Annotated in this window: 54 protein-coding genes and 1 pseudogene (2 of these 55 only partly in view); 35 read left to right on the top strand and 20 right to left on the bottom strand. The window is 72.8% G+C overall.

What is annotated here, in order from left to right:
* The 3 genes from ACLJQZ_RS27225 to ACLJQZ_RS27215 form a co-directional block, all read left to right on the top strand.
* A protein-coding gene (locus ACLJQZ_RS27225) for a hypothetical protein (protein WP_410622704.1) crosses the window boundary here: on the top strand, window positions 1–41 show its 3' portion. It extends 286 nt beyond the left edge of the window; the window shows 41 of its 327 coding nt (coding positions 287–327); the start codon falls outside the window, past its left edge; the stop codon is at window positions 39–41.
* A gap of 75 nt (window positions 42–116) precedes the next feature.
* Entirely contained in the window at window positions 117–1,616 is a 1,500-nt protein-coding gene (locus ACLJQZ_RS27220) for a CehA/McbA family metallohydrolase (protein ID WP_410622703.1), read from the top strand.
* Window positions 1,617–1,723: 107 nt separating this feature from the next.
* Entirely contained in the window at window positions 1,724–2,512 is a 789-nt protein-coding gene (locus ACLJQZ_RS27215; RefSeq protein ID WP_410622771.1) for a hypothetical protein, read from the top strand.
* A 111-nt stretch (window positions 2,513–2,623) separates the two neighbouring features.
* Here the strand turns inward: ACLJQZ_RS27215 and ACLJQZ_RS27210 are convergent, their stop codons facing one another.
* Window positions 2,624–3,295: an iron-sulfur cluster assembly protein gene (locus ACLJQZ_RS27210; RefSeq protein WP_410622702.1), complete on the bottom strand. Its 672-nt coding sequence runs from the start codon at window positions 3,293–3,295 to the stop codon at window positions 2,624–2,626.
* 1 nt (window position 3,296) lies between these two features.
* On the bottom strand, window positions 3,297–4,310 hold the full coding sequence (locus ACLJQZ_RS27205; protein WP_410622701.1) for an amidohydrolase family protein: 1,014 nt from the start codon (window positions 4,308–4,310) through the stop codon (window positions 3,297–3,299).
* Window positions 4,311–4,464: 154 nt separating this feature from the next.
* Here ACLJQZ_RS27205 and ACLJQZ_RS27200 point away from each other — a divergent pair, with 154 nt between their 5' ends.
* The gene (locus ACLJQZ_RS27200; RefSeq protein WP_410622700.1) at window positions 4,465–5,937 is read left to right on the top strand and encodes a helix-turn-helix domain-containing protein; all 1,473 of its coding nucleotides are present in this window, start codon (window positions 4,465–4,467) and stop codon (window positions 5,935–5,937) included.
* On the opposite strand, the gene ACLJQZ_RS27195 is transcribed toward ACLJQZ_RS27200, so the two are convergent.
* Window positions 5,912–7,150, bottom strand: a complete 1,239-nt coding sequence (locus tag ACLJQZ_RS27195) for an MFS transporter (protein WP_410622699.1) — start codon at window positions 7,148–7,150, stop codon at window positions 5,912–5,914. The genes ACLJQZ_RS27200 and ACLJQZ_RS27195 overlap by 26 nt on opposite strands.
* Before the next feature lie 81 nt (window positions 7,151–7,231).
* Between ACLJQZ_RS27195 and ACLJQZ_RS27190 the strand changes: the two genes are divergently transcribed.
* Window positions 7,232–8,641: a PLP-dependent aminotransferase family protein gene (locus tag ACLJQZ_RS27190; RefSeq protein WP_410622698.1), complete on the top strand. Its 1,410-nt coding sequence runs from the start codon at window positions 7,232–7,234 to the stop codon at window positions 8,639–8,641.
* A gap of 24 nt (window positions 8,642–8,665) precedes the next feature.
* On the opposite strand, the gene ACLJQZ_RS27185 is transcribed toward ACLJQZ_RS27190, so the two are convergent.
* Window positions 8,666–10,072: an MFS transporter gene (locus ACLJQZ_RS27185; RefSeq protein ID WP_410622697.1), complete on the bottom strand. Its 1,407-nt coding sequence runs from the start codon at window positions 10,070–10,072 to the stop codon at window positions 8,666–8,668.
* An 80-nt stretch (window positions 10,073–10,152) separates the two neighbouring features.
* A complete protein-coding gene (locus ACLJQZ_RS27180) occupies window positions 10,153–10,626 on the bottom strand; it encodes an SRPBCC family protein (protein WP_410622696.1) in 474 nt (157 codons plus the stop codon).
* A 194-nt stretch (window positions 10,627–10,820) separates the two neighbouring features.
* Here ACLJQZ_RS27180 and ACLJQZ_RS27175 point away from each other — a divergent pair, with 194 nt between their 5' ends.
* Window positions 10,821–11,333, top strand: coding sequence for a bifunctional nuclease family protein (locus ACLJQZ_RS27175; RefSeq protein WP_410622695.1), 513 nt, complete (start codon window positions 10,821–10,823; stop codon window positions 11,331–11,333).
* A 3-nt stretch (window positions 11,334–11,336) separates the two neighbouring features.
* Here ACLJQZ_RS27175 and ACLJQZ_RS27170 read toward each other — a convergent pair.
* Window positions 11,337–12,212 (bottom strand): annotated as a pseudogene (locus ACLJQZ_RS27170) (LysR family transcriptional regulator).
* A 267-nt stretch (window positions 12,213–12,479) separates the two neighbouring features.
* On the opposite strand from ACLJQZ_RS27170, the gene ACLJQZ_RS27165 reads away from it, so the two are divergent.
* The 9 genes from ACLJQZ_RS27165 (at window position 12,480) to ACLJQZ_RS27125 (ending at window position 20,562) form a co-directional block, all read left to right on the top strand.
* Window positions 12,480–13,889, top strand: coding sequence for an aminopeptidase P family protein (locus tag ACLJQZ_RS27165; protein WP_410622694.1), 1,410 nt, complete (start codon window positions 12,480–12,482; stop codon window positions 13,887–13,889).
* A 71-nt stretch (window positions 13,890–13,960) separates the two neighbouring features.
* Window positions 13,961–14,566: a helix-turn-helix domain-containing protein gene (locus ACLJQZ_RS27160; protein WP_410622693.1), complete on the top strand. Its 606-nt coding sequence runs from the start codon at window positions 13,961–13,963 to the stop codon at window positions 14,564–14,566.
* A gap of 50 nt (window positions 14,567–14,616) precedes the next feature.
* Window positions 14,617–15,783: an NAD(P)/FAD-dependent oxidoreductase gene (locus ACLJQZ_RS27155; protein ID WP_410622692.1), complete on the top strand. Its 1,167-nt coding sequence runs from the start codon at window positions 14,617–14,619 to the stop codon at window positions 15,781–15,783.
* Window positions 15,780–16,043 (top strand): (2Fe-2S)-binding protein, encoded by a 264-nt coding sequence (locus ACLJQZ_RS27150; RefSeq protein WP_410622691.1) that lies wholly within the window; start codon window positions 15,780–15,782, stop codon window positions 16,041–16,043. The genes ACLJQZ_RS27155 and ACLJQZ_RS27150 overlap by 4 nt, the downstream gene beginning before the upstream one ends.
* Window positions 16,040–17,392 carry an NAD(P)/FAD-dependent oxidoreductase gene (locus ACLJQZ_RS27145; RefSeq protein WP_410622690.1) on the top strand — a complete coding sequence of 451 codons (1,353 nt, stop codon included), beginning with the start codon at window positions 16,040–16,042 and terminating at the stop codon, window positions 17,390–17,392. The genes ACLJQZ_RS27150 and ACLJQZ_RS27145 overlap by 4 nt, the downstream gene beginning before the upstream one ends.
* 7 nt (window positions 17,393–17,399) lie before the next feature.
* Window positions 17,400–18,311 carry a dihydrodipicolinate synthase family protein gene (locus ACLJQZ_RS27140; protein WP_410622689.1) on the top strand — a complete coding sequence of 304 codons (912 nt, stop codon included), beginning with the start codon at window positions 17,400–17,402 and terminating at the stop codon, window positions 18,309–18,311.
* Window positions 18,311–19,312: a proline racemase family protein gene (locus tag ACLJQZ_RS27135; RefSeq protein WP_410622688.1), complete on the top strand. Its 1,002-nt coding sequence runs from the start codon at window positions 18,311–18,313 to the stop codon at window positions 19,310–19,312. The genes ACLJQZ_RS27140 and ACLJQZ_RS27135 overlap by 1 nt, the downstream gene beginning before the upstream one ends.
* 70 nt (window positions 19,313–19,382) lie before the next feature.
* A complete protein-coding gene (locus ACLJQZ_RS27130; RefSeq protein ID WP_410622687.1) occupies window positions 19,383–20,225 on the top strand; it encodes an oxidoreductase in 843 nt (280 codons plus the stop codon).
* 13 nt (window positions 20,226–20,238) lie between these two features.
* The gene (locus tag ACLJQZ_RS27125) at window positions 20,239–20,562 is read left to right on the top strand and encodes a nuclear transport factor 2 family protein (protein WP_410622686.1); all 324 of its coding nucleotides are present in this window, start codon (window positions 20,239–20,241) and stop codon (window positions 20,560–20,562) included.
* A gap of 7 nt (window positions 20,563–20,569) precedes the next feature.
* On the opposite strand, the gene ACLJQZ_RS27120 is transcribed toward ACLJQZ_RS27125, so the two are convergent.
* A complete protein-coding gene (locus ACLJQZ_RS27120; protein ID WP_410622685.1) occupies window positions 20,570–23,803 on the bottom strand; it encodes a TIM-barrel domain-containing protein in 3,234 nt (1,077 codons plus the stop codon).
* Window positions 23,804–23,939: 136 nt separating this feature from the next.
* Window positions 23,940–24,761: a class I SAM-dependent methyltransferase gene (locus ACLJQZ_RS27115; RefSeq protein WP_410622684.1), complete on the bottom strand. Its 822-nt coding sequence runs from the start codon at window positions 24,759–24,761 to the stop codon at window positions 23,940–23,942.
* Window positions 24,762–24,893: 132 nt separating this feature from the next.
* On the opposite strand from ACLJQZ_RS27115, the gene ACLJQZ_RS27110 reads away from it, so the two are divergent.
* The 4 genes from ACLJQZ_RS27110 to ACLJQZ_RS27095 all read left to right on the top strand — a co-directional run bounded on the left by ACLJQZ_RS27110 (window position 24,894) and on the right by ACLJQZ_RS27095 (window position 28,143).
* Window positions 24,894–25,292, top strand: coding sequence for an STAS domain-containing protein (locus ACLJQZ_RS27110; RefSeq protein WP_410622683.1), 399 nt, complete (start codon window positions 24,894–24,896; stop codon window positions 25,290–25,292).
* A 223-nt stretch (window positions 25,293–25,515) separates the two neighbouring features.
* Window positions 25,516–26,109: a TetR/AcrR family transcriptional regulator gene (locus tag ACLJQZ_RS27105; RefSeq protein ID WP_410622682.1), complete on the top strand. Its 594-nt coding sequence runs from the start codon at window positions 25,516–25,518 to the stop codon at window positions 26,107–26,109.
* Between the two features lie 28 nt (window positions 26,110–26,137).
* Window positions 26,138–26,695 carry an NAD(P)H-binding protein gene (locus ACLJQZ_RS27100; RefSeq protein ID WP_410622681.1) on the top strand — a complete coding sequence of 186 codons (558 nt, stop codon included), beginning with the start codon at window positions 26,138–26,140 and terminating at the stop codon, window positions 26,693–26,695.
* Window positions 26,692–28,143: an amidase gene (locus tag ACLJQZ_RS27095; RefSeq protein ID WP_410622680.1), complete on the top strand. Its 1,452-nt coding sequence runs from the start codon at window positions 26,692–26,694 to the stop codon at window positions 28,141–28,143. Before ACLJQZ_RS27100 ends, ACLJQZ_RS27095 begins: the two co-directional genes overlap by 4 nt.
* Before the next feature lie 4 nt (window positions 28,144–28,147).
* Here ACLJQZ_RS27095 and ACLJQZ_RS27090 read toward each other — a convergent pair whose 3' ends face one another.
* Together ACLJQZ_RS27090 and ACLJQZ_RS27085 are read right to left on the bottom strand one after the other, a co-directional pair.
* Complete coding sequence (locus ACLJQZ_RS27090) at window positions 28,148–28,786, bottom strand: TMEM175 family protein (protein WP_410622679.1); 639 nt, start codon at window positions 28,784–28,786, stop codon at window positions 28,148–28,150.
* 20 nt (window positions 28,787–28,806) lie between these two features.
* Window positions 28,807–29,331 carry a DUF6790 family protein gene (locus ACLJQZ_RS27085; protein WP_410622678.1) on the bottom strand — a complete coding sequence of 175 codons (525 nt, stop codon included), beginning with the start codon at window positions 29,329–29,331 and terminating at the stop codon, window positions 28,807–28,809.
* Window positions 29,332–29,387: 56 nt separating this feature from the next.
* Between ACLJQZ_RS27085 and ACLJQZ_RS27080 the strand changes: the two genes are divergently transcribed.
* Window positions 29,388–29,807: a MarR family winged helix-turn-helix transcriptional regulator gene (locus tag ACLJQZ_RS27080; protein ID WP_410622677.1), complete on the top strand. Its 420-nt coding sequence runs from the start codon at window positions 29,388–29,390 to the stop codon at window positions 29,805–29,807.
* A 150-nt stretch (window positions 29,808–29,957) separates the two neighbouring features.
* Here ACLJQZ_RS27080 and ACLJQZ_RS27075 read toward each other — a convergent pair whose 3' ends face one another.
* Complete coding sequence (locus tag ACLJQZ_RS27075; RefSeq protein WP_410622676.1) at window positions 29,958–30,968, bottom strand: hypothetical protein; 1,011 nt, start codon at window positions 30,966–30,968, stop codon at window positions 29,958–29,960.
* Window positions 30,969–31,478: 510 nt separating this feature from the next.
* On the opposite strand from ACLJQZ_RS27075, the gene ACLJQZ_RS27070 reads away from it, so the two are divergent.
* Together ACLJQZ_RS27070 and ACLJQZ_RS27065 are read left to right on the top strand one after the other, a co-directional pair.
* Window positions 31,479–32,501 carry a S1 family peptidase gene (locus ACLJQZ_RS27070; RefSeq protein ID WP_410622675.1) on the top strand — a complete coding sequence of 341 codons (1,023 nt, stop codon included), beginning with the start codon at window positions 31,479–31,481 and terminating at the stop codon, window positions 32,499–32,501.
* Window positions 32,502–33,136: 635 nt separating this feature from the next.
* Window positions 33,137–34,324, top strand: coding sequence for an FAD-dependent monooxygenase (locus ACLJQZ_RS27065; RefSeq protein WP_410622770.1), 1,188 nt, complete (start codon window positions 33,137–33,139; stop codon window positions 34,322–34,324).
* 3 nt (window positions 34,325–34,327) lie between these two features.
* Here the strand turns inward: ACLJQZ_RS27065 and ACLJQZ_RS27060 are convergent, their stop codons facing one another.
* Window positions 34,328–35,254, bottom strand: a complete 927-nt coding sequence (locus ACLJQZ_RS27060; RefSeq protein WP_410622674.1) for a TIGR03564 family F420-dependent LLM class oxidoreductase — start codon at window positions 35,252–35,254, stop codon at window positions 34,328–34,330.
* Between the two features lie 88 nt (window positions 35,255–35,342).
* Here ACLJQZ_RS27060 and ACLJQZ_RS27055 point away from each other — a divergent pair, with 88 nt between their 5' ends.
* Both ACLJQZ_RS27055 and ACLJQZ_RS27050 read left to right on the top strand, forming a co-directional pair.
* Window positions 35,343–35,879 carry a TetR/AcrR family transcriptional regulator gene (locus ACLJQZ_RS27055; RefSeq protein WP_410622673.1) on the top strand — a complete coding sequence of 179 codons (537 nt, stop codon included), beginning with the start codon at window positions 35,343–35,345 and terminating at the stop codon, window positions 35,877–35,879.
* A 394-nt stretch (window positions 35,880–36,273) separates the two neighbouring features.
* Window positions 36,274–37,095: a hypothetical protein gene (locus ACLJQZ_RS27050; RefSeq protein WP_410622672.1), complete on the top strand. Its 822-nt coding sequence runs from the start codon at window positions 36,274–36,276 to the stop codon at window positions 37,093–37,095.
* A gap of 53 nt (window positions 37,096–37,148) precedes the next feature.
* Here ACLJQZ_RS27050 and ACLJQZ_RS27045 read toward each other — a convergent pair whose 3' ends face one another.
* Window positions 37,149–38,312, bottom strand: a complete 1,164-nt coding sequence (locus ACLJQZ_RS27045) for a S8 family peptidase (protein WP_410622671.1) — start codon at window positions 38,310–38,312, stop codon at window positions 37,149–37,151.
* 235 nt (window positions 38,313–38,547) lie between these two features.
* Between ACLJQZ_RS27045 and ACLJQZ_RS27040 the strand changes: the two genes are divergently transcribed.
* From ACLJQZ_RS27040 to ACLJQZ_RS27030, 3 genes are read left to right on the top strand one after another with little or no spacing between them, the layout of a single operon-like run.
* Window positions 38,548–39,579: an isopenicillin N synthase family dioxygenase gene (locus ACLJQZ_RS27040; RefSeq protein WP_410622670.1), complete on the top strand. Its 1,032-nt coding sequence runs from the start codon at window positions 38,548–38,550 to the stop codon at window positions 39,577–39,579.
* Window positions 39,576–40,862 carry an O-acetylhomoserine aminocarboxypropyltransferase/cysteine synthase family protein gene (locus tag ACLJQZ_RS27035; protein WP_410622669.1) on the top strand — a complete coding sequence of 429 codons (1,287 nt, stop codon included), beginning with the start codon at window positions 39,576–39,578 and terminating at the stop codon, window positions 40,860–40,862. Before ACLJQZ_RS27040 ends, ACLJQZ_RS27035 begins: the two co-directional genes overlap by 4 nt.
* The gene (locus ACLJQZ_RS27030; RefSeq protein WP_410622668.1) at window positions 40,855–41,658 is read left to right on the top strand and encodes an alpha/beta fold hydrolase; all 804 of its coding nucleotides are present in this window, start codon (window positions 40,855–40,857) and stop codon (window positions 41,656–41,658) included. Before ACLJQZ_RS27035 ends, ACLJQZ_RS27030 begins: the two co-directional genes overlap by 8 nt.
* Before the next feature lie 59 nt (window positions 41,659–41,717).
* On the opposite strand, the gene ACLJQZ_RS27025 is transcribed toward ACLJQZ_RS27030, so the two are convergent.
* Window positions 41,718–42,683, bottom strand: coding sequence for an Lrp/AsnC family transcriptional regulator (locus ACLJQZ_RS27025; protein WP_410622667.1), 966 nt, complete (start codon window positions 42,681–42,683; stop codon window positions 41,718–41,720).
* Window positions 42,684–42,797: 114 nt separating this feature from the next.
* On the opposite strand from ACLJQZ_RS27025, the gene ACLJQZ_RS27020 reads away from it, so the two are divergent.
* Complete coding sequence (locus tag ACLJQZ_RS27020) at window positions 42,798–44,237, top strand: FAD-dependent monooxygenase (RefSeq protein WP_410622666.1); 1,440 nt, start codon at window positions 42,798–42,800, stop codon at window positions 44,235–44,237.
* Between the two features lie 97 nt (window positions 44,238–44,334).
* A complete protein-coding gene (locus ACLJQZ_RS27015; protein WP_410622665.1) occupies window positions 44,335–45,750 on the top strand; it encodes a hypothetical protein in 1,416 nt (471 codons plus the stop codon).
* 262 nt (window positions 45,751–46,012) lie between these two features.
* On the opposite strand, the gene ACLJQZ_RS27010 is transcribed toward ACLJQZ_RS27015, so the two are convergent.
* A complete protein-coding gene (locus ACLJQZ_RS27010; RefSeq protein WP_410622664.1) occupies window positions 46,013–47,599 on the bottom strand; it encodes an amidase in 1,587 nt (528 codons plus the stop codon).
* Between the two features lie 78 nt (window positions 47,600–47,677).
* On the opposite strand from ACLJQZ_RS27010, the gene ACLJQZ_RS27005 reads away from it, so the two are divergent.
* On the top strand, window positions 47,678–48,178 hold the full coding sequence (locus ACLJQZ_RS27005; RefSeq protein WP_410622663.1) for a DUF6630 family protein: 501 nt from the start codon (window positions 47,678–47,680) through the stop codon (window positions 48,176–48,178).
* Between the two features lie 73 nt (window positions 48,179–48,251).
* Here ACLJQZ_RS27005 and ACLJQZ_RS27000 read toward each other — a convergent pair whose 3' ends face one another.
* The gene (locus ACLJQZ_RS27000) at window positions 48,252–49,103 is read right to left on the bottom strand and encodes a hypothetical protein (RefSeq protein ID WP_410622662.1); all 852 of its coding nucleotides are present in this window, start codon (window positions 49,101–49,103) and stop codon (window positions 48,252–48,254) included.
* Window positions 49,104–49,424: 321 nt separating this feature from the next.
* Here ACLJQZ_RS27000 and ACLJQZ_RS26995 point away from each other — a divergent pair, with 321 nt between their 5' ends.
* A complete protein-coding gene (locus ACLJQZ_RS26995) occupies window positions 49,425–50,111 on the top strand; it encodes a papain-like cysteine protease family protein (RefSeq protein WP_410622661.1) in 687 nt (228 codons plus the stop codon).
* Between the two features lie 8 nt (window positions 50,112–50,119).
* Entirely contained in the window at window positions 50,120–50,923 is an 804-nt protein-coding gene (locus tag ACLJQZ_RS26990) for a hypothetical protein (protein WP_410622660.1), read from the top strand.
* A 12-nt stretch (window positions 50,924–50,935) separates the two neighbouring features.
* Here the strand turns inward: ACLJQZ_RS26990 and ACLJQZ_RS26985 are convergent, their stop codons facing one another.
* Window positions 50,936–51,469 (bottom strand): hypothetical protein, encoded by a 534-nt coding sequence (locus tag ACLJQZ_RS26985; protein ID WP_410622659.1) that lies wholly within the window; start codon window positions 51,467–51,469, stop codon window positions 50,936–50,938.
* Between the two features lie 68 nt (window positions 51,470–51,537).
* Here ACLJQZ_RS26985 and ACLJQZ_RS26980 point away from each other — a divergent pair, with 68 nt between their 5' ends.
* Together ACLJQZ_RS26980 and ACLJQZ_RS26975 are read left to right on the top strand one after the other, a co-directional pair.
* The gene (locus ACLJQZ_RS26980) at window positions 51,538–52,008 is read left to right on the top strand and encodes a MarR family winged helix-turn-helix transcriptional regulator (RefSeq protein ID WP_410622658.1); all 471 of its coding nucleotides are present in this window, start codon (window positions 51,538–51,540) and stop codon (window positions 52,006–52,008) included.
* Window positions 52,009–52,212: 204 nt separating this feature from the next.
* Window positions 52,213–53,031: an SAM-dependent methyltransferase gene (locus ACLJQZ_RS26975; RefSeq protein WP_410622657.1), complete on the top strand. Its 819-nt coding sequence runs from the start codon at window positions 52,213–52,215 to the stop codon at window positions 53,029–53,031.
* On the opposite strand, the gene ACLJQZ_RS26970 is transcribed toward ACLJQZ_RS26975, so the two are convergent.
* The 3 genes from ACLJQZ_RS26970 to ACLJQZ_RS26960 are packed head-to-tail and all read right to left on the bottom strand — an operon-like array spanning window position 53,004 to window position 55,038.
* The gene (locus ACLJQZ_RS26970) at window positions 53,004–53,345 is read right to left on the bottom strand and encodes an antibiotic biosynthesis monooxygenase family protein (RefSeq protein WP_410622656.1); all 342 of its coding nucleotides are present in this window, start codon (window positions 53,343–53,345) and stop codon (window positions 53,004–53,006) included. The two genes, ACLJQZ_RS26975 and ACLJQZ_RS26970, sit on opposite strands and share 28 nt — an antisense overlap.
* A gap of 3 nt (window positions 53,346–53,348) precedes the next feature.
* Window positions 53,349–54,539 carry an FAD-dependent oxidoreductase gene (locus tag ACLJQZ_RS26965; RefSeq protein ID WP_410622655.1) on the bottom strand — a complete coding sequence of 397 codons (1,191 nt, stop codon included), beginning with the start codon at window positions 54,537–54,539 and terminating at the stop codon, window positions 53,349–53,351.
* Window positions 54,540–54,576: 37 nt separating this feature from the next.
* A complete protein-coding gene (locus ACLJQZ_RS26960) occupies window positions 54,577–55,038 on the bottom strand; it encodes a MarR family winged helix-turn-helix transcriptional regulator (RefSeq protein ID WP_410622654.1) in 462 nt (153 codons plus the stop codon).
* A gap of 64 nt (window positions 55,039–55,102) precedes the next feature.
* Between ACLJQZ_RS26960 and ACLJQZ_RS26955 the strand changes: the two genes are divergently transcribed.
* Window positions 55,103–55,244, top strand: the beginning of a protein-coding gene (locus ACLJQZ_RS26955; protein ID WP_410622653.1) for a DUF3159 domain-containing protein. It continues 482 nt past the right edge of the window; only the first 142 of its 624 coding nucleotides appear in the window; the start codon lies at window positions 55,103–55,105; the stop codon falls past the right edge of the window.

The raw sequence follows: 55,244 nt of genomic DNA, 5'->3' as shown, positions 1-55,244 counted from the left end.
TCGCAGTGGCGAAAGTCTTCGCCAATCGCGCGAGCAGGTGAAGAGTTCACCGCCGGTTCTTGTCCGCGTTCGCGTTGGCGGCCTAGCGTCGGGCCGTCACCGATGCGGAGGTCGGCATGGATTTCAGCAGGCGTACGCTCCTGCGCGCGAGCGGACTGGCCGCGGCCGCGGGGCTGCTCCCCGGCGTCGCGTTCGCGGAGCAGCCGGGCGGCACCGGCACCCAGACCCGGACCGTCACCGGCACCTTCACGCCCGACATCCCGGACTGGTACTACCTGCCCGTCGACGTCCCGCGCGGCGTCAAGCAGATCGACGTCGTGTACTCCTACGACAAGCCCCAGGTGCCCGCCGGTACCCGCGGGAACGCCTGTGACATCGGCATGTTCGGCCCCGAGGGCCACGAACTGGGCAACGCCCGCGGCTTCCGCGGCTGGTCCGGCGGCTTCCGCGACCGGTTCTCGATCAGCGCGTCCGAGGCGACACCCGGCTACCTCGCCCGGCCGGTCAAGCCCGGCCGGTGGCACGTCATCCTCGGCCCGTACACCGTCGCGCCGCAGGGCCTGAACTATCGCGTGGACATCACGCTCACCTTCGGGCCGGACGGCGCGCCGTTCAAGCCGAACCCGGCGCCCGAGACCGCGCCCGCCCGTGAGAGGGGCCGCGCCTGGTACCGCGGTGACGGCCACCTCCACACCGTCCACTCCGACGGCCGCCGCACGCCCGAGCAGCTGGTCGCCGACGCGCGCGCCGCCGGGCTCGACTTCATCGTCTCCACCGACCACAACACGTCCAGCGCGCAGCTGCAGTGGGGCGAGCACGCCGTCGACGACCTGCTGATCCTCAACGGCGAGGAGGTGACGACGCGGTCCGGGCACTGGCCGGCGATCGGCCTGCCCGCCGGCACCTGGATCGACTGGCGCTACCGCGCGGCCGATCCGCAGGACTTCCGCCGGTTCACCGACCAGGTGCACCGCGCGGGCGGCCTGGTCACCGCCGCGCACCCGTTCGCCAACTGCTTCGGCTGCACGTACGAGTTCGCCTACGAGATCGCCGACCTGGTCGAGGTGTGGAACGGCCCGTGGACCCAGGACGACGAGGCGAGCGTCATCCACTGGGACGGCCTGCTGCGCGGCGGCCGGTTCATCCCGGCGATCGGCGACTCGGACGCGCACAACCCGGACAACACGGTCGCGCTGCCACACACCGTCGTGCTCGCCGATCGCCTGCGCCGCAGGGAACTCCTGGCCGGGCTGAAGGCCGGCCGGTCGTGGCTGGCCGAGTCGTCGGCGGTCCAGCTGGACTTCACGGTCGCCGGCGGCGGTCAGGCGGCGGGTATCGGCGAGCGGCTCCCGGCCGGGATCGGCACGCCGGTGACCGTGCGCGCGGCCGTCGGCGGTGTGCCGGGCACCACGGTGACGTTCCTCGACCAGCTGGGCCCGGAGCACGTCGAGACCGTCGGCGACGCCGGGGTGGCGACCGTCACCTGGACCACCTACCCCCGCTACAGCCGCTGGGTGCGCGTCGAAGTGCGGCGCCCGTCGGGTGGGCCGAAGACGACGTCACCCAACGCCATGGTCGCGATGTCGAACCCGATCTTCCTCGGCGGCGAACACTGAAATCCGCCCACTGAACCCCGGCCCGCGCCCCGCGTCCTCCGAGAGGGCAGACTGGTGCGAACGGGTGATGGGGAGGCAGTGTGCGTGGATGTGGCCTGAAGGTGGCCATCTTCCTGGGGGCGGTCGTCGTGCTGACGGCGGGGATCGTCGTGGTGGCGGTGCTCGTGCGCAGCCCGGTCCGGTCGCCCGGGTGCACGGTGACGCCACCGGGGGACGGCGGCGGGGCTTTCACGTTCACCCCGGAGCAGATGAACAGCGCCGCGACGATCTCGGCCGTCGGCACGAAGCTGGGCCTGCCCGCCCACGCGGCGACGGTCGCGCTGGCCACGGCGTTGCAGGAGTCGAAGCTGCAGAACCTCGAGGGTGGTGACCGCGACTCGGTCGGGCTGTTCCAGCAGCGGCCCAGCCAGGGCTGGGGCACGGTCGCGCAGCTGCGCGACCCGGTCTACGCGTCGACGGCGTTCTACGAGAAGCTCGAGAAGCTGCCGGGCTGGGAGACGATGCCGATCACCGAGGCGGCCCAGGCCATCCAGCGTTCCGGCGCCCCGGACGCGTACGCGCAGTGGGAGACGCAGGCGCGAGGCATGGCGGCGGCGTTCAACGGCCAGTGGCCGGCCGCCCTGACCTGCCGCAACCTGACCCTGGCGCCGCCCGCGGACGTGGCGGCTCCGGCGACGGCGGAGCTGGGCACCGCGAAGCTGAGCGGAGCGCACCCGGCGGCCCAGGGCTGGACGTACGCGACCTGGCTGGTCGGCCGCGCCGAGGCGCTGGGCGTCGACAAGGTGAGCTTCGCCGGCCAGACGTGGACGGCGGAGTCCGGAGCCTGGGCCCAGGACACCGCCGCAGGTCCGGATCTCGCACTGCACCAGGCCCCGGCGGCGCCGCCGAGCCAGTGAGGCCCCCAGCGCCCCAATGTGGCGTTGGGTGCGTTGGATGCACCGAACGCCACATTGGGTGCGTTGGACGCACCCAACGCCACATTGGGGCGTCAGGGGGCCGGACCGCTCTCAGGAAGCCTCCACAGTGGACTCCGGGTACCGGGTGCGGAGCAAGCCGCGGCAGAAGTGGGCGTTGCCCTCGATGGAGATCCGGACCGACCGCGCGAACCGCAGCCGCAGCGGGATCTCCGCACGGGGGAACGGCGTCCCGTGCTCGTCGACCAGCACCGGTGCCGACGGCTCGAGTGACAGCCCGAGGGCCTCGCGACGCCGCAGCAGGGCGTGGGAAGCGGGCACCGCCGGCAGGTCCGCCAGCGTCACCGCGTGCAGGTCGACGTCGTCATCGGCACGCAGCAACACCGTCAAAGCGCGTTCCATCGCGGATTGGTGGGCTTTGCGCCGGAACGTCTGCCGCAGCTCTTCGAGATCCTCCTCGGCCTCGTGGCCGAACGTGCCGCGGTAGCCCGCGTCGGCGGCGAGGCCGCGGTTGATCAGGTCCGAGTCGTGGTGGTCGTCGAGCATGACCACGACTTCGGTCGTCCACGGCAGCGCGGTAAGCACGTCCTTCGCGTCCGACGCCATGAGGTAGGCGAAGTTCGGCGCGCAGAACGACGTCGGGAGTCGCAAGTGGACGGTCACCCGGCCGCCGTCGACGTCGACCGAGTGCACGAAGCCGAGGTCGGTGATGGGCTCGTCGAGCTCCGGGTCGAGAACCGCGTCCAGCGCGGTGTAGGCGTCCACGTCAGGCCACCGACACGGCCTGCGGCTCGACGGGCGCGAGCCGCAGCTCCGACGGCACCGGGATGTCGTACATCTTCGCCGCGTTGAGCCCGAGGATCTTCTTCTTCTGGTCGACGGTCAGCGGCGCGTACTCGGCCAGGTCCTCCGGAATCTGGAAGTCGACGAACCGCTCGATCAACCAGCGAGGCGTCCAGATCGCGTAGTCGCTGGAGAACTGGATGCGGTCCTCGTCCAGCCAGTACAGCAGTTCGCCGATGATCTGCGCGAAGTACTTGGGCCGGGTGTGGATGAACGGCATCGCGACGGCGAGGCCCGCGTGCACGTTCGGCTCCTGCGTGGCGATCCAGCAGAAGTCCTCCAGCCGCGGCAGCCCGCAGTGCTCCACGACGAAGTTCAGGTCGGTGAAGTCGGTGGCCGCGTGGTCGACGTCGGCGACGTCGAAGGCGTCACGATCCAGCGGCCGGATCGTCGGTCCTTTGTGGACGTGGATGTTCTTGACGCCCAGTTCCTGGCAAGCTTCCAGGTACTTGTACGTCCACGGGTCGTTCAGCTTGTAACCGCGCGAGTCACCCTGCCACTCGGCGGTGTAGAGCTTGACGCCCTTGAGGCCGAAGCGCTCGGCGTCACGCCGGAACTGGTCCAGGCCGGCTTGTTCGAGCCGCGGGTCGAAGTTGTGGTTGTAGGTCAGCTTGCCCGGGTGCTTCCGCGTCAGCGCGAACGCTTCCTCGGTCTGGCCGAAACCGTTGTGGTAGAACGCGCCCAGGTGGGCCGGCTGGAAGATCGCGTGGTCGACGTAGCCGTCTTCGAACAGGTCCTTCACCAGCCGGTCGCCGCCCTGGTAGAGGTAGTCCTCGTACGGCCACACCTCGGACTCCGGGCTGAGGTTGCGGTGGTAGTCGTAGAAGCAGTCGATGAACTGCTTGCCGTGGATGGTGCGCTGGTTCTCCGGGCGCGCGTCCCAGAGCGCCACGTGGGCGTCCACGATGAAGTAGTTTTCGCCGTCCTTGCTGTACATGTGCGTCCTCCGCGTTCGTGACCGCCGTTGGCCCGTGCCGGCGACGGTAGGCACGTCGACCCTGGTCAGGGACCCGCCCGGTGTCTCGATATGAGACAGGCGGGCGCGACCGGCGGCCCTAGCCTGGGGGGAGTCCGACGCAGCGGAGGTCGAGGTGGAGAACCCGCAGGGGCACGTCACGCGGTCGTCCGACGTGCGCGGGGCCGCCGCCATCGCGCCCCGGCTGCGGGCGTCCTGGCAGCGCAGCGTGCGCTACGGCGTGCCCGAGGACGAGGTCCTGCCGGTGTTCTCGGGAGCGGTCGACACCGGTTCGCTGCTCTACGAATGCGGCACCGAGGTGCTGCGCGGCCTGCAGGCGACCCTGGCCAACGAGCCGATCAGCCTGATGGTCACCGACAGCGAAGGCCTGGTGCTGAGCCGGCTGTGCACGGACGTCTCGATCAGCCGCTCGCTCGACAAGGTGCATCTGGCGCCCGGTTTCTCCTACGCCGAGCGCAACGCGGGCACCAACGGGCTCGGCCTGGCGCTCGCCGACCGCGCACCGTCGCTGGTGCGCGCGGGCGAGCACTACTGCACCGACCTGCGCGGCTACACCTGCGCGGCGGTCCCGGTGCTGGACCCGATCACCGGCACGCTCGCCGGCAGCGTCAACCTGACGACGTGGTCGGAGCAGTCGTCCGAGCTGCTGCTGGCGCTGGCCCAGGCCGCGGCCGGGAACACCGCGGCGCTGATGCTGGCCCGCGCGTCCGGCCGGATCGCCCGCCCGACGCCGCGCGGCGAAGTGTTCCGCGTGTACGCCGACCGCGTCGACCCCGGCGACCTGCCGCGGCTCTCACCCGCCTGGACCACCGCGGTCGCCGAGACGCGGGCGGCGCTGGCCGGCGGCCGGGTCGTCGCCGTCGTCGGCGAGCCGGGCGCGGGCAAGACGGCGCTGGCGTCGCTCGCGCACCGGGAGGTGCGGCCCCGCGACCGCGTGCTCAACGCGCGCCCGCCCGCACCCGACGACGTCGACACGTGGCTCACGCTCTGGACGCCCGAACTGACGAAGGACGACACGTGCGTCATCGTGTCGGGCGTGGACGCGCTGCCCGCGTGGGCGGCGGGGGAGCTGGCACGGCTGTTCACCGAGGCGCGGCACGCGGGCGGCCCGGTCCCGTTCGTGCTGACCGCGGAGGACGCCGACGCGCTGCCCGCGGCGCTGAGCCCGCTGGTCGACCGGGTCGTCGAGGTGCCGGCGCTGCGGTTCCGGCCCGACGACGTCCTCCCGCTGGCGCACCACTTCGCCCGGCGCGACCGCGGCCGCGACGTCACCTTCACGTCGGCGGCGTCGCGCGCGCTGATGGCCTGCGACTGGCCGGAGAACGCGAAGCAGCTTCGGCGTGTGATGCGCGAAGCCGCCGCGCGCTCGGACGTCGTCGATACCCCGCACCTGCCTGCGGAGGTCTTCACCGGGAGGGGGCACCGGCTGAGCCGGTTGCAGGCCCTGGAACGCGACGAGATCGTGCGGTGCCTGTCGGAGCCGGGGGCGACGGTGGTGCACGCGGCCGCGAAGCTCGGCATGGGCCGCGCGACGGTCTACCGCAAGATGGCGCAGTACGGGCTCAACGCGCGGCAGCTGAAGTCGTAGCGTTTTCGTGGGCCCACCGCACCGCCGGGCCCATCGCGAAGCCCGCGGCCAGGAAGATCGCGCCCATCAGCAGCCAGCCGGGCAGGCCCCAGCCGATGACGACCGTGCTCAGCAGCACCGGCCCGATCGCGCGCGCCACCGACACCCCGGTGCCGAAGAACCCCTGGTACTGGCCCTGCTTGTCAGCCGGCGCGAGCGCGAAGCCGATCTCCCAGGAGCCCGCCGACTGCAGCATCTCGCCGAGCACCTGCACCAGCGCGCCGACGACCAGCACCGCGAACGCGACCCACGGCGAGGTGCCCAGCGCCGAGAACGCGAAGGCGACGCAGGAGGCGAACAGCAGCACCCCGGACCGGCGGACCATCCGCGCCGCCGAGCCGATGCTCGCCAGCCGGCCGGCCACGCGGACCTGCAGCACCACCACGACGACCGTGTTGAGCACGAACAGCGCGGACACCGTCCAGCCCGGCGCGGTGGTGCGTTCCACGATCCACAGCGGGATCGCGACGCTCAGCAACGGCATGCGCAGCAACAGGATCGCGTTCAGCAGCGTCACCACGGCGTAGGGCCGGTCGCGCAGCACGGCCAGTTTCGGCTCCCCGGCCCGGGCGGCAAGCGTCTTCGGGATCGCCGGGAGTGACCACAGCAGCGCCGCGGTGACCACGAAACTCACGGCGTCGAGCGCGAAGACCGTCAGATACGCCGGCGCCGTGTCGGCCGACAGCGCGAGCCCGCCCAGCCCGGCGCCGACGGCGAGACCGGCGTTGCCCGCGGACTGCAGGTGCGCGCGGACGCGCGTGCGGTGCTCCGGATCGGCGAGCGCGGCCAGCAGCGCCTGGCGGGCGGCGGCGAGGCCGGTCTGGCAGCTGCCGTAGAGGCAGGCGGCCAGGACGAACAGCAGCGGCGAGCGGACGACCATGAAGGCGAGGATCGACACGCTCGTCGCCAGGGCCAGCAGCACCGCGGAGCCGCGGGCGCCGTGGCGGTCGGCGAGGTGGCCGAGCGGGACGCCCGCGACCGAGCCGACGGCCCAGCCGAGCGTGAGGCCGAGCCCGACCTGGGCCGGGGACAGGCCGACGATCCGCGTGAAGAACAGGACCGAGCAGGTCAGGAACGCGCCGTCGCCGAGCGAGCCGGCCAGCTGGGCGGCCGCGAGCAGCCGTCCGGGCGCCGTCTTCGGGGCCTTCGCGGGGCGTTCCAGAGTCACCGTCATGAGAGCTACGTTAGGGCCCGGGTTGGCCCGATCCCAGATCCAATTATGGCCCAGTGGACTGGGCCAATGTAGGGTCGCCGGATGGACTTCCACGTCAGCCTGGCCGGGCGTGGCGACCTCAGCGTCCGGATCTACCGGCAGCTGCGCGACGCCATCCTCGACGGCCGGCTGCGCGAGGGCGAGCGGCTGCCGCCGACGCGCGAGCTGGCGCGGCGGCTGGCCGTCTCGCGCAACACCGTCGCGGTGGCCTACGACCGGCTGACCGCCGACGGGTTCCTCGCCGGGCGCGTCGGCGCCGGCACCTACGTCTGTGCGGAACTTCCCACGCGGACCAAGTCACGCAAGGCGCCTTCGGGGGCCGGGCCGCAGCCCAAGGCGGTGTGGCGGTCGCTGCCGCCGCCGGTCGCCCCGGTGGCGCGGGCGCCGGAGTACGACTTCCGCGTCGGCATCCCCGACGCCGCGTTGTTCCCGCTCGAGACGTGGCGGCGGCTGCTCGCGAGCGAGCTGCGGGACGCCGTCGGCTTCGCGCACTACGTCGAGCCCGGCGGCTACGAGGGCCTGCGCGCGGCGATCGCCCGGCACGCCGGCGTCGCGCGTTCGGTGCGGGCCGACGCGGACGACGTCCTCGTCACCCAGGGCGCCCAGCAGGCGCTCGACCTGCTGTGCCGGGTGCTGCTCGAGCCGGGGGACCGGGTCGCGATCGAGGAACCCGGCTACCGGCTGGCGAAGCACCTCTTCGCGTCCCACGGCGCCGAAGTCGTCGGAGTGCCGGTGGACGGCGAAGGTCTCGACGTCGCCGCGCTGCCCCCGCGGACGCGGCTCGTGTACGTCACGCCGTCGCACCAGTTCCCGCTCGGCACGCCGATGTCGCTGTCGCGGCGGACGGCGCTGCTCGCGTGGGCCGAGCGCGCGGACGCGGTGATCGTCGAGGACGACTACGACAGCGAGTTCCGGTTCTCCGACCGGCCCCTGGAACCGTTGCAGAGCCTCGATCGCGACGGCCGGGTCGCTTACGTCGGGTCGTTCTCGAAGACGCTGCTTCCCATGCTGCGCCTGGGTTTCCTGGTCGCACCCGCGTCACTGCGGGACGCGCTGCGCCACGCGCGTCAGCTGTCGGACTGGCACGGCGACCTGCCCGCGCAGGCCGCGCTCGCCCGGTTCATCGACGAGGGCCTGTTCGCCCGGCACATCCGCCGCGCGACGAAGGTGTACGCCGAGCGGCACGAGCGGATCACGTCGACGCTGGAAAGGGTGTTCGCGGGCCGCCTGCGGCTGATCCCGTCGGCGGCGGGCCTGCACCTGTGCGCCCTGTCCGACGACGACCTCGAGCCGGTCGCGGCCCGCGCTTCCCTTGCCGGGGCGGAAGTCCAGACCCTGTCCGACCTGTGCGGCGGCTATCCCGGCCAGGGCCTGGTGCTGGGCTACGGCGCGATCCCCGTGGAGCGGATCGACGACGGGCTCGCGGCGTTGGATCGTGCCTGGGTCTCGTGAGTGTTTAGGGCGGTTCTAACCGCCCTAAACACTCACGACAGGTGCGGCAGGGCTGGGTGGTTCGACGTGGTGGTCGGTCCGGCGGCGCGTGGCGATCAGCAGGCCGCCGGCTGACGTCGCCACGGCCGTGGCGAGGATCAGGAGCCAGCCGTGGCGGAAGTCCGTCAGGTCCGGGGTGCCCGCGAAGATCGCGACCAGTACCGCCGTGCCCAGGACCGTGCCGATCTGGCGGGTCGTGTTGACCATCGACGACCCCGCGCCCCAGCGGGCCGCGGGCAGGACCGTGCCCACCACGCCGGACAGCGACGGCAGGATCAGGCCGACGCCGATGCCGGTCAGCAGCTGCCCGGGCAGCATCGCGCTCGCGTAGTCGCGCGTGGAGTCCATGCGCAGCAACCAGATCAGCACGCCCAGCCCGAACGAGACGCCGCCGAGCGCGACGATCGGGCCCGGCCCGAAGCGGTGCACGAACCGGCCGCCGAGGATCGACACCGGCACCACCATCAGCGGGCCCGGCGCCAGCGACAGCCCGGCGAGCAGCACCGAGTCGTGCCAGATCGACGTCAGGAACAGCACGTTGCCGAACAGCATCGCGGCGAACCCGGCGGCGAACACCCCGGTCGTCACGCACGCCAGCCACAACGTCGGGACGCGCAGCGCGGGCAGGTCCAGCACCGGCACGGCGTGCCGCGCCGACCGCAGTGGCACCCACGCCAGCGCCACGACGGCCACGACGAACGCCGCCACGACGGCCGGTGAGCCCCAGCCGTGGTCGGGCGCCTCGACCAGCGCGTAGGCGAGCGCGCCGACGCCGACCAGGAGCCCGGCCGCGCCGAGCAGGTCGGGGACGCCGGTGCTCGTGTCGCGGGACTCGCGCAGCACGCGCGGGCCGGCCAGCAGCGTCAGCGCGCAGATCGGCAGGTTCACCAGGAACACCCAGCGCCAGGAGGCCTCGACGAGCAGGCCGCCGACCGGCGGGCCGAGCGCCGCGGCGGCCGCGCCCACCGACGCCCAGACGCCGACCGCCATCGGCCGCCGGTGCGGCGGGAACGCCGTCAGCAGCAGCGCCAGCGACGTCGGCATGACCAGGGCCGCGCCGATCGCCTGCACCGCGCGGAAGCCGATCAGCACGGGGATCGACGGCGCGATCGCGCACGCGGCCGAGGCGAGCGTGAACACCGCGACGCCGATGAGGAACAGCCGCTTGCGGCCGTAGCGGTCGGCGAGCCGCCCGGCGGGCGCGAGGCACGCGGCGAACAGGACCGTGTAGCCGTTGAGCACCCACGACAGCGTCGCGAGGTCGTCACCCGGGAACGCGGCCCGGATGCCGGGGAAGGCGATGGTGACGATGAACGTGTCGAGGCTGGCGAGGAACGCCGCCGTCGAGACGACCAGCAGCACGAGTCCCGGCTTGGGCGCGATGTCCGTCATGACCCTCCTAGGTTTGAAAAAGCAACCTAGCCGGGACAGTGAGTTTCAACAAGAGACTGACCAGTTCGGAGCGACCTAGCTCACGCTGCCGCCCGCAGCTCCGCCCGCGCCCTGAGCGCCGCGAGGGTGTGTTCGATCGACTCGACGTTGTACCCGGGCCGGTCGACGCGGCCGGTGACCTTCGGCCCCATGAACTTCCGCACGAGCCAGCTGCCGATCCGGTACCAGTTCTCGGTGACCACGCAGCCGGTCGCGGTAGGCGTCAGCACGTACTCCCACCGGGAGACGCGCGAGCCGAGCGGCGTCCGGACGTCGAAGGCGAACCGGCGGTCCGGCTCGCAGGCGACCACCAGCACCCGCGTCCACCACTGCAGCTCGCCGTTGCGGTTGCGGCCGCGGAACCGCGCGCCCAGCGCCGGGCCGGTGCCGTCGAGCCAGCGGCCGCCGATGTTCTCCGGGCTCAGCTCGCCCATCCGCGGCAGGTCGGTGACCCACGACCACACCGTGTGCGCATCCACCGGAACGTCGATGCTGCGCGAAATCGTCGGTTCCACACCCGTGACGGTGACAGTGGCCGGCACCACCCGGCAAGGGGATCCGGCGTTGTCCGCAGTGCAGAAGAGCCGGTCGTTTCGGGTGGTCAGGCGCGGTAGGCCGAGCTGGTGAAAAAGTTGCGGCCGAAAGCAGGGTGTAAACGCGGACTTTCTGGGTACCTCGCGCGCGGAGGAGTCCTTATACGGAGGGTGCGGTGGTCAGCGTGATCCCGATCGAGGTCGTGGGGATGGCCGTCCCGGTTCCGGGAGAGGCCCCCTTGATGTTGCTCCGGGAATCGGACGGGGCTCGCCGCTGGCTCGCGATCATGATCGGGTACGGCGAGGCCGAGGCCCTGGTCCGGGCGCGCGAGCAGATCGAGCAGCCGCGGCCCGGCACGATCGAGCTGCTCGGCGACGTCCTCGCGGCGTTCGGGCAGGGAGTGGCGGCGGTCGAGCTGACCGAGGTGCGCGACGGCATCTTCTACGCCGACCTCGTGCTCGTGGACGGCACCCGCGTGTCGGCCCGGCCCAGCGACGCGGTCGCACTCGGCCTGCGCCAGGGCGCGCCGATCCAGGTCGCCGAGGAGGTGCTCGACGTCGCGTCGGTCCAGCTCGAGGTGGAGCAGGAGGCCGAGGGCCCGGCGACCGACGTGCTCGACACCGAAGCCGAGGTCGCCCGCTTCCGCGCCGAGCTCGACGGGATCCGGCCCGAGGACTTCGACCTCTGACGCTCAGCTGCCGTCGCCGAAGTAGCCGACCAGGCTGTCCCAGGACCGCTCGTCCCGCCTGCGCGTCCACCACGACCGGAACGGGCCCGGCGCCATCGCGTGCCGGGTGTAGGACGTCATCGCCGCGCGGTAGACCTGCTCGGCCTGGTCCCACGTGACGCGTTCCTTGCGCCAGGCCAGCACCAGCCGCATCCGCATCGGATCGCCGGCCAGCGGCCGGACGACCATGCCGGGCTGCTCGGGCGCGGTCGGCTCGACCAGCTGCACCGCCTGGCCGGCCGCGACCAGCTGACGGCCGCCGCCGTTCGGGCACTCGAAACGGATCCGCGGGGTGAACCCGGCGTGGTGGGCCGCCGCGCGCAACGACGTCAGCGAACCGTCCTCGGGGCCCGGCGGGCCGATTCAGGCGTCGTCCGCCAGGTCGGCCAGGTCGACCTCGGTCCGCCCGGCCAGCCGGTGGCGCGCGGGCAGGCCGATGAAGACCGGGATCCACGGCAGCAGCACCCGGTGCCCGAGGTGCTTGGCCAGCGGCACCTCCTGGTCGTCCGACATGGCGATGACGGCGACGTCGAGGGTCGCGCGCGCCAGCGAGTGGGCCAGCACCGCGCTCGACGATCCCAAGTGGACGGTCACCTCGACGCCGGGCAGCGCGTCGTCCAGCCGCTCGACGAACGTCGGCAGACAGTCCATTTGGGACGATCCCAGCCGCAGCGGCCCGGTGCCGGTCGAGCCGAGCAGGTCGGCCTCGAACCGGTCGAAGTCCAGCAGTAAAACCCAAGCCCGGCGCAGCGTCTGCTCGCCGGCCGGGGTGGGCGTGACGCCGGTGTGGCTGCGGACGAACAGCGGCGTCCCGATCTGCCGCTCGAAGCGCTGCAACACAGCGGCTTCGCGGGGGTTCCGGGTGGCGGAGCCCCCGGCCCGGGGCGAAGGCCCGAATGTCACAGGACGTCAGCGACGGCTGGGACACGCCCAGCGCGGCGGCCGCCTGCGACAGGCTGCCGCCTCGGCGATGGCGCAGATCGCCCGCAGCTGCCGGCTCTCCAGGGCCATAGCCGGAGTCTATCGCCGTGAGCCATTACGGCCCGGGCGTCCACGGTGTGAGGCTCGTGGCGAAAGTCTGTCCTCTAGAACGTGGAAGGGGAGCCGATGACCGGCGACCGAACCCGGCCCGACCTGCGTGCGCTGCTGGACGCGAAGGGGTTCCGGAACTGGATCCGCGACGGCTGGGAGCCCGCCGCGGACGTCGTCGAGGTGCCGGCGGGCACCGCCGAGGCCGCCGCCGCGCACCGCGGCCGGCTGTCCGCGGCGCTGCCCGGGCACCGGATCGCCCTCGCGGCCGGCCGCGCCGTGGTGCGGTCCAACGACACCTTCCACGGCTTCCGCGCCGACAGCGACTTCGTCTGGCTGACCGGCTGCCAGCGTGAAGGCGCGATCCTGGTGCTGACCCCGGCCGGCGACGGCCACCACGCGACCCTCTACGTCCCGCGCCCGGCCGAGCCGGACGAGACCGACTTCATCGGCGACGCCGACACCAGCCCGCTGTGGGTCGGCTCCGCGGCCACCCCGGCCGCGTACGCCGAGGCGCTCGGCCTCGAGTGCCGCCCCCTGGAAGACCTGCCCCGCGGCCTGCGCGGCCGGCACCCGCAGGTGCTGGTCGCCGCCGGGGTCGACCCGGTGCTCGACGCGTACGGCCAGGGCCACAGCGAGCGGCTGCGCACGGTCCTCGCGGAACTGCGGCGGCTCAAGGACGACTGGGAGGTGGGCCAGCTGCGGGCCGCCGTCGACGCCACCGCCCGCGGGTTCGCCGACGTGCTCGCCGCCCTCCCGGAGGCGGTGCGCGGCGGCGGGGAACGCTGGCTGCAGGGCACGTTCGACCGGCGCGCCCGCACCGAGGGCACCGGCCCCGGGTACACGTCGATCGTCGCGGCCGGGCGGAACGCGCCGGTGCTGCACTGGACGCGCTGCGACGGGCCGGTGGCCGAGGACAGCGTCGTGCTGCTCGACGCGGGCGTCGAGCTGGATTCGCTGTACACCGCCGACATCACCCGCACCTTCCCCGTCTCCGGGGAGTTCACCGCGGCCCAGCGCGACGTCTACGACCTGGTGCACACGGCCCACCGCGCCGCGCTCGCCGAGGTCCGCGCCGGCAACGACTTCGGTGCGTTCCAGACGACCGCGCTGGGGGTGCTCGCGAAGGGGCTGCACGACTGGGGCGTGCTCCCGGTGTCGGTGGACGAGGCCCTGTCGCCCGACGGGCAGCAGCACCGCCGGTACATCGTCTGCGGCACCGGCCACTTCCTCGGGCTGGACGTCCACGACTGCGCCGCCGCGAGCCCGGCCGCCTACCGGGCGGGGCCGCTGGCCGAAGGGATGGCGCTGGCCGTCGAGCCCGGCCTGTACTTCCACGCCGGCGACCGCACGGTGCCGCCCGAGCTGCGCGGGCTCGGCGTGCGCATCGAGGACGACGTCGTGGTCACGGCGACCGGGTACGAGCTGCTGTCCTCGGCGTTCCCCTCCACGGCCGAGGAGGTCGAGGCCTGGGTCCGCGTGGCATGATGACGTCCGATCGGTAAAGCGAACGATTCGCCGCACCGATCGTACGGTTTGCCGAACGAAAGGGAGCTGCGGTGGAGGACTCGGCGCCGTCGATCCGGGACATGCTGGCGGTCAACCTGCGGGCCGCGCGGACGGCCCGGGGGCTGTCGCTGTCCGAATTGTCCCGCCGGTCGGGGATCGGGAAGGCCACGCTCTCGCAGCTGGAGTCCGGCGGCGGGAACCCGACGATCGAGACCGTGTTCAGCTTGTCGCGGGTGCTCGAGGTGGCCATCTCCGACCTGCTCGACCAGCGCGCGGGCGGCGCGCTCACGGTGGTGCGGGCGGCTGATGTCGAAGTGCTCCGCGGCGAGGGCGTCGACCTGCGCCCGCTGCGCCGGATCGAGACCGGCGACGGCGTCTTCGAGGTCTACGACCAGGTCGTGCGCGGGGACGCGCCGCAGCGGTCGCGGGGGCACGTCGGGATCGAGCACACCATCGTGCAGACCGGCAGCCTGCGGGTGGAGGTGGCCGGCCGGACGGTGGACGCCGGCCCCGGCGACTACGTCGCGTTCGACGCCCGCGAGCCGCACTGCTACACGGCGCTGGCGGCGCCGGTGCACTCGGTGCTGCTGCTGCAGTACCGCGCGGACGAGCGGCTCGACGGCCGCCCGCACCCGGTGCTGCCGACCGGGCGTTGACACGGTCCGTCCGAGAACCTAGCGTTCGGTTTGACGAACGCGGAGGGTCGATGAACGGAACGCGGGTGGTCGTGCTTGGGGCCGGTGTCGTCGGTGCCGCGTGCGCCCGGGAGCTGAGCCTGGCCGGCTTCGACGTCGTGGTCGTGGACCGGGGGCGCCCGGCCGGCGGGACCACTTCGCACGGCGAAGGCAACGTGCTCGTCTCCGACAAGGGGCCGGGTGCCGAGCTGGCGCTCGCGCAGCTGTCGGCCCGGCTGTGGCCGCGCGTCGTCGCCGAGATCGCGGCCGAGGACCCGCGCGCCGCGGCCGCGACGGAGTTCGACGCCAAGGGCGGCATCGTCGTCGCCACCACCTCGGCCGGCGCCGCCGCGCTGACGGCGTTCGCCCAGGCGCAGTCCGCCGCTGGGGTCGTCACGAAGTCGTTGTCCCCGGCCGAAGTCGCGGACCTCGAGCCCGCGCTGACCCGGTCGGTCGTCGCGGCCGTCCACTACCCGGAGGACGCGCAGGTGCAGCCGGCCGGCGCGGCGCTGGCGCTGCTGGGCTCGGCCCTCGCCCACGGCGCGCGGCTGCGGCCGGACACCGAAGTCGTCGGCGCGGTTGTGACCGGTGGGCGGATCACCGGCGTCCGCGTCCCCGGCGAGGTGATCGACGCCGACGTCGTGGTGAACGCGACGGGACCGTGGGCCGGGATCGTGTCCGCGCGCCTCGGCGCCCCGATCGCCGTCCGGCCGCGGCGGGGTGAGGTGCTGGTGACCACGCCGATGCCGGGAGTGGTGCGGCACAAGGTGTACGACGCGGACTACGTCGGCGCGGTCGGGGCCGACAGCGGTGAGCTGCAGACGTCCGCCGTCGTGGAGTCGACCTGGGGCGGCACGGTGCTGATCGGCTCGTCGCGGCGTCAGGTCGGGTTCGACGACACGCTCCGGCCGGACGTGCTGGGCGCGATCGCGGCCAAGGCGCTGCGCTTGTTCCCAGCCCTGGCGGACGCGGCGGTGATGCGCGCGTACGGCGGGTTCCGGCCGTACGTGGACGACCACCTGCCGGTGCTGGGCCCCGACCCGCGGCTGCCGAACCTGTGGCACGCGACCGGCCACGAAGGGGCGGGTATCGGCCTGAGCGTCGGGACGGCGCTGCTGCTGCGCGAGATGCTGACCGGTGTTGCGCCGTCGTGCGCGGTGGAAGAGTTCACTGTGGACCGTCCGGCGGTGCCGGCATGAGCCGGCCGATCCGCATCACGGTGGACGGCGAACCCGTGGCGGGCCTCGCGGGCCAGACGGTGGCGGGAATCCTGCTGGCGTCGGGCCGGTTGTCGTGGCGCACCACGCGGTCCGGCGCGCCACGCGGGGTGTTCTGCGGCATCGGCTCGTGCTTCGACTGCGTGCTGACGGTGAACGGAGTTCCGGACGTCCGCGCGTGCCGCCGCCGCGCGGCCGACGGCGACGAGATCCGCACCCAGACCCGTCAGGAGAAGTCATGACCCGCCAGGTGGTCGTCATCGGCGCGGGCCCCGCAGGCTTGGCCGCGGCCGAACACGCGCTGCGAGCCGGCGCGGAGGTCACGGTCCTGGACCAGTCCGATGTGCCGGGCGGTCAGTACCACCGAACGCTGGCGGAGGCTTACGAGAGCCCACACCCGGAGCAGCACGGTTTCGCCCGGAAGCGGCGGGTGCTGGAGCACCCACGGTGCCGGTGGTGGCCGAACAGTGCGGTCTGGGCGCTCGATCGCTGTGAGACCGATCGTGCGCCTCGGGTTCACGTGCTTCGTGGTCCCGCCGACGGTTTCGCTCGGGAGCGGCACGTCCTCACCCCCGACGCGCTCGTCCTGGCCACCGGCGCGCACGACCGGACCCTGCCCTTCCCCGGCTGGCAACTCCCGGGCGTCTTCACCGCCGGTGCGGCGCAAACCCTCGCCAAAGGTGAGCGCGTCGCGATCGGGCGGCGGGTGCTCGTCGCCGGGAGCGGGCCGTTCCTGCTGCCCGTCGCCGAGTCGCTGCTGAGCGTCGGGGCAGAGGTCGTCGCGATCCTGGAGGCCAATCCGAACGCGACTGTCCGAAAAGGATGGTCCAGGCAGCCGTGGCGGCTGGCGCGGCACACGACCAAAGCGGCCGAACTCCTCCGCTACGCCGCCACGCTCGCCCGGCATCGCGTGCCTTACCGCATGGGCCGCACCGTCATCGAAGCACGCGGGGACGACCGGGTCCGTGAGGTCGTGACCGCTCGGGTCAACCCCGACTGGTCGGTCGTCCCCGGCACCGAACGGATCTACGAGGTCGACGCCGTCTGCGTTGGGCACGGCTTCGTCCCACAGCCCGAACTCGCCGTCGCCGCGGGTTGCGTGCTCGACGACGGCTTCGTGCGGGTCGACGCCGAGCAGCGCACCACCGCCCCCGGCGTCTTCGCCGCCGGGGAGATCACCGGGATCGGCGGGGCGGTCGCCGCCGCGGCCGAGGGGGCGGTCGCGGGTCACGCGGCTGCGGGAGGCGAGCCGGATCGGGGCCTGCGTCGCGCCAGGGACCACACCCGGGAGTTCGCCAAGAGGCTGGCCGAAGCCCATCCCATCGGCGACGGCTGGTCCGGGTGGCTGCGGCCCGACACGATCGTCTGCCGCTGTGAGGAAACCACGGTCGCCGACCTGCGACGGGCGGCGAGTGGTCCCGTCCAGGCCGGATCGCACGCCCTGAAACTCGGCACCCGTGCCGGGCTCGGACCGTGTCAGGGCCGGATGTGCGGCCCGGCCGTCGCCGAACTCTGCGGGGGTGCCGAACGGCACCACCGTCCGATCGCCCAGCCGATCCGGCTCGGCGAACTCGCCGAGCCCGAGCCCTAGGAGTTCCATGAGCACCCGTGACCTCGGTGGCGTCGTCGTCGCCACCGCGCTGCCCTACCGTCCGGACGACGCGGCCCCCGCCGGCCTCGCCGTCGACTACGACGCCTACGCCGAGCACTGCCGCTGGCTGGTGGCCAACGGCTGCCGCGGCGTCGGGCCCAACGGCTCCCTCGGCGAGTACTCCTCGCTCACCGACGTCGAACGCCGCCGTGTTGCCCGCACCGCCATCGAGGCCGTCGGTGACGACGGGATCGTGGTCGTCGGCGTCCACGGACCCGGCGCGCACCAAGCAAAACAGTGGGCCGAAGCCGCCGCCGAGGACGGCGCCGACGGTGTGCTCTGCCTGCCGCCCACCCTCTACCGGGCCAACCGTGGCGAAGTGCTGGCCCACTTCGAGGCCGTCGCCTCGGTCGGGCTGCCCGTCATGGTCTACAACAACCCCTTCGACACCAAGGTCGACCTCACGCCCGACCTGCTCGCCGAGATCGCGCGGATCGACAACGTCGTGGCGGTCAAGGAGTTCTCCGGTGACGTCCGGCGCGTGCTGGAGATCCGCGAACGCGCGCCGGAGCTGGCCGTGGTCAGCGGCGCCGACGACGTCGTGCTGGAGAGCCTGCTGATGGGCGCCACCGGCTGGTTCGCCGGCTTCCCGAACGTCTTCCCGGCTGAGTCGGCGCGCCTGTTCGACCTGGCGACGTCCGGCAAGCTCACCGAGGCGAAAGCGCTTTACGAGCCGCTGGTGGCCGCGTTCCGCTGGGATTCGCGCACCGAGTTCGTCCAGGCCATCAAGCTGGGCATGGACCTGGTCGGCCGGTACGGCGGCCCGTGCCGCCCGCCGCGTGGGCCGCTCACCGACGAGAACCGCGCGCAGGTCAGGGAAGACATGAACCGCGCGCTGAGTGCGCTGGGCGTGGCGTGATGCGGTCCTCGCGCGCGATCTCCGCCGTCGACTCGCACACCGAGGGCATGCCGACGCGGGTCGTGACCGGTGGCGTCGCCGTCATCCCGGGCGACACGATGGCCGAGCGCCGCCGGTACTTCCTGGAGCACCTCGACGACCTGCGGCTGTTCCTGATGAACGAGCCTCGCGGCCATTCCGCGATGAGCGGCGCGATCCTGCAGCCGCCGTGCCACCCGGACGCCGACTGGGGCGTCGTGTACATCGAGGTGTCCGGCTGTCTGCCGATGTGCGGCCACGGCACGATCGGCGTCGCCACCGTGCTGGTCGAGACGGGCATGGTCGAGGTCACCGAGCCGACGACCGTCGTGCGCCTCGACACCCCCGCCGGGCTGGTGCATGCCGAGGTCACCGTGCACGACGGCCGTGCCGAGCGCGTCAAGCTCCGCAACGTGCCGTCGTTCCTGGCCGAGCGCGACGCCGTCGTGGACGTGCCCGGGCTGGGGGAGGTGCGCTACGACCTGGCCTACGGCGGGAACTTCTACGCCATCCTCGACCTGTCCCAAGTGGACATTCCGTTCGAACGCCGGGAGAAGGACCGGATCCTGAGCGCGGGCCTGGCGATCATGGGCGCGATCAACGAGCAGCGGCCGCCGAAGCACCCGGCCGACCCGCTGATCGGCGGCTGCAAGCACGTCCAGTTCCTCGCCCCGGGCTCCGACGCCCGCGCCTCCCGCAACGCCATGGCCATCCACCCCGGCTGGTTCGACCGGTCGCCGTGCGGCACCGGCACGTCGGCCCGGATGGCGCAGCTGCACGCGCGCGGCGAGCTGCCGCTGCACACGCCGTTCGAGAACAGCTCGTTCATCGGCACGACGTTCACCGGCGAACTGGTCGCCGAGACCACGGTCGGCGGCGTGCCCGCGGTGGTGCCGGAGTTCTCGGGCCGCGCGTGGATCACCGGCACCGCGACCTACCTGCTCGATCCGGCCGACCCGTTCCCGACCGGGTTCGTCCTGTGAGCTGACGTCCCGACCGCGAAGCTACAGATGCTATAGTCAATCCTATAGCGTCTGTAGTGGAGGTGGGTACGTGCGGAACTGGTTCATCACCGGCGGCACGCCGGGCGGGTTCGGCATGGCGTACGCCGAAGCCGCGCTCGAAGCGGGCGACCGGGTCGTGCTGACGGCCCGGCGTCCCGAGGAGCTGAAGGAATGGGTCGCCGAGCACGGCGATCGCGCCCACGCGGTACGGCTGGACGTCACCGCGCCCGACGAGGTCCGGCGGGCCGTCGCCGAGGCGCGGGAGCACTTCGGCGAGATCGACGTGCTGGTCAACAACGCCGGCCGCGGCTGGTACGGCTCGGTCGAGGGCACCGCCGACGACGTCGTGCGCGCCTCGTTCGAGCTGAACTTCTTCTCCGTGGTGACCGTGCTGCGCGAGGTGCTGCCGGGCATGCGCGCCCGCGGCTCCGGCTGGGTCGTCACGATGTCGTCGGCCGCGGGGATGGACGCTGTCCCGGGCTTCGGCTACTACAGCGCGGCGAAGTTCGCGGTCGAAGGTCTGTCCGACGCGCTGCGCCAGGAGGTCGAGCCGTTCGGGATCAAGGTCCTGCTGGTCGAGCCCGGCGCGTTCCGGACGCACGCCTACGCCGGCTTCTCGGCCGAACCGGTCCGCGAAACCGTCGACGCCTACGAGCCGTTGCTCGACGCCGTGCGCACCGCCTTCGTCGAGCAGGACGGCCGTCAGCCGGGCGATCCCGCACGCGGCGTGCGCGCGGTGCTGGCGGCCATGGAACGGCCGGACCCGCCGCACCGGCTCGTCCTCGGCGGCCCGGCCTTCGACAAGGTCACGGCCAAGCTGCGGCGGACCCTCGATGCCGTCCGCGCGGACGAGGCCGCGTCCCGCGGTGCCGACTTCCCTGACGTCGCCTAGGAATGGAGAGACCGTGCTCGATGACAGCCCGGACGCCGTCCGCGCCTACCTGGCCCTGACGATCGCCGGTGACCGCACCGCCGCGATCGTCGCGTTCGCCGACGACGCTCACGTCACCGACGACGGCGCGAACCACGACGGCGGCGCCGCCGTCCGCGCCTGGCTCGACCGCCCCGCCGGCGACTACACCTTCACCACGACACCGCTGTCTGCCCAGTCCACATCGGACGGTTCAACCATCGTCACCTGCCGCGTCGAGGGGAACTTCCCCGGCGGCTCGTCGATCTGGACCACCGGTTCACCCTCGACGAGACCCGCCGTATCTCACGGCTGGTGATCGAACCTCACTTGTAGGCGACCGTCACCGGCGCGTGGACACTCCGCGGCGGGAGCGTGACGGTCAGGGTGTGCGTCGCGGCGTCCCAGTGGTACGCGCCGGGCGGCAGCCGGTCACCGCCGGCCGTGACCGCCTTCGGCGCGGTGGCCCCGAGGAACGTCACCGTCCACCGGCGATCCCGTACCTGACCGGGGAAAGAGCCGTCCGACGGGTCGATCCGCACGGTGTGGCTGCCCGCGGTGTAGCGGACCTTGGTGGTCGCGCTCCGGCCGCTGCTGCCGTTGTCGTCGTAGAGCGTGAAGGTGCTCGACGCGCCTTCGGCGACGGTGAGCGTCAGCGCGTCGAGCGGATTGCGGACGTCGTCGGTGACGTTCCTGGTCCGGCTCGGCACCATCCCGCCGGCCTTGACGAACACCGGCATCGTGCTCAGGTCGGTGGTGACCGCCTGGGTCGTCCCGCCGGCGTAGGTCCGGCCGGTGAAGTAGTCCGTCCACTGACCCTGCGGGAACCAGACGTTCGTCGTCGCCGACGTGCCCGGGGTGGTGACCGGCGCGACCAGCATGTCCGGCCCGTAGAGGTATTCGCTGCCGGCCAGCTGGTACGCGTTCGGCTCTTCGGGGTAGTCGAGGTAGAGCGGCCGGGTCACCGGGACGCCGGTCGTGGCCGCCTGCTGGGCGAGTGTGTAGGTGTAGGGCACGAGGTTCTCGCGCAGGTTGAGGAACTTCGTCGCCGACGCCTTGGCCTCGGGCCCGTACTGCCACGGCAGCCGGTCGCTGTGGTTGCTGTGCAGGCGATCGATGGGCTGGAACGTGCCGAGCTGCACCCAGCGCGCGTACAGGTCGTCCGGCAGCTTCCTGGTGCGCCCGCCGTCGTAGGTCTCGGAGCCGGGCAGGCCGGTGGTGTCGTTGTGCCCGCCGATGTCGTGGCTGACCGCGGACATGCCGGTCGCCGCCGCCTCACCCGGGGTGTAGCCGACCTCCATGCGCAGCGTGCCCCAGGTGGACGACGTGTCGCCGGTGAAGTGGATCGCCGAGCGCTTGTCGGCCCACGGGCCGGTCGGCACGGCGGCCGGGTTGCCGTAGCCGCCCGACTGCAGCGAACCGTAGGCGCGGGAGATGACGAAGCCGCGGCCGATCGCGCGGTCCGCGTCGTCGGCGTACTGCTGGTTGATCCACGCGTCCGGGGTCACACCGTCCAAAGAGGACTGCGAGCCGTCGCAGCACCAGTCCAGCCACCAGAAGTCCACGCCCTGGCGGTCCATCGTCTTGTGCAGGTCCAGGTAGGCCTTGAGCTGGTTCGGGTCGCCCCAGTCGAAGGAGTAGCAGTCGCCGCCGCCCCCGCCGCCCCCGCCGGACCCGCAGTTGGCCGTCTTCGTGAGCTTGCCCTTGGCCGTCGCCTGCGCCTGCGCGAACTGCGGGTCGGTGCTGCGGATGCTCGGGTGCGTGTTGAATGTGTTGTGCAGGCCCTGCGCCGCGGACCAGTCGAAGAACGCCTTCGGGTCGGGGAACTTCGCGGGATCGATCTCCCACCCGTTCCAGGTGTCGGGCGCCTTGAAGTCGGTGTCGGTGACCAGGACGTCCAGCGGGACGCCCTCCGCGCGGAACCGCGGCAGGATCGTGTTCTCGTAGTCCGCCGCGGTGCGGTCGATGTACTCCGAGTACCAGACGCCGTAGGCCCAGCGGGGGAGCATCTCGGGCGGCCCGGTGAGGGTGGCCAGGTCGCCCAGCGCCCGCTGGTAGTCGTGGCCGTACCCGAAGATATAGCCGTCGCGGTACGGCTTGCCGCCGTGGTCGCCGCGCGGGGTGGGCTTGCCGGCCCGCTGGTCGTAGACCGCCGAGACGGTGTCGTCGAGGAGGTACCAGCCGTCGCGGTAGAGCAGCCCGGGGACCGTCTTCGGGTCGCCGTTGTCGCCGTTCACGCCGTCGAGACCGCGGCGGTAGCCGCCGAGCGCGAGGTGCGGCGCCGGCGCGGGCGCCCCGGCGGGCGTCACCGCGAGGGTGTCGAGGTTGACGTGGCAGCTGGCGGGGTCGGGACAGCCGAGGGTGACGTCGTTCGTGCCGGCTTTGAGCGCGACCGGGACGGACGCGGTGCCCCAGGTGTCCCAGTTGTCCGTGGCGGGCAGGGAAAGCACCTGCGTGGCGCCGCCGGCCGAGGCCGTCGCCGTGCGCATCTGGTGCAGGCCGTCGCCGCCGACGCCGTTGGCGTAGCGGACCTGGAGGGAGTACGTGCCGTCGGCGGGCACGGCGACCACCCGCTGGGTCAGGCTCGAGCCCTGGTTCAGCTCCGCGAGGAAGCCCTGGCCGGCGTACCCGGCGTGGTCGGACGCGAGCTTCGCCGAACCCGCGGTGCGCGCGGACTCCGCCTCGCAGTCGACGCCGAAGCGGCAGTCCAGCATCGCTTTCGCCGACGACGGCGGGTAGCTCGCGTCGAGGCTCAGGAGCGCGACGCTGTCGACGTTGACGTTGCCCGAATCCGCGGCCGCGCGCGTCAGGGCGACCGTGTGCCGGCCCGCGGCCAGCTGCAGCGGGACGGACGCCACGCTCCACGTGTCCCAGTTCGCGGTGACCGGCAGGGAGACCGTCTGGCTCGCGCCGCCGTCGACCGAGAGGGACAGAGTGCGCGTGACGTGCTGGCCGTCCCCGGCGACGGCGTTGGCGTAGCGGGCGTCGAAGCGGTACGCGCCGGCCGTGGGGACGTCGACGTCGGCGGAGAGCGAGTTGCCGGTGCCTTCGAACCCGGCCACGAACCCGCCGCCGGTGTAACCGGTGTGGTCCGCGGCGACGGCCAGCCCGCTGTACTGCAGGTCTTCCGCCTCGCACAGCGCGCCGGCCGCGCACGTCAGGCGCTGCCACGGCGTCGAGATGACCGGCGTCGGGCCGGCGTTCTCCTGCACGACGAGGTTCTGCGCGGTGAACGGTCCCGAACCGAGCTGGTACCGCAAGGTGACCGCGCTCGTCCGGATCGTCAGCCAGCCGCCGGAAGTGGTCGAGCTGAACGACGTCGGCCCGAACGCGTCCCGGCCGATCGCGGTGAAGGTGGGGCGGTCGAGGAACTTGCCGTCGGCGGCGTACTCGGTCCGGATCAGGGTGGGGGAGAGCACTTGGAAGCGCGCGTCGCCCGCGGACACCGTCCGCGGCCGGGACGTGCCCGCCGCCGGTCCGGATCCGGCGACCGTCAAGGCCGCCACCGTGCTCAGGACCGCGACGACCGCGCAGGACCTCCGCCAACCGTTCGATGCCAACGGGCTGCTCCGTTCCCGGGACCGCTTACAACGTTGTAAATCTGGTGGTGGTGATCAGAGCACAGGCGTTCGACGGCTGTCCAGAGCCGGCCCGGATGTGTCCCGCGATCTGGCCGGGTGCGGTGCTCCGAACGGCTCAGGGCCACCAGAGGTCGACGGAGATCTCCCGCAGCCGCTCGGTGAAGACGCCCGCCGGGTTGGCCTCGTGCAGGAGCTGCCGCAAGTCGGCCTCGAACGCTTCGCGACGGTCGCCGAACAAGTGCGGTGCCGCGCTGGACAGCGAGAAGACCGCGGCGACCACGGCGTCGGCGTCCTTCGTGACGACCCGGCCCGGCACCTCGAACCGCCGCGGCCCGCGGAACCCGGCCGCGCGGTAGATCTCCGGCTCGCCCGCCGCCGTGCCGTCGGGGAGCACGCCCTGGCCCGCGCGGCGCACCGAGCCGAGGTACCGCCGCACGAGGTCGGTGATCGCGTCGTGCGGCGGTGCTTGGTCGTCCGGATCGACGCCTTGGTGCGTCATGGCGTGGACGTGGGCGCAGGCGCCGCCGGCGGCCAGCATCCCGTGCACGGCCGCCGCGACCGCCGGGCGGTCCAGCCAGTGGAACGACTGGGCGAAGGTGACCAAGCGGAATTCGCCCAGATCCGCGGGCAGCTCCTCGGCCCGCCGGTGCACCCACCGGCAGGTGCGGACCTCCGCGTCCGCCGCGCGCCGGGCCGCCTCGGCGAGCATGTCCGGATCGGCGTCCAGACCGACGGTTTCGTCGAACCGGCCGGCCAGAAGCAAGGTCAGCGACCCGGGTCCGCAGCCGACGTCGAGCAGCCGGCCGGTCCCGTCGAGCCCCAGCTCGGCCGTGAACGCCTCCGCGAGGGTGTCTGGGTAGGCAGCGCGGCCGCGCGCGTAGTACGCCGCGCTGCCGGAATACAGCGACGGATCCCAGTCCCAGCCACCGGAGATCACGGTGTGCAGCCTAGAGCGGCCGGTCCCCACCCGGATAGCGCGTTTCCCGGCCGGAGGTTTGGGTATCACGATCCCGTCCTTGATCACTTTCCCGCGACGCCGGCCCGCCGGCGCGGAAGGCCAGCCGAACCCGTGTCCCCTCAGCTACCGATCCCCGTCTCCGGCCCGCGCCCCCTCGCGGCGCGCCGGACGGAGTACCGTCCCGGCCTGCTGATCCTGACCTTCGCCGGGGAGATCGACGCCCTGACCGTCCCGATCCTGGAGCGCGAGCTGCGCGACACCCCACCGGGTACGACGCTGGTGGACCTCACCCAGATCGCGTTCGTCGGCCTCGCCGGCGCCCGCGCCCTGGCGGCGGCCGCCGAACGGGCCGGGGCCGAGGGGCGGCACTTCGGGCTGGTGGCGAGTAGCCGCACGCTCGCACGGCTGTTCCGCATCACCGGCCTGGCCGCGGGCGTCCCGATGTTCGCGTCGCTGTCCGACGCGCTGCGGGAACTGCTCGCCGCCGGGCTCCGGGACACCGCCGGCTGACCGGTCGCGGCCCGAGACGGCTCAGGGTGAAGCAGGCGAGCCGGCTCGCTCGAGCCGCGGCTGGGGTTCCCGGCGCTCGGGTTCGTCGGCGGGACCGGCGGCCTGGGAGACGCCACAGGTGCTGTTACTCCGCCGGAGGATGACCACGTCGAGGTTGCTCTCCGGTGCGGGCGGGGCTACATTTGATTACGTACCGGTTTCGTTTCACAAATAGGAGGTGGGCGTGCCCAGTGCCCGCGACGCGCGGCCCGCTCGGGGCAGACCGCGCGACACCGGCCGGGACCTGGCGATCCTCGACGCGACACTGAAACTGCTGGTCGAAGTCGGCTACGACCAGCTGTCCATCGAGTCGGTCGCGGCCGAAGCCGGCGTGGGCAAACCCACGATCTACCGGCGCTACGCCGGCAAGGCCGTGCTGGTGGCCGCGGCGGTCGAGCACCGCGCGGCGAGCGTTCCGCCCGCGACCGGGACCGATGATCTGCGGCAGGCCCTGGTGCGGACCGTGGCATGGCTGGCCGAGCAGATCGCCGAGCAGGAAGTCGGGCTGCTCGGCGCTCTGTTCGCCGGCATGCGCAGCGATCCGGACCTGGCGGCGCAGATGCGGCGAATCCTGCGGCGCGACGAAGCGGCGATGACCGAGCAGCCCTTCGGCGGCGCGCGGGGCGAACACCTCGTCCCCGGGGCGGACAAGCTGTTCGCCGAGATCGTTCCGGCGCTCATCGTGCACCGGCTCGTGGTCGTGGGGGAGCCCAGCGACCGGAGCTTCGTCGAGCACATCGTCGACGACATCCTGCTGCCGCTGTTCCAGCGCCGGTGAGTGCCGGTCCTCGATTACCCAGGAGGCAATGATCATGATCGTCATCACCGGCGCTACCGGCGCCCTGGGCGGCGCCGCCGTCGAGCACCTGCTCGCGCACGTCTCCGCGGACCGGATCGGCGTCAGCGTCCGCGATGTCGCCAAGGCGCGGCACTTCGCCGACCGAGGCGTGCGCGTGCGGCGCGCCTCCTACGACGACCCGGCCGCTCTGCGTGACTCGTTCGAGGGCGCCGAGCGGGTGCTGCTGGTCTCCCAGAACGACCCCGGCGGCGACGGAACCGGGCTGCACCGCACCGCGATCGAGGCCGCGGTCGCCGCGGGCGCACAGCGCATTCTGTACACCAGTCACCAGAACGTGCGCGGCGACAGCCCGGTCGGCGGCCAGGAATTGAGACATCCATCCTGTTGCGCGATGCGGCACTTCATGGCCCGAGCGGGTTACATTTCCCGCTTTAGCCCTGTGACCTGCGGTGGGCCACCTTCGGCGGTGGAACGAGTGCGCGTGAAGCTGACTCATTGGGCCTCCCCGTTGCGTGAACCGGAATTTCGTGTCTTCTGTGGCGGGTCGATAGCTTCGAATTCATGAAATGGAGCTTTCAGCCGGCCGGAGAACTCGTTGCCGCGTTGCGTGCCGGTGCGGTGACGTCGGTGGAACTGACCGACGAGGCGATCGCCCGCATCGAGCGTGACGACGAGGTGATCAACGCGATCTGCGTGCGGGACTTCGACCGTGCGCGGGCCGCCGCACGCCGGGCCGACCAGGCCCGCGCGCGGGGGGAGGACCGGCCGCTGCTCGGCGTTCCGGTGACGGTCAAGGAGTCGTACAACATCGCCGGGCTGCCCACGACCTGGGGCATGCCGCCACACCGGGACTACGTGCCGGCCGAGGACGCGGTCCAGGTGTCGCGGCTGAAGGACGCGGGCGCGGTGGTGCTCGGCAAGACCAATGTGCCGTTGGGGCTGCAGGACATCCAGAGCTTCAACGAGATCTACGGCACCACCACCAACCCGTGGGATCACGGTCGCACGGCGGGTGGATCCTCCGGCGGGTCGGCGGCGGCCCTGGCGTCCGGGTTCGGCGCGCTGTCCATCGGTTCCGACATCGCCGGCTCGCTGCGCACCCCCGCGCACTTCTGCGGCGTCTACGCGCACAAGCCGTCGCTCGGACTGGCGGCCAGTCGTGGGATGGTCCCGCCGGCCGAGCCGGCGTTGCCGGCCGACCTCGACCTCGCCGTCGTCGGTCCGATGGCGCGCACCGCCCGCGACCTCACGCTCCTGCTCGACGTCATGGCCGGACCGGACCCGCTGGCGTCCGGCGTGGCGCACCGGGTGGCGCTGCCGCCCGCCCGCCACGAGCGGCTCGGCGATTTCCGGGTCCTGGTCCTCGACGAGCATCCGCTCATTCCGACCGGGTCCGCCGTGCGGGCGGGCGTGGACCGGGTGGCCGCCGCGCTCGTCGACGGCGGTGCCCGCGTCGCCCGGCACAGTCCGCTGCTGCCCGATCCGACCGAGGCGGCGACGCTCTACATGCAGCTGCTGATTTCGGGTTCCCCCGCGCGGTTTCCCGTCGAATCGCTCGAGCAGCTGCGGACCCGCGTCGCCGGGCTGAGCGCGGACGACCGGAGCCTGGACACCGTGCGGCTGCGCGCCATGGTGCTCAGTCACGGCGACTGGCTGGCGGCGAGCAACCGCCGCGAGGTGCACCGCCACGGCTGGCGGCGGCTGTTCGCCGAGTTCGACGCCGTGGTGTGCCCGATCACGCCGACGCCCGCGTTCCCGCACGACCACGACCCGAATCCGCTGGAACGGCGCGTCGACGTCGACGGCGTCGAGTACCCGTACTTCGACCAGCTCGTCTGGGCCGGCCTGGCGACCATGCCCGGGCTGCCCGCCACCGCCGTCCCCGCCGGCCGGTCTCCCGAGGGCCTGCCGGTCGGGGTGCAGCTCATCGGCCCGATGTTCCAGGACCGCACCCCGTTGCGGCTGGCCGAGCTGCTGGAGCAGGAGATCGGCGGCTTCCAGGCACCGAAGTAGGGCGTCACCGGACGGCGCGGCTCTGGATGCGGCGGGCGACGGCGAGCACGATCGGCGCCGCGAGCCAGCACAGGTACGCGCCGGTGCCGGTGATCAGGAACGAAAGGGGAACGGACAGCCCGAAGACAGCGGCCAGGCAGATGCTGCGCACCAGGCTCTGGGCGAATTCCGGCGGCGCGACGTCCGTGCGGTACAGGCGTTCGCGCCGGATCTCCCGGATGATCAGCGCGAACGTCGCGGACGCGAAGACCTGCACGAGCGCGTAGAGGCTGAACCGGGGCGGGAAGGCGCCGTCGGCGGTGAGCACCCGGGTGGCGAACGGCATCACGACCTGCATGAACAGCCACACCAGGGTGAGGCTGGTCAGGCGGGGGCTCAGCGAGCCGACGTAGCGGAAGATCTCGTGGTGGGCGCGCCAGTGGGCGGCGATCACCGTGAAGCTGAGCGCGAAGGCCAGGTACTCCTTGCCGTGGGCCAACGCCGAGCTCAGCATGGCGTCGGTGGTGTCGCCGGTGGGGACGGGCAGTTCCAGGGCGAGCAGGGTGAGCGCGATCGCGATCACCGCGTCGACGAACATGGTGAGCCGGTCGGCGGCGGCCGTGCGCGCTTCGCCGGTCTCGTTGTCGCTGTGCTGGGTTCCCATGGTGGTCGGCTCCCGCGGGTTCAGACGGCGACGGGGCCGGCCGGCGAGGGCGTGGCGGCCAGGCGCCGGGACCGCACGGCGAGGACGATCATGACCCCCGGGATCAGCAGGTCGTTGACGAGGACGCCGCCGGTGTTGCCCGGCGCGTGGTCGCCGTTCGCGAACCACTGGTAGACGTGGCCGACGAGCGCGCCCCACAGGAACATGCCGCCGCCGAGACCGATGGTGATGCGCTCGCGCGCCGATGCCGAAGCGGCGCGGAAGCCCATGATGGCCAGCCCGAGGTTGGCGAAGGCGATCTCGAACAGGAACGGCGTCCGGGGAAAGCCGATCGCGGTGGCCATCACGTCCGGGACGGCGAGGAACGCCACCGTCATCCACAGGCTGCCGATGCCGAAGGCGCCGATGGCCCACCAGCGCTGCCAGATCTCCAGCCGCTCCCGGGTGGAGGTGGCGTGGCGGCCGCGCAGGTAGGCGCCGATGGCCGGGACCAGGATCCAGACCAGGGGAAAGGCTGACTGGGCGAAGAAACCGAAGTTGTCCATGCCGTGAATCTTGCATGGTTAACATTAACTAGTCAACACTCTGTTAGGCTGACCACGTGGACGAAGGACTCGCAGACTTGCTGCACCGCGTGGTCATGCTGCTGGGCGACGCGGCCCGGCGGCGCACCGATGGCCAGGACGGCCTGACCTACAGCCAGATCCGGCTGCTCGGCACCCTGGAGGACATCGAACCGGCAACGCAGCACCGGCTGGCGCAGGCGATGTCGGTATCGGACCCGGCGATCAGCCGGGCGCTGCGATCCTTGGAGGCCGACGGCCTGGTGCGGGTGGTCGTCGACCCCGCCCATGCGCGGCGGCGTCTGGTCACGCTCACCGAGACCGGTCGCAAAGCCTTTCACGTCAACGGAAAACCTCTTTACGACGAGTTCCGCGCGGGGCTCATCGCCGCGGGGTTCCCCTACGAGCGCTACCTCGAAGACACCCTCAGGCTGGCTGAGCTCCTCGAATCCGACTGACAACGCATCGGCGCGAAACCCGCCCCGGCGGTGTCGCGCGACTCCGGCGTGAGTCGGCAAGGCGCGGCGCGTTCGAACACCTCGCACTCCCGCGCACGTTTGTGGCCGAGGACGAAGGGGCGTAACGCTTCCGAGAGCGGTGCGGCGGCGTCATGTCAGCGGTTCCGGGTCACTGCTGTGGCTGACCGATGTCGGTTCCGCTTCGCTCAGCCGTCGGCGGATGCCGTAACCGGCCGCGGCCATCGCCAAGGCGAAGGCCCACAGGGGCCACAGCAGCATCGGCAGCGTGACCAGCGGCCAGTCGGTCACCGCGGCACGGCCCGAGGCGCTCGTGGCGAACGTCAGCAGGAGGTCCTTGGCGGTGGTCGCCACCATCACCGAGACCACGAGGCCGGGCACCACCGCCAGCCGGATGGGAACGCGCCTGCCGCGCAGCAGGGGGATCCAGCGGGGGAATGTTTCGCCCCAGGGCCGGATCAGTCCGCTGGTGAGCCAGGCACCCGCGGCGGCCGACGCGGCCAGACCGAGACCCGCCCACAGGATCGGTTCGCCGAAGCCGAACATGTGGAATCCCGGCACGCAGAAGAACATCAGCACGCGGGTGAGCGCGTAGAGAGCCGGTGCTTCCATCGCGATCTTCGTCCAGAACCGGGTCCGGGCCTTCGCCTTGGCGAGCCGCCGCGCCCGATCGGCCGGCGTCGGTCCGGCGTCGCCGAGCCCGAGGCGCAGCCGCCCGGCGACGACCGTTGCGAACGCGGCCACGGTGAACAGGAGGGTCACCTGCAGCGCCAGGCCCGGGGACAGCAGGGCCGACGGGTTCAGCTGGTCGAAACCCAGGACCGAACCGATCACGATGGCCGGGATGTAGCCGGCGAGGATCAGGCCGGAGCCGTCCATCAGGATCAGCAACGCGACGATCGAGGCGCCGGCCACCCAGGTCACCGCGGTTGTCGCTCGGCGGCTTGCCTGGAGCCACAGCGCTCCGGCCAGTGCGATGACGGCGCAGCCGGCGAAGATTCCGTTGGCCCAGCCGTCCGGGTAGGCCGCCAGGGCCGAGCTGAACTTGCGGTCGGGACGGTCCAGCGGGTTCGGTACATCCCTCACGAGCCAGTACACACCCAGCACGCTCAACGCGAAGCTCGCCACAGCAGCTGCCGTCACCGGAAGCCGCGTCCTCGGGGAAGGGCCGAGATCAGTGGTGTCCATGCCGGCAACCCTGACGTCCCGGGCGCTGCGGTACTTCCCCCGCCAGGACGGGTTTGCTCCCCCTCGAGAGGGAGTCGCGGCAGTGGATCCGATGGACCTGGCTGGGCCACCAGGTCCGCGGCCCGGCGCAGGCCGCCGACCCGAGCAAGGGCAGGTGGCCGCCGGAGCGTTACCGCTCGAGCCGCGTGACGACGTCGGCCAGGTCCCCGGCGGCGATCGTGATTTCGTCCGGGGTTGCCGGGAAGCGACCACGCGACGGAGTGGTGCGGTGATCCTCGCCGGTCACCCGATGGTGGATTTACTTCACGAAATTCTCCTTGTCCGTTTTCCAAGTGGGCTTTCGGTTGAAAACAAACCTTCGTCGGTGGTGTACCACCCGCGGAAGCTGGATCGTCACGCAGTGTTCCACCGTGGCAAGCACCCCTCACGCCAGTCTTCCCCCCAAAGACGACTCGGAGGATTTTGATGACTTCCCGGAAACTCGCCGGCTTCACCGCATTCGCCTCGGCCGCCCTGGCCTGCGCGCTCTGCGTCCCGGCAGCCCACGCCGCGCCACTGTCGGCCGAGGCGGCGTTCACCCTCGCCCAGGGCAACGCCATGACCCAGGCCGACCAGGTGACCGATGCCCTCGGTGCCGCGTCGGGCGGCTACTACCTCGACAACGGCAAGGCGATCGTCAACGTCCTGGACGACGCCGGCGCGCAAAAAGTCGAAGCGGCCGGTCTCACCGCCAAGAAGGTCACCCACAGCTTCACCGCGCTGACCGGTGTCAAGAACGCCCTCGACAACGTCCGCAACGTGCCGCAAACCTCTTGGGGCATCGACACTTCCACCAACCAGGTCGTCGTGACCATCTTCTCGGCCGCCACCAAGGCGACCGCGGACAAGGTCGTCACCGCCGCCAAGCAGTACGGCGACAGCGCCCGCGTCGAGTACAAGACCGGCAAGCTCGAGCTGTACATCGCCGACGGTGACGCGATCCAGAACAGCAGCGCGCGCTGCTCGCTCGGGTTCAACGTCAAGAGCGGCAGCACCCCGTACCTGCTCACCGCCGGGCACTGCACCAACCTCGGCGGCACCTGGTCCGGTGGCGACGTCAGCGGCGCACGGGTGGTCCGGAGTGACTGCCCCGGCGCGGACTCCGGTCTGCTGACCCGCCCGAACGGCTCCGGTCCCGGCCGCATCAACACCGGCCAGACCATCACCAGCGCGGCCGCGCCGAAGGTCGGCGAGCGCATCTCGAAGCAGGGCTCGACCACCGGCGGCGGCACCGGCCAGGTGACGTCGGTCGACCAGTCGGTCAACTTCGACGTCGGCGTGCTCAACCACGAGTTCGGGACCACCGCCCACACCGACCACGGTGACTCCGGCGGCCCGGCCTACGACGGTTCCAAGGGCCTCGGCACCCTGTCCGGCGGGAACACGACCGTCAGCTACTTCTACCCGCTGACCCGTGAGCTTTCGTCCTACGGCCTCACCCTGGCCTGACCCCCGCCGAGCCGATCGCGGCGCCGTCTCCCAAGGGAGGCGGCGCCGCGATCACACTCGCCGTTCTCCACGCCTGCCTCGACGAGGACGTCGAAGTCCGGAACTCCGGCCAGCAGGCCCCACTTCCGCCGCCAGTCCGCGCTCCGCGCCGACGCCCAGCGTGACCGCCGGAACCTGCAGGCGGTCACGCTCCTTCGGGTCGGCCGCCACCATCAACCGGAAACCTGGCGGAAGGAGGTGAAGATGATGTCGGCGACCACCACCGCGCAGCCCGAGGTCGAGGCTCCGAAGGACCCGTGACGCCCTCGGGATGGGGGCGTTGATGAACACCCGCGGCCGCACCGAGCTGGTGGTGCTGAGCGTCGGGCTCCAGCTCGGCGTCCTGAGTGGAGCGCTGTACTCGATGATGGTCGTGATGGCGATCGTGACGACGGCGATGACCGGGGCCGCTCCTGTCGCTGTTCGGCGTCGGCGAGCCGGGATCGTTGCCGGACACCGGAAATCTCCGGGCGGCCGGAAGCGGGAGAAGCCGGGCGGATCGGTAGTCGCGTCGTTCGCCGGGGCCGCGGCGCACCGTACACTTCGGACCGAGAGCCGGACGGTGAGCGGGGGACACGGTGAGCGGTATCAGGGTTCTGGTGGCGGGGGCGAGCATCGCGGGGCCGGCGCTGGCCCACTGGCTGCGCCGGCGCGGGGCCGAGGTGACCGTGGTCGAGCGCGCCCCCGGGCTGCGGCCCGGCGGGCAGGCGGTGGACGCGCGCGGGGTGACCAAGGAGGTCATCCGGCGGATGGGGCTGGACGCGGCGGTGCGCGCGGCCCGCACGCAGACCGCCGGCGCGCACACCGTGGACGCGGCCGGGACCGTGCTGGAGACCTTCAGCGCGGAGGACGACGGCGGCGACGGGTACATCTCGGAGATCGAGATCCTGCGCGGGGACCTGTCCCAGGTGCTCTACGACGACACCCGCGACGGTGTCGAGTACCTCTTCGGCGACCGGATCGCCGAGCTCATCCAGGACGAGGCCGGCGTCGACGTGACCTTCGCGGGTGGCGTCCGGCGGCGCTTCGACCTGGTGATCGGGGCGGACGGGCTGCACTCGGCGCTGCGGGCGATGGTCTTCGGGCGGCGCGAGCGGTTCGTCCGCCACCTGGGGCTCGTGCTCGCTTTCTACAGCGTGCCCAACGAGTTCGGGCTGGATCGCTGGCTGCTCGACCACCAGGACCGGGCGTCCGGGCGCTCCGCGAGCCTGCGGCCCATCCGGGACGCCACCCGGGCGATGGCCATGTTCTCGTTCCCCGCGGCCGACTTCGACGTCGACTACCGCGACATCGCGGCTCAGAAGGACCTGCTGCGCGAGCGGATGGCCAGCCTGGGCTGGCTGGCGCCGCAGATCCTGGCGCACCTGGACGACACCCCGGACTTCTACCTCGACCAGGTCGCCCAGGTGGTGCTGGACCGCTGGTCGAGCGGCCGGGTGGGGCTGCTCGGGGACGCCGCGTTCAGCGCGTCGCCGATGTCCGGGCAGGGCACCGGGCTGGCCCTGGTCGGCGCCTACCTGCTGGCCGGGGAGCTGGCCGCCGCCGGCTGGGACCCGGCGGCCGGGTTCGCCGGCTACGAGCGGCGGATGCGGTCGTTCGTCGAGGCCAACCAGGAGATCGGCCGGTTGCACGTGCGCAGCCTCGCGGTCCCCGGGCCGGACGACGAGCCGGGCGAGGAGCCCGACATGGAGGCGCTCACCGAGCTGGTCGAGCGCGCGATCAACGGCGTCGAGCTGCCTGATTACGCGGGTGTGCCGGACGCCGGGGCGCCGATCAGGCCGTAGGGGTCACGAAACGTCGTTCTGGGGCAGGGCTTCCCGCAGGTGCCTCAGGGTTTCGACGGTCCGGGCGCGATCGCCTTCGCCGCCGGCCACGCTGGCCACCAGCTCGGTGACGCCGGCTTCGGCGAAGCGGTGGATCGCGACCGCGACCGCGTCCTCGTCGCCCGCCACGAGGGTCTCGGACGTGTCGGTCTTGCCCTGCTCGCCCAGGAGACGGCGGTAGCTGGCGAACCGGCTGGCGGCGCCCAGCCGGGCGGCGAGGTCCGCGCGGACGCCGTCCGGGTCGGCCGTCACGCTCACCGGGATCGTGGCCACGACACGCGGCGCGGGCCGTCCGGCCGCCGCGGCGGCTCGCGTGACGGCCGGCACGATGTGGTCGCCGATCACCTCGGGCCCGGCCCAGACCGTGGTCGTGCCGTCCGCGAGCTCCCCGGCGATCCGCAGCATCACCGGCCCGAGGGCCGAGACCAGCACCGACGGCGGCGTGCTGCCCGGGACGTCGACGATCCCCGCGGCGCTGACGGCCTCCCCGCGCTGCTCGACTTCTTCGCCGCGCAGCAGGGGTCGCAGCACCTGCAGGTATTCGCGGACGTGGCGCGCGGGGCGGTCGAACGACAAGCCGTACTGGCCCTCGATGATCTCGCGGTGGCTGGGCCCGATGCCCAGCGTCAGCCGGTTCCCGATGGCGGCCTGCACGCTCAGCGCCTGCCCGGCCAGCGCCAGGGGGTGCACGGCGTAGGTCCGCACGACCGCGGTGCCCAGGCCGATCCGCGGCACCCGCTGCCCGACCAGGGCCGCCACCGTCAGGGCGTCCCACGCCGTCAGCTGGGGGAAGAAGACGCTGTCCAGCCTCGCGGTTTCCGCGGCGCCGACCTGCGCGCCGATGTCGTCCAGGGTCACGTCCGCACTGGGGACGTACAGGCCGATCCGCATCCTGCCTCCAAAGTGAACCGGAACTTCATCTTCCGGAACCACCGTACCCTAAGCTGAAGGTGATATTCCGGTTGATGGGAGGACGTCGATGCGAGCGGACGCGCAGCGCAACCGCGAGCGGATCGCCGCGGCCGCCCTGACCCTGTTCGCCGAGCGCGGCCCGGACGTCTGCATGGACACCATCGCCCAGGCGGCCGGGGTGGGCGTCGGCACCCTGTACCGGCACTTCCCGGACCGGCAGGCACTGCTGCTGGACATCGCCGCGGGTGCGTTGCGCGAGCTGATCGAGTTCGGCGCCGGGGCGCTGGCGCGGGAGGACACCGCGTGGCAGGCGCTGGTGGCGATCGTGCGGTTCTGCGCCGGCCTGCCGCTGGCGCTGGCCAAGTCGCTGGCCGGGTCGCTGCCCGCCGGGACCGGGTTGCCCGAGCTGGAACAGGAGAGCAACGACCTGTTCGCGCGGGTCGTCCAGCGGGCGCAACAGGAGGGCACCGTGCGCCGCGACATCCCGCCGCCGGACGTCGTCACCCTGCTCGCGGTGGTGGTCTGCCGCCCGGGCGCCCGGCCCGACGACCACTTGACGACCGTGATGCTCGACGGCTTGCGCCAGGAGTGCGTCCGCACGTAGCGCGTGTTGGCGCTTCCGGTCGCCGTGTTGGCCACTCCGGGCACTGTGTTGGCCACTCCGGTCAGAGTGTTGGCTACTCCGGTCACTGGTGTCGGCCGTTCGCGATCGACCTCGCAGCCTCCCGGCAGCCGCCACGGCGACCGGAGGGGCCAACATGGCGACCGGAGGGGCCGACACGGCGACCGGAGTGGCCAACACGGGCACGGGATGCGTCCGCGGCACGTCGTGAGAAATGTTCATGATTCGGACATCGTTGACACTTCACGTACGTGTTCTTACTTTCGGTGCATGGCAACGGGATGGCGTCTCACACGACCGTGTCCGACGGCGTCCGCGAGACGGGTCTGTTGTCGCTGAGCGTGTCTCCGCGACCGATCCGTCCCGAGGAGTCCTCATGCACCGCGCCACCGAACGGCCGGCCGACCTCGACCACCTGCTCGCGCACGGGCCGTTCCCGGCCGCGCTGCGGGCGGCGATCGTCGCGCGCGGGCTGTCCCTGGACCGCATCCGCCACCGGCTCGCCCGGCGCGGGCTGTCGGTCAGCGTGCCCACGCTCAGTCTCTGGCAGTCGGGCCGCCGCCGTCCGGAACGCGCCGAGTCGCTGCGCGTCCTCACCGGGCTGGAGCAGGTGCTCGAGCTGCCCGCCGGCTCCCTCGGGACTCTGCTCGGGCCGCCGCGGCCGCGTGGCCGGGCCCCGGTCCGCGGCCGGGCCGGGCAACTGGTGACCGTGAGCCAGCACGACCGGGCGGAGATCGACGCTCTCGGCGGGCTCTCGGCCGTCCGGGCCCGCGTCGTCCTGCGCGCCACCGGGGCCGGGCTGGACCGCTGGCCGGTGCGGTGGCACTTCGAGCCGGGCGTGGCGCCGAAGATCGTCGCGGACCGCAACTGCCGCGTCGGCAGCGTCGAGCACGACCTGGACCACGACCGGCTGACCGCCGAGCTCGTGCTGGACTCACCGCCCGCGCCGGGCGAATCCGTCGTCGTCGAATACCGCGCGACGTTCCCGGCCCGGCCCGTCGCGCGGGGGTACGTGCGGATCTTCGACCGGCCGGTGCGCGACTACCTGCTCGAGGCCCGGTTCGCCGAGCTGCCGGCGCAGTGCGTCCGCGTCCACGGCGAGGACGCCGACCGTGAGCTGGTGCCGGACTCCGGCGGGACCGTGCACGTCGCCGAGGCCGACGTCGCGGGCCGGATCGGGATCCGCTGGGAGGCGTGAAACAGGTGTGGCCCCGGCGAGTGCCGGGGCCACACCCTCCTTTCGTGGCGGCGTCAGGGGGTTGCGTAGAGCGTGCGGTTCGGGGTGCCGCTGCCCGGGTTCTTGACCAGGTTCGGGGTCGAGGCGGCGATCAGGGCCTGGGCGACCTGGGCCGCGGTCGCCGTCGTGTGGGTGGCCAGGTAGAGCGCCGCCGCGCCGGCGACGTGCGGCGAGGCGAACGACGTGCCGTTACCGGTGTAGGTGGCGGTGTCGTTGGTGTTCCACGCCGACGTGATACCGACGCCCGGGGCGAACAGGTCGACGCCGGCGCCGTAGTTGGAGAAGGACGCGCGGGTGTCGGTCTTGTCCGCGGCGGCCACGGTGATCGCCTCGGCCACGCGGGCCGGCGACGACGTCGAGGCGTTCGCGTTCGAGTTGCCCGCCGCGACCGCCCAGGTGACGCCGGACGCGATCGAGTTGCGGACGGCGGTGTCGAGCGCGGTCGAGACCCCGCCGCCGAGACTCGCGTTGGCGACGGCCGGCTTCTTCGCGTTGGCGGTGATCCAGTTGACGCCGGCGATCACGCCGGCGGTGGTGCCGCTGCCGTCGGAACCGAGCACGCGCACCGGGTACAGCTGCGCGCCCTTCGCGACGCCGTACTGCGACCCGGCGATCGTCGCGGCGACGTGCGTGCCGTGCCCGTACCCGTCGTCGGCGTTCGTGTCGTTGTCGACGAAGTCGTAACCCCGGTGCACGCGGCCGCCGAAGGTCTGGTGCGTCGCGCGGATGCCGGTGTCGAGCACGTAGACGTTCACGTTCGACGCCGTGGTGGCGTAGGTGTACTTGCTGTCCAGCGGCAGGTTCCGCTGATCGATCCGGTCCAGGCCCCACGACGGCGGGTTCTGCTGCACGGCTTCGGTGCGGACAGTCTTGTCCTGCTCGACGAACGCGACCGCGGTGTCGGCGGCCAGCCGCTTGGCGTGCTTTTCGTCCAGGTGCACCGAGAACCCGGCGAGGTTCCGCGTGTAGACCCGGTCGACGGTGCCGCTGTAGCGCTGGGCCAGGTCGCCGCGGTTCGTCGCGTTGTCCTTGAGCACGACGACGTAGCTGTCCTTGACGGCGTTCGCGTCGGCCGCGCCGAGCACGACGCCTTCCGCGGCCTGGGCGGGGGTGACTCCGGTCAGGACGACGACCGCCGTGACGGCGACGGCGGCTCCGACGGATCTCGCTGCGCGCATTTCCTGCTCCTCGGGGAAGTGGGTTTCTCCGACTCCGAAGCTAGGTCGCCCGGTGTTTCCTCGGCAGCCGCGGTTTTTTGCGGTTTTACGGCGGTTTTTGCGTTTCCGGAACGGCGGCGGGCAAGCGTTTTCCCCGCGACGAAAGCAGGTTTCCGCGGACTGGACGCCCGCTCGGACCTGTCCGCGATGTGGGAACACCCGGCCCGGGTGCCGGGGCGGGCTTAGGCTGCGAGACGTGACGACGCTCGAGGAATCCGGGGCGGCCACCGCCCTGCCGCTGATCGACATCTCGCGCTTGCGCGGGCCCGCCGCGGACCGCGCGGAGTTCCTGGGCGAGCTGCGGCGGGCCGCGCACGACGTCGGCTTCTTCTACGTGGTCGGCCACGGCGTGCCCGAGCGGCTGACCAGCGGGATCTTCGAGGCGGCCCAGGAGTTCTTCGCGCTGCCCGTCGAAGAGCGGCTGGCGATCGAGAACATCCACTCCGCGCAGTTCCGCGGCTACACCCGCACCGGCCACGAGTACACCGGCGGGACGCCCGACTGGCGGGAGCAGATCGACATCGGCCCGGAACGCGAGCCGGTGGCACCCGGTGGCCCCGCGTGGCAGCGGCTCATCGGTCCGAACCAATGGCCGGAAGCGCTTCCCGGGCTCCGCGAGACCACCCTCGAATGGCAGACCGAAGCCCTGCGCGTCAGCCGCGAAGTGCTGCGCGCGCTCGCCGCGGCGCTGGGCCAGGACGAGGCCTACTTCGACGCGTGGTTCGACGAAGAAGCGTCCACGCACGTGAAGATCCTGCGCTACCCCGGCCGGCCGTCGGCCGAGCGGGACCAGGGCGTCGGCGCGCACAAGGACTACGGCTACCTGGCCCTGCTGCAGCAGGACGGCATCGGCGGCCTGCAGGTCCAGGCGGCCGACGGCAGCTGGATCGACGCCACCCCGGTGCCGGGCAGCTTCGTGTTCAACATCGGCGAGATGCTGGAGATCGCCACCCAGGGGTACCTGAAAGCCACCCGGCACCGCGTCGTCAGCCCGCAGGCCGGGGTCGAGCGGTTCTCGGTGCCGTTCTTCCTCGGGCCCCGCCTCGACGCCGTCGTCGAACCGCTGCGGCTCCCGCCGGAGCTGGCCGCGGACGCGAAGGGCGTCAGCGAGGACGCGGACAACCCGCTGCACGCGGCGTTCGGGGAGAACGCGCTGGTCGGCTGGCTGCGGTCGCACCCGAAGGTCGCGCAGCGGTGGTGGAGCGACGCGCTGGCGGAGCGCGGGTGAGCACCTTCGAGACCCGTCAGATCCACGCCGGCGCCCGTCCGGATCCCGCGACCGGGGCCCGCGCGACGCCGGTGTACCAGACGTCGTCGTTCGCCTTCGCCGACGCGCACCACGCCGCCGAGGCGTTCGCCCTGCGCGACCTGGAAACGCACGCCTACACCCGGTTGTCGAACCCGACGACCGCGGTCGTGGAGGAGCGGCTCGCGGACCTCGAAGGCGGCGTCGCCGCGGTCGCGGTGGCCAGCGGCCAGGCCGCGACGACGCTGGCCCTGCTGAACATCGCCCGCGCCGGCGACCACATCGTGGCGGCGGCGAGCCTGTACGGCGGCACGTACAACCTGCTCGCCCACACCTTCGCGGACCTCGGGATCACCGTCGGCTTCGTGCGCGACCCCGACGACCTCGCGGCCTGGCGCGCCGCCATCCGGCCCGAGACGAAGGCGCTTTACGCCGAAACCGTGGGCAACCCGCGGGGGAACGTCCTCGACATCAGCGCCGTCGCCGAGGTCGCCCACACGGCCGGGGTGCCGCTGGTCGTCGACAACACCGTGCCCACGCCCTACCTCGCGCGGCCGCTGGAGCACGGCGCGGACGTCGTCGTCCACTCGACGACGAAGTTCCTGTCCGGGCACGGCACCGCGATCGGCGGCGTCGTCGTCGACGGCGGGACGTTCGACTACACCGCGGACCCGGACCGCTGGCCGCAGCTGACCCGGCCGGACCCGAGCTACCAGGGGCTCGTCTTCGCGCGGGAGTTCGGCGCGCTGGGCTACAGCCTCAGGCTGCGCACCAAGCTCGTCCGCGACCTCGGCCCCGCGGTCTCGCCGTTCAACAGTTTCCTGCTCCTGCAAGGCATCGAGACACTGTCGCTGCGGATGGAACGGCACGTGTCGAACGCGCAGGCCGTCGCCGCGTGGCTCGCCGACCGGCCCGAGGTCGAGGCGGTGCACTACGCCGGGCTGCCGGGCAACCCGTGGCACGACGCGGCGAAACGCTACCTCTCGCGCGGCGTCGGCGCGGTGGTGGCGTTCGACCTGGCGGACGGCGTGGAGGCCGGGGTCCGGTTCGTCGACCGGGTGCGGCTGTTCAGCCACCTGGCCAACATCGGCGACGTGCGCAGCCTCGTCATCCACCCCGCGTCGACCACCCACGCCCAGCTCGACGCGGAGCAGCAACTGGCCAGCGGCGTCACGCCGGGGCTGATCCGGCTTTCGGTCGGCCTGGAAGGAATCGGCGACCTGCTCGCCGACTTGGCACACGGACTGGGGACGCGCGATGGCTGAATTCACCGGAAGCCGCGGGAAGATCCACTATGGACAGTGGAGACCGCCCGAATCTGAGGCGCTCGTGGTGTTCTTCCACGGCCTGGGTGAGCACATCGGCAGCTACCAGCCGCTCTTCGACGCGCTCGCCGGCGCCGGGTTCGCGGTCTGGGCCCACGACCACGCCGGGCACGGCCACAGCGACGGCGAGCGCGTCCTGATCGAGTCGGTCGACGACCTGCTCGCCGACGCCGCCACGCTCGCAGAGCTGGCCCGCGACGCGCACCCGGGGCTGCCGCTGGTGGTCGCCGGGCACTCGCTCGGCGCGACCGTCGCCACGCTGCTCGTCGGCGAGGACCGGCTGCCGGACCGCCCGAAAGCGCTGGTGCTCGCCGGTTCCTCGCTGGTGCCGGACGCCGCCGGCGGGCTCGTGAACCTGCTCGCGAGCGGCGTCGACCCCTGGGAGTTGCGCAAGGACCCCGGCGAGCTGACCCGCCACCCCAGCTACGCGCAGCAGATCCGCGACGACCCGCTGACCTGGCAGGGCGGCCTGCGGCTGGAGACCCTGGGCGCGCTCGGCGCGGCCGCGCCCCGGGCGGCGGCCGTCCTGGCGAAGCTCGACCTGCCGATCCTGCTGCTGCACGGCGCCGAAGACGACCTCGCACCCGCGGACGGCGCCCGGAAGGCCGCCGAGCTGCTGCCGGACGCTCGGGTGGTCGTCTTCCCCGAAGACCGCCACAACATCCTGAACGAGCTCGACCGCGACGACGTCCACCGCGTCTTCGTCGAGTTCGCCGCCGAACACACCCGCGCCTAGGCACTGTCCTGTGAGCGGTTGAGCTGGACCTCTGGTGGTTGTGCCCGGCCTGACCAGGGTCACGGCTGGTTCGCGGTCTGCTTGACGGTCCGGATCACGGGCGCCGTCTCGATGTGCGTGATCGCGGGCAGCGCCGCCACCCGGGTCGTCAGGTACCGGTACAGCGCCTGCTGGTCCGGGCACACGACGGTGGCGTAGAGGTTGCTCGGCCCGGTCGTGGCCGCGGCGAACGCGACCTCCGGGTGCCCAGCCAGCTCTTCCCCGGCCCGCGCCAGCTGGGCCGGCACGACCGAGAGCCAGAGCAGGGTCCTCGTGCCGGTGCCGAAGAGCCGGCCGTCGATGTCGATGTCCAGGTACAGGACGCCGTGTTCGCGCAGGTCGCTCATCCGGCGCCGGACCGTCGTCGGCGACCAGCCCGTGCGGGCGGCCAGCCGGGCGATCCCGGTCCGGCCGTCGGTGGCCAGCGCGGCGAGCAGCTTCCGGTCGCCGTCGTCGAGCCGCACCGGGCCCGGCCGGCGGGGCGCCGGGGGTGGGCGCAGGCGCTCGACGGCGTCCTCGTCCAGCCAGCCGAGTTTGGCGATCAGGCTGTCCGGGCCGCCGTAGAAGGTGTGCAGCACCGAATGCGCGGTGACGCCCTCGACGCGCGGGGTACGGGGAAGCTTCGCCAGCAGCAGCGCCTCGCTGTCGGCCGCGGTCTCCGTGCGCACGGTGCAGGTGATCTCGGTGCCGCCGGAGGTCAGGCTCACCCAGGACGTGTCGGGCCGGCGGGCCAGCGCCTCGGCGACCGGGACCGCCGCGGTGGGCGCGCACCGCACCCGCAGGAACCACAGCGCGCCGCCCAGCGCGGCCGGGTCGACGTCGCCGACCACCCGCACGGCCCCCATCGCCCGCAACCGGGCGTAGCGGCGGGCGATGGTGCGATCCGACACCCCGAGCACCTCGGCGATCGTGCTGAACGCGGCCCGGCCGTCGACCTGCAGCGCGTGCACGAGCCGGCGGTCCAGCTCGTCGTAGTCGGATTCCACCGTGACAAGCCTACTGGTGCCGGATTCGGCCGCGGATCACGTCGTTTCTGGCCCGGCCGCGGCGGCGGGCGCAGCGTGGGTCGCGTCCTGATCGACACGAACCAGGGAGAAACCATGGACACCGGAGTGCTCGTCGTCGGAGCCGGTCCGACCGGGCTGATGCTGGCCAACGAAATGCGGGTGGCGGGCGTGCCCGCACTGCTCGTCGACAAGCTGGCGCGGCGCAGCGAGCTCTCGCGGGCCGGCGGCGTGCAGTCGCGCACGCTGACCGCGCTCGACCAGCGCGGGCTCCTGGAACCGTTGCTGGCGACCGGGAACTACCCGACCAGCGCCGGGCACTTCGCCGGCATCGGGTTCTCGCCGGAGAACACCGCCCACCGCCTGCCGTGGCGGTCCGTGCCGCAGGTCGAGATCGAGGGGTTCTTCGAGCGGCACCTCGCCGCGCACGACGTCCACGTCCGGCGTGACCACGAGCTGACCGGCCTCGACCAGGACACCGGCGGCGTCACCGCTACCTTCGCCGACGGCACGGCCGTCCGCGCCCGCTACCTCGTGGCCGCCGACGGCGCCCACAGCGTGGTGCGATCCCTGCTGGGGGCCGGGTTCCCGGGCCGCCCGGGCACGTCGACGGTGATCGCCGCCGACGTCCGGCTGAGCGGTGCCGGCGAGCCGATGTCGCACACGTGGACCGACGACGGCCACTGGGCGGCGCTGTACCCGCTCGGCACGGACGCGCGGGGCCGGCCGCTGCGCCGGCTCGTCCTGGGCGGCCCGGACGCGCCGGCGCGGGACGTCCCGGTCACCGAGGACGAGATCCGCGGCGGCCTGAAGGAGGTCTTCGGCTCCGCCGTCGAGCTGCTCGAACTGCGCTACGGCCGGCGCATCACCAACGCGGCCCGGCAGGCCGAGCGCTACCGGCACGGGCGGGTCTTCCTGGCCGGCGACGCCGCGCACGTCCACCTGCCGCTCGGCGCGCAGGGCATGAACACCGGCATGCAGGACGCGCTGAACCTCGGCTGGAAGCTCGGCGCCGCTGTCCACGGCTGGGCGCCGGAAGGGCTGCTGGACACCTACCACGCGGAGCGGCACCCGGTCGGCGCGGCGGTGCTGCGCAACGTCCAGGCGCAGAGCCTGCTGATGGACTGGGCGGGCACCCGCGACCCGGACGTCGTCGCCACCCGGGAGCTGTTCGTGGGGCTGGCGGAGCTGCCGGAGGTGCAGCGCCACCTCGGCGACCTGCTGTCCGGGATGGCGATCCGCTACGCGATGCCGGGCACCGAGGCCCACCCGTCGATCGGCCGCCCGGCTCCGGACCTGCGGCTGGGCGAGGTCCGGCTGCACGAGCTGCTGCGCCCGGGCCGCGGCGTCCTGCTCGACCCGGACGACGCCTTCGCCGAGGTGGCCGGCTGCTGGCCGGACCGGGTGGACCGCGCGGGCGTGGGCGCGGCGACCGAGCCGCTGCTCGTCCGCCCGGACGGCTACGTCTGCTGGGCCGGCGACCCGGACGAGCTGGCACCGGCGCTGGCCCGCTGGTTCGGCGAACCACGCGGCTGACCGGGCCGGTTCGCGACGAGCAGGACTGGGTATTCGCGGGTGGGACCCCGGCTACGGTCGGTGTCGACGGGGTGACCGGACGAACAGGAGGCCGTGGGTGGGGCGGAAGATGCGCTGGGCAGTGGTCAGTGGGGACGGGTTGCCGGTCAGCGGGTTGCTGACGATCTTCCGCAACGTCGTCGACCGGGCGCGTGATGCGGACTTGCTGGAGTTCCCGGTCACCGCGGACCTGGGTTATTCGTGGCGGGCGGACAAACAGCGGTTCTTCCCGCGCGGGCTGCCGGGCGCCGAGTACCCGTCGTGGCTGCAGGTCTCCGACGCGGTGCCAGTACCGATGGATCCCGCGCAGTGGATGGAAAAGCTCGACACGATCCGCCGGACCGTGGCCACGGCGGAGGAGCTGGACGAGGCCGAGGCCGCCGACTTGCGGCGCGAGATCGAGACCTACAGCGAACACTACGAGAAGTACTTCCACGACTGGTTCACCGAGCACGACGTCGACTGGGTGGTCGCGATCAACCTCACCCTCTCGGACGCCGTCCCGGTCACCACGGCGCTGCACCGGGCGGCGGCCCGCCGGTGGGCGGGGGACCGGCCGGGCGGCGTGCTGTACTGGGACCACGACCTGTTCGGCAGCTGCGCGATCTTCGAGGACGGCAAACGGTTCTACCCCGCCGCGCCCAACGACTTCACGCCCGTGCCCGGTACCACCGAATCGGATCGGTGGGCGGTGGTGTCGCCGGCGCTGCTGACCGAAGCGGGGAAGTACCCGTCCGAGCTGGAGCCGGAGCTGCTCACCAACGTCCTCCCGCTGGTGCCCGGCGGCCCGCTCGAATCCCGCCATCGCGAGTTCCTGGCCGAACGCGACATCGAGCCGGAACGTCCGGTCGTCCTGGTGCCCGTGCGGGTCTTCGCCGTGAAGGGCGTCGACATCTCCGTGCGGGTGTTCGCCGGTGTGCGTGACGAGTGCGCGCGCCTCGGCGTGCCCGACCCGGTCCTGCTGGTGTTCGGCAGCCTCGACGAGGAGCCGGGGTACGCGGACGTCGTGCGCGAGGCCGTGGCGGAGACGGACGCCGCCGACGCCGTTCGCTTCCTCGACGGGGTCCCGATTTCGAGCCACCGCGACAGCGCCGGCGCGTGGCAGCTGGACGAGATCGACCTGGTGCGGGTGGCGCGGGCCTCGCACGGCGCGGTGCTGTTCACGCCGAGCTGCGTCGACGTCGAGACGGTCGGGCTCGGCCCGGCCCTCGCGGCATTGGCGGGCATCCCGTGCGCCGTCACGCCGTACGACGCGTTCGCCGACCACTTCGGCCCCGGCTTCAGCCGCGTCGAGGTCGATCCCGAGGACCCGCGCCCGGCCGGCCACGAGCTGGCCCACCAGCTGTCGGCGTTGCGCGAGGGCGACGCCGCTCTGGCGGAGGCGATGCGAGCCAACCTGGCCCGGGTGCAGGAGCGCTTCCCGGACGGCCCCTGGACGGATTTCCTGGCCGCGATGGCCGACGGAACGGCCTGACGCAAGGGAAAGCCGTCGGTACCGGGTAGGACCGCTCAGCGCAGCAGCGTGCCGAACGCGAGGGTGAAGAGCGCGGCGAAGGACGAGCCGTCCTTCGCCGCGCGTTCGCCCACGATGGCGCCTTCCCCGGCGTTGACGTCGGCTTCGACCGGCCGCCGCTCGTCCGGGCCCCGCGCGAGGTCACGGCGGAGGCGGCGTTCCGCCGGGCGCGCGGCATCAGCCCGTCGCAGTACCGCGCGGCCTGGTAGTCCGTTGTGGACGGTCAGCCGATCGTCGGGATGAAGGTGGGTGCCTTCCGGGCCGGGGCCGCCTTCTCGAACGCCGCCGCCAGCGAGAGGATCCGCGCGTCCGCCCAGCGTCCGGCGAAGAACGAGACGCCGATCGGCAGCGGGCCGGCGAACCCGGCCGGGACCGAGACGTTCGGGTAGCCCGAGACGGCCGCCGGGGTCGACGAGCCGAGGACGAACGCGTCGCCGGTGCCGTAGGTCGTCTTCCAGGCCGGGCTGTTGGTCGGCGCGACGATGGCGTCCAAGTGGTGCGCGGCCAGGGTTTCGTCGATCGACCGGCGGGCCAGTGACGTCGCCGTCGCGCGCTGGGCGCGGTAGGCCGGGTCGGTCGGGGCCGGCGCGGCCGCCGCCTGCTCGAACAGCTCCTGGCCGAACTTCGACAGCTCGACCGGGTCCTTCTTGTTGAACGCGATCAGCTCGTTCAGGTTCGCGGGGTGGCCCGGCCGGTGGGTGAGGTAGGCGTTGACGTCGCGCTTGAACTCGGTGAGCAGGGCCGGGGACTCGGCGGCGCCGATCTCGTCCTGGTAGGGCAGGTCGACCTCGACGACGGTCGCGCCGCGCGAGGTCAGCGCGCGGACGGCGTCCTGGACGACGCGGTCGACGTCGGCGTCCTGGCCGGCCTTCCGCCAGACGCCGATCCGGGCGCCGCGCAGGGCACCGGGGCGCAGCAGGGCCGCGTAGTCCTTCGGCTGGCCCGCGGGGATCGCCGCCGTCGCGGGGTCGGCGGAGTCGCGTCCCTGCAGGACGGACAGCGTGATGGCCGTGTCGACGACGTGGCGCGCCAGCGGCCCGGCGGTGTCCTGCTCCGCGGAGATCGGCACGACGCCGGTCCGGCTGACCAGGCCCAGCGTCGGCTTCTCGCCGACGACGTCGTTGGCGCCGGCCGGGCAGACGATCGAGCCGTCGGTCTCGGTGCCGATCGCCACCTGCGCCAGGCTGGCGGCCACGGCGGCGCCGGAGCCCGAGGAGGAGCCGCACGGGTTGCGGTCGAGGACGTACGGGTTGTTCGTCTGGCCGCCGATCCCGGACCAGCCCGACGTCGCGTTCGTGGAGCGGTAGTTGGCCCACTCGGAGAGGTTGGTCTTGCCGAGGATCACCGCGCCGCCGCGCTGGAGCCGGTCCACGAGGGCGGCGTCGGCCGCCGGGCGGCTGCGCGGCAGGGCGCGCGAACCCGCGGTGGCCGGCAGCGTCCGGGTGTCGATGTTGTCCTTGAGCAGCACCGGGATCCCGTCCAGCTGCCCGAGCGTGTGGCCGGTGCGGCGGCGGGCGTCGCTGGCGGCGGCCGCGCGCAACGCCGTCGGATCGACGGCGACGACGGAGTGGATCTTGCCGTCCACCGCGTCGATCCGGTGGAGGTAGGCGGCGGTCAGCGCCACGGCGCTCAGGCGGCCGTGGTCCATCCGCTGCTGGAGCTCGGGGATGGTGGCCGCGTCCAGGTCGAAGCCCAGTGACGGGCCGGCCTGAGCGGGAGCGGCGGCGGCCAGTGCGGGCACCGGGGCCGCGACGAGGCCGGCGAGGGCGAGGAGCACGGCGGACGAGCGCAGTCGGATCACGGCGTACATGTGACTCCTGAACCCGGCGGGGGTCAAGCCGCCATTCGTCGGCCCGGGTGCGATCATGGGTGTCCTGGGAGGACGTTCATGACTGCTCGCGACGCGCTGATCGCCGTGGCCGCCCTGGTGGCGCCGGACGTGCCGCAGGTGCGTGCCCGCGCCGCGGCCGCACACGACGATCCCGAGGCCTACCTGCGGGAACACGGCGACAGCCTCGACGACCGCGGCATCGACACCGCGATCCCCGAGCTGCCCTGGATCGCCCTGGTGGACGCGCTCGCCGACCACGGGCTGCTGGCCGAAGTGGATTGGAAGGAAGCGCCGGACGAGATCGTCGGCCGGCTGCGCGCCCTGCGGTCCGCTCCGGCCGAGGACGCGGCGTGGACGTCGCTCGCCGAGGCCGACCTGCCGACCTTCGAGTTCCTGGAGCTGGCGGGCGGGCAGCTGGCGGCCGCGGGCACCGCGCTCGCCGTCCTCGACATCGAGTCCGACTGCTACCCGCTCGTGCTCCTCCCGCCCGCCCGGGCCGCCGACCTCCCCGGCCTGGCCGCGGCGGCGGGCTTCAAGGCCGCGGTACTCCCGGCTTAGCGCCGCGTGGAGCCCGGAGTGGCCGACACAGTGTCCGGAGTGGCCAACACGGCGTCCGGAGTGGCCGACACGGCTAGACCGGTTCCGCGGTCTCCTCGGCCGGGGCCTTGTTGGCGGCGGCGTAGTGCGCGGTGCCGATCGCGCCGGCGACGGCGAGCACGAACCCCGCGATGGCCGCGACCGTGAAGCCGTCGCGGACGCGGTCGTCCAAGATGGTCACGCCGATCAGCGACGACACGGCGGTGTTGGTGGTGAACATCGTCGCGGTGACGGCGGTCGCGCGGCCGCGTTGCAGGGCCATCGCGAACACCACCGCGGCGACCAGGCCGTTGGCGATCATCGCCCAGATCGCCGGGTCCAGCGCCACCCGCCAGGCCGGGCCCGACGTGTCGAGCGTGCGGGCCGAGATGCCGACGACGCTGAAGCCCAGGCCGCCGCAGAAGCCCAGCACGGGTGCCGACCAGCGGTGGTCGTGGCGCTGGACGTAGAAGCCGATCGCCGCGATCGGCACCGCCGCGGCCAGCAGCAGGTACCTGGCGGCGGTGGGCAGCAGGTGCGCGGGACCCGGGTCGGCGGACAGGCCCAGCAGGACGAGGCCGGTCGCGCCGACGCCCAGCGCGGCCCAGCCGGCGGAGGCCAGCCGGATGCCGAGGAACGCGGAGATCGTCGCGGTGACGCCGACGCTGAACGCCAGCACCGACTGGACGAGGAACAGCGGCAGCCGGTGCAGCGCGGCGGCGGCGAAGATGAAGCCGAGCAGGTCCACGCCCACGCCGAGGAAGTACAGCGGCTGGCCGCGCAGGGCGACGAGGTCCTGGGGCGCGCCGCCGTAGGCACCGGCCCGCCGGACGCCGGCGGACTCCAGGATCGAGCCGCTGCCCGACGCGACGGCGGCCAGCAGGGCGAGAACGTAACCGAGGATCACCGGTCGAGTCTGTCAGCCCGCCCGCCGCCGGGATCCGAAAGGCCGGAAAACCGCCCGCGGCGAGGCCCGGCCGCACCCATAACACCTGGGATAACACCGAGGTGGCGGCGTCGGCCGCTCGCCGCGAACACCACGTGCTGACCTGCTGATATGTGATGCGGGCCACCGCGCGGCGGGCCGGTCGTTTACTCATCGTTTACCGACTTGCGTCGGTTGTCGGTGATTTTCTCCTGTCGCACAGTGATGGGGCGAAGTTACCGCGGAATGGGTCCGGAACCGTTCCCCGTCGTCCCCCTTTCCCTTTTGTGCAAGGAGAAGCTCGTGGTCATCGCGCTGGACAAACGAATGATGGGCCTGGTTCTCACGTGTGGTGCGGTCGTGGTCACGGCCACGCTCGCGCTCACCCCGGCGGCCGGGGCCCAGCCGGTCGCGCCGTCGGCGCCGAACGGCGTGACGCTCACCCACCCGCTCACCGACAACAGCGCGCTGCGGCTCCCGGCCGCCGCGAACGCGGCCCGGGACGCCAAGGCCGCGCGCAGCCTGAACTACAGCCAGCAGGTGCAGCAGAACGACGAATGGTGCTGGGCCGCGGACGGCGCGAGCATCGAGCAGTTCCACGGCGCCTCGACGTCGCAGAACCAGTTCTGCGCCGCGGGCAAGGGCACCACCGCGGGCAACTGCCCGAACCAGGCCGCGCAGATCGGCGAGATCGTCAACGGGTTCCGCGGCACCGGGTTCTCCGCGAGCAGCGCCGGCGGAGCGGTGTCGTTCTCGACGATCACCCAGCAGATCGACGCCGGGAACCCGGCCCTCACCGGGATCTACTGGACCTCCGGCGGCGGCCACGCCGAGGTGATCTACGGCTACGACGCGGGCAACCAGTCGATGAACGTCGGCGACCCGTGGCCGACCTACCAGCGCTACCGCACGCAGTCCTACAACGACTACCTGCGCAACAGCGAGTTCACCTGGGGCGACACCGTCGTCGGCATCGCGGGCGGGCGGTGAGCTAGGCCATGACCAGGTCTGCGGTGAAGGTCCTGACGGCGGTGCTGCTGGCACTGGCGGGTACGGCCGGGTTCGGCGCGGCGGCCTCGGCCGCGCCACCCGCGTGGGCGCCGCTGCCGGCGGCGCAGGTCGCCGCGGCGGTGACCGCGGCCCACTCGGCCGAGGCGATCAGCTTCGCCAGGACCAACTTCCGCAGACCTGGTCAGCCCGACCCGGGCGTCATCACCGTGGCCGACACGGGTGTCCCGGCCTACACCCTCGACCCGGCCTTCGTGCGGGGCGACGGCGCCGGCCGGGTCGCGGTCCTCGAGTACGTCGCGGTCGTCGCCCACGCCCAGGACGGCCGCACCGCCACCATCCAGGCCGCCCCCGACGCGGCGGGCTGGCGGGTCGGCAGCGTCCTGTCCGGGGACGACGAGACCCGGCTCGCCACCCGGCTGCCGGCCGGCGCTGTCCTGCTCGACGAGCCGCAGATCAACGGCTGGTACGCGCTGGGCGCCGACGGCGTCCGGTTGCTGCAGGCCAGCCTGCCGCAGACGCCGGTCGGCGCGTTCGTCCCGCTGGCGGACTACCAGCGCCAGGTCCACGACCGGTACGCGGACAAGCAACCCGGCTCCCAGTACCAGCGTGACGGCGGGCTCGGCTTCGCCCAGCACCCCGAAACCGCCGCGCCCGCGACGTCGGGGTGGTGGTGGCTCGGCCTCGCGGGCGTGGTGGTCGTGCTCCTGGCCGTCGTGGCTCTGGTGCTCGTGCGTCGTGGTCGCGCGACGTTTCCGGCCCGGAACACTGAGGTGGCCGCCGGACGCCCGTGACCAGCTCGAGGGTCAGCGCAGCCGGTCGCGCAGGCCGGCGGCGAGCCCGGCGACGGTCAGCAGGTCGACGAGCCCGCCGCCGTACTCGACCAGCCGCGGGCGGCGCGCGTCGCTGAGCCGGAACCGGAGGTGGACCCGGGTGGTGCCGGGCCCGTCGCCGGTGAGGCGGATCGCCCAGCTGATCTCGAGGCGGCCGCGGGTGGAGCGGTGGACCAGGGTGTGCGGCGGGTCGTGGATGACGATCTCGAAGGTCGCGTCGCGGCCGCCCCAGTCGTCGATGACGTCGCCCGGGCGCAGGTGCTGCAGCGCGGGGTCGAGGCGGCGCAGGGCGCGGCGGCGCCGGGGGAGGAGCGCCTCGATCCACGTGGGCAGGTACCAGCCCGCGCGGTTCTTGCCGAGCTGGGCGAACCAGGGCCAGACCCGCTCGGGCGGCGCGTCCAGGGTGAACCCGCGGTCCATCACGACGTCCGGGTGGGGGACGAGGTCGTCGCCGGGTGCGGGCGCGGCGACTTCGTCCGCGCGGGGTGCTACACCGAGGCCGGGCATCGTGACCACCGCCGTTCCGTATCGAATGAAACCGTATCACCCGAGGCCCGTTGGGGTAGGGTGCTCGCATGACCGCCAAGCCCAGGACGCGCGCGACCGACCGCCCGGGGGACGTCTCCCCGTTCGCGTTGGGGTTGCTGCTGCGCCGGGCGCACGCCCGCGCGGCGGGGGCGATGGCCGCCGCGATGCGCCCGCACGGGTTGGAGCTGCGGCACTTCGCCGTGTTGATCATCCTCGTGGACCGCGGGCCGACGACGCAGCGGGACCTGGTCGAGGCGACCGGGTCGGACAAGGCCGGGATCATGCGGGTTGTCGACGACCTGGAGGCGAAGGGGTTCGCGGTCCGCAACGCCGTGCCGGGGGACCGGCGGGTGCGCGAGGTCGAGATCACCCCGGACGGCGTCAAGGCCTTCGACGCCGCGCACGAGGACGCGCTCGCCCCGGCCGAAGCGCTGCTCTCGCACCTGCGTGCCGGCGAGCCGGCGAAACTGATGGACCTGCTGACCAGGTTCACCTATCCGCCCGAGGACGAGGCGTAGGCCTCACGCCGCGACGAGCCCGTACCTGAGGGCCGCGGCCGTCGTCGCGCCGGGAGCCGAACACGATCGCGTCGGCCCAGGCGCCGTTGCGGGCCACGGCCTGGACGGGCTCGTCGATTCAGCACTCGGTGAATCCTTCGCGACTGAACGTATCACATGATACCGTCGCGAGTGCAACCAAATGACTGCGTCGAGAGGAGGCGTATGGACCTGGACGGGATCGACGCGATCGGGCGGACCGCGTTCGAGGTGGCACTGCTGCGCGCGGCCGAGGACCGCCGCCCGGACCGGCTGGCCGCCGATCCGTGCGCGCGGCTGTTCCTGGAGGCCGCCGGGATCACCGAAGAGAAGCCTGACTTCGCCGCGCTGATGGGACCGCAGGTCGCCGTGCGGACGCGGTTCCTGGACGACGCGCTGGTGTCCGCCGGGTGCGGGCAGGTCGTGCTCGTCGCGTCCGGAATGGACGGACGCCCCTGGCGGCTCGGCTGGCCCGCCGGCACCGAGGTCTTCGAAGTCGACCAAGCCCCCGTGCTGCGGTTCAAGGACGCCGCCGCGGCTGCTCTGACGGCCCGGTGCGTCCGGCGTCCCGTCGTCGCCGACCTGCGTGCGGACTGGGCGGTGCCGTTGCGGGAGGCCGGGTTCCGGCCCGACCGGCCCACGGCGTGGCTGACCGAGGGGCTGCTCTACGCGCTGGACGAAGCCGCCGCGGACGGGTTGCTGGCGACGATCACCGGGCTCAGCGCGGCGGGCAGCACCCTCGCCTTCGACCACGTCGAAACCAGTGACGCCCTGCGCGCGGCGATCGGCCCCGACCTCGCCCGGTTGTGGCGGTCGGGGCCGGTCGATCCGGCGCGGTGGCTGACCCGGCACGGCTGGGAGCCGGACGTGGGCGAACTCGCCGACGTCGCCGCGAAGTACGGGCGGCGGATCCACCCGGCCTACGACCCGGCGGCCGGTGGCACGGCGCGGGCCTGGCTCGGCCGTGCCGTTCTCGCTCACCGAGGAAAGGGAATCGACCCATGAGCCCGGACGGCCTGCTGCGGTCCCGGCCGGTGGCTCGACGCCACCGTGAACTGCCGCACCACCGGGCGAGCGATCGCCCACACGGGTGCCATCCGCGCCCGCACCGCCGGATCGGCCGTCATCGCGCGCACCGCGTCCGCGTCGGTCCAGCGGGCGTGGTTGACGACCGTGGTGCCGTCCGATGCGGCCAGCAGGTCCGCCGTCACGAAGCCGGGCTGGTGGCGCAGCACCTCTTCGGCGTTGGCGCGCAACAGGTCCAGGAGCTCGCGCTGCCGTTCGGGCGTGACCGTGAAGGCCGAGATCACCACGAGCACGGCTCAGCGCACCGGGAACACACGCTGCTTGACCGGCGGCAGCGCTTCGGCCAGGCGCAGCACGGTCCGGAAAGCGTGCCGCGGTAGCCGGGACGTCGTCGCCGCGCCGCGGGCGTTGCGGGTGGACAGCGCGAGTGCCGCGTTGGCGTAGGCGCGCATGTCGGCTTCGTAACCCCGCACGCCGCCGTCGCCGGCCAGGTTCCGGCGCAGCGTGTCGGCGTCGCGCAACGCCGTGTTGGCGCCGATCCCGGCCATCGGGGTCATGGCGTGGATCGCGTCGCCCAGCAGGGTGACGGCCGTGGGCGCCCAGTACGGCAGCTCCGGCATCGTCTTGAGCGGGATCGCCGTGATGGTCGCGGGATCGGTCTCGGCGATCATCCGCCGGAGCGGGGGCGCCCAGCCCACGGTGCGGTCCCGGACCAGCTCGCGCAGGCGGGCGGGCTCGGCGGTGTCGAGGTCGTCCGGGTAGGTCGAGCGGTCCGCCGCCCACGCCCACACCACGTACCGCGCGTCGGCGCCGGCGTCCCAAGTGGACAGGAACAGCCAGCCGGGCCGCGCGGGCACGACATTGTTGACGGCGCCGTCGATCAACGTCGCCGGCAGGGCGCTCGCGAGGCCGGGCGTGAGCCGGACGCGGCCGGCGATGTTCGCGATGCCGAGGTCCTGGCGCCGCAGGTCCGGCAGCCGCTGCTCGCGGACGCGGGAGTTCGCGCCGTCGGCCCCGACGAGCAGGTCCGCGTCGATCGCGCGGCCGTCGGAGGTGTGCACGCGGACGCCGTCGCCGGTGTACTCGAAGCGGTCGAACGCGGTGCCCCAGTGGATGAGGCTGTCGCAGCCCAGGAGCAGGGCGTCCCGCAGGGCGTCGCGGTTCACCGCCCGCCGGCGCGTGACGGGATCGGCGTTGGCCGGGGTGCCGGTGTGGTCGCGTTCGGCGAGCACCCGCAGGTCCTGGTCGTGGAAGCGGACGACGTCCGGGGCCGGGGTCGACGTCGCGACCAGCCGCGCCCAGTTCTCTTCGGGCATACACGTGTGCAGGGCGCGGAGACCGTCGGCGTTGAGGTGGATGCCGTAGCCGGCGGGCCGGGCGTCCGGGGTCGGGTGGCGTTCGAGCACGACGACGTCCACGCCGCTGCGGCGCAGTCCGTGGGCCAGGCACAGGCCGCCGAGCCCGGTGCCGGCGATGACGACTCGCATGAAGGTTCTCCCTCGTCGGTGGATCAGGGTCGGTGGATCAGGCTTCGCCGGGAAAGGCGAGCCGGGTGAGCAGGTCCAGCAGGAGCCGGACGTCGCCGAGGCCGCCCTGCAGGTGCGCGGCGACGGGCTCGGCGTGGCGGTGGGCGGTGTCGAACACGGCCGTCCCGGCGGGGGTCGGGGTGATCGTGTGCACGCGGCGGTCGCCGGGGCGCGGATCGCGGGTGACGAGCCCGGCGCGTTCGAGGTCGTCGACGACGCGGACCATCGTGGCCTTGTCGCCGCCGACGGCGCCGGCGAGCGCCCGCTGGCTCATCGGCCCGCCGTGGTGGAGCGCGACGAGCACGATGAAGTGCCGGAACTCCAGCCCCAGCGGCCGCAGGACACCCAGCAGCTCCGCGGCGACGCGGTCGTGGGCGCGCCGCAGCAGCAGGCCGAGGGCGAACGGGGACTCGTCACCCGGTCCGTCCGTCGCCCACGCCGTGTCCAGCTGCATCGTCATGACCGAGAACGTATCAGTCGATACGACCTTGTGCAAGAAGGTCTCATGTGAGACGTTCTCGGGTGTGAACACGAACCAGGAAGTCCGCGAACCCGTTGCCCCGCCGCGCAAGAACCGCTGGGAGGCCGTCGTGGTGACCGCCGCGCCGACGGTGGCTTTCGTGGCCGCCAACGCCGTGGGTAACCTCACCGCCGGCCTCGTGACCG

Source organism: Amycolatopsis sp. cmx-8-4, assembly GCF_046548675.1.
GTDB lineage: Bacteria > Actinomycetota > Actinomycetes > Mycobacteriales > Pseudonocardiaceae > Amycolatopsis.
This window is presented reverse-complemented; position numbering and strand designations above follow the sequence as displayed.

What these genes read in the sequence shown, in the direction of transcription:
- ACLJQZ_RS27165 (WP_410622694.1), top strand. Translation starts at nt 12,480, where the DNA reads ATGACCGGCGACCGAACCCGGCCCGACCTGCGTGCGCTGCTGGACGCG.
- ACLJQZ_RS27055 (WP_410622673.1), top strand. Translation starts at nt 35,343, where the DNA reads ATGCGAGCGGACGCGCAGCGCAACCGCGAGCGGATCGCCGCGGCCGCC.
- ACLJQZ_RS27220 (WP_410622703.1), top strand. Translation starts at nt 117, where the DNA reads ATGGATTTCAGCAGGCGTACGCTCCTGCGCGCGAGCGGACTGGCCGCG.
- ACLJQZ_RS27150 (WP_410622691.1), top strand. Translation starts at nt 15,780, where the DNA reads ATGAGCCGGCCGATCCGCATCACGGTGGACGGCGAACCCGTGGCGGGC.
- ACLJQZ_RS27095 (WP_410622680.1), top strand. Translation starts at nt 26,692, where the DNA reads ATGAAATGGAGCTTTCAGCCGGCCGGAGAACTCGTTGCCGCGTTGCGT.
- ACLJQZ_RS26960 (WP_410622654.1), bottom strand. Translation starts at nt 55,038, where the DNA reads ATGACGATGCAGCTGGACACGGCGTGGGCGACGGACGGACCGGGTGAC.
- ACLJQZ_RS27100 (WP_410622681.1), top strand. Translation starts at nt 26,138, where the DNA reads ATGATCATGATCGTCATCACCGGCGCTACCGGCGCCCTGGGCGGCGCC.
- ACLJQZ_RS27060 (WP_410622674.1), bottom strand. Translation starts at nt 35,254, where the DNA reads ATGCGGATCGGCCTGTACGTCCCCAGTGCGGACGTGACCCTGGACGAC.
- ACLJQZ_RS27195 (WP_410622699.1), bottom strand. Translation starts at nt 7,150, where the DNA reads ATGACGGTGACTCTGGAACGCCCCGCGAAGGCCCCGAAGACGGCGCCC.
- ACLJQZ_RS27020 (WP_410622666.1), top strand. Translation starts at nt 42,798, where the DNA reads ATGGACACCGGAGTGCTCGTCGTCGGAGCCGGTCCGACCGGGCTGATG.
- ACLJQZ_RS27190 (WP_410622698.1), top strand. Translation starts at nt 7,232, where the DNA reads ATGGACTTCCACGTCAGCCTGGCCGGGCGTGGCGACCTCAGCGTCCGG.
- ACLJQZ_RS27135 (WP_410622688.1), top strand. Translation starts at nt 18,311, where the DNA reads ATGCGGTCCTCGCGCGCGATCTCCGCCGTCGACTCGCACACCGAGGGC.
- ACLJQZ_RS27090 (WP_410622679.1), bottom strand. Translation starts at nt 28,786, where the DNA reads ATGGGAACCCAGCACAGCGACAACGAGACCGGCGAAGCGCGCACGGCC.
- ACLJQZ_RS27085 (WP_410622678.1), bottom strand. Translation starts at nt 29,331, where the DNA reads ATGGACAACTTCGGTTTCTTCGCCCAGTCAGCCTTTCCCCTGGTCTGG.
- ACLJQZ_RS27030 (WP_410622668.1), top strand. Translation starts at nt 40,855, where the DNA reads ATGGCTGAATTCACCGGAAGCCGCGGGAAGATCCACTATGGACAGTGG.
- ACLJQZ_RS26990 (WP_410622660.1), top strand. Translation starts at nt 50,120, where the DNA reads ATGACCAGGTCTGCGGTGAAGGTCCTGACGGCGGTGCTGCTGGCACTG.
- ACLJQZ_RS26980 (WP_410622658.1), top strand. Translation starts at nt 51,538, where the DNA reads ATGACCGCCAAGCCCAGGACGCGCGCGACCGACCGCCCGGGGGACGTC.
- ACLJQZ_RS27005 (WP_410622663.1), top strand. Translation starts at nt 47,678, where the DNA reads ATGACTGCTCGCGACGCGCTGATCGCCGTGGCCGCCCTGGTGGCGCCG.
- ACLJQZ_RS27155 (WP_410622692.1), top strand. Translation starts at nt 14,617, where the DNA reads ATGAACGGAACGCGGGTGGTCGTGCTTGGGGCCGGTGTCGTCGGTGCC.
- ACLJQZ_RS27070 (WP_410622675.1), top strand. Translation starts at nt 31,479, where the DNA reads ATGACTTCCCGGAAACTCGCCGGCTTCACCGCATTCGCCTCGGCCGCC.
- ACLJQZ_RS26965 (WP_410622655.1), bottom strand. Translation starts at nt 54,539, where the DNA reads ATGCGAGTCGTCATCGCCGGCACCGGGCTCGGCGGCCTGTGCCTGGCC.
- ACLJQZ_RS27205 (WP_410622701.1), bottom strand. Translation starts at nt 4,310, where the DNA reads ATGTACAGCAAGGACGGCGAAAACTACTTCATCGTGGACGCCCACGTG.
- ACLJQZ_RS27140 (WP_410622689.1), top strand. Translation starts at nt 17,400, where the DNA reads ATGAGCACCCGTGACCTCGGTGGCGTCGTCGTCGCCACCGCGCTGCCC.
- ACLJQZ_RS26975 (WP_410622657.1), top strand. Translation starts at nt 52,213, where the DNA reads ATGGACCTGGACGGGATCGACGCGATCGGGCGGACCGCGTTCGAGGTG.
- ACLJQZ_RS27045 (WP_410622671.1), bottom strand. Translation starts at nt 38,312, where the DNA reads ATGCGCGCAGCGAGATCCGTCGGAGCCGCCGTCGCCGTCACGGCGGTC.
- ACLJQZ_RS27185 (WP_410622697.1), bottom strand. Translation starts at nt 10,072, where the DNA reads ATGACGGACATCGCGCCCAAGCCGGGACTCGTGCTGCTGGTCGTCTCG.
- ACLJQZ_RS26985 (WP_410622659.1), bottom strand. Translation starts at nt 51,469, where the DNA reads ATGCCCGGCCTCGGTGTAGCACCCCGCGCGGACGAAGTCGCCGCGCCC.
- ACLJQZ_RS27145 (WP_410622690.1), top strand. Translation starts at nt 16,040, where the DNA reads ATGACCCGCCAGGTGGTCGTCATCGGCGCGGGCCCCGCAGGCTTGGCC.
- ACLJQZ_RS27010 (WP_410622664.1), bottom strand. Translation starts at nt 47,599, where the DNA reads ATGTACGCCGTGATCCGACTGCGCTCGTCCGCCGTGCTCCTCGCCCTC.
- ACLJQZ_RS27050 (WP_410622672.1), top strand. Translation starts at nt 36,274, where the DNA reads ATGCACCGCGCCACCGAACGGCCGGCCGACCTCGACCACCTGCTCGCG.